General features: G+C 40.9%; 43 protein-coding genes, 1 tRNA gene and 4 pseudogenes. 24 read left to right on the plus strand and 24 right to left on the minus strand.

The window, feature by feature from the left end:
- The 10 genes and pseudogenes from Xsto_RS23005 to Xsto_RS22330 all read left to right on the plus strand — a co-directional run.
- Positions 1–94: pseudogene (locus Xsto_RS23005) on the plus strand (IS982 family transposase); the annotation flags it as partial.
- A 76-nt stretch (positions 95–170) separates the two neighbouring features.
- The gene (locus Xsto_RS15590) at positions 171–383 is read left to right on the plus strand and encodes a hypothetical protein (protein WP_099125633.1); all 213 of its coding nucleotides are present in this window, start codon (positions 171–173) and stop codon (positions 381–383) included.
- A gap of 95 nt (positions 384–478) precedes the next feature.
- Positions 479–979, plus strand: a pseudogene (locus Xsto_RS22770) (DNA circularization N-terminal domain-containing protein); the annotation flags it as partial.
- Between the two features lie 72 nt (positions 980–1,051).
- A complete protein-coding gene (locus tag Xsto_RS23010; protein ID WP_422646203.1) occupies positions 1,052–1,411 on the plus strand; it encodes a phage baseplate assembly protein in 360 nt (119 codons plus the stop codon).
- Positions 1,412–1,415: 4 nt separating this feature from the next.
- Positions 1,416–1,997 (plus strand): annotated as a pseudogene (locus Xsto_RS15600) (phage baseplate assembly protein domain-containing protein).
- Positions 1,994–2,440, plus strand: a complete 447-nt coding sequence (locus Xsto_RS15605; RefSeq protein WP_099125635.1) for a phage GP46 family protein — start codon at positions 1,994–1,996, stop codon at positions 2,438–2,440. Before Xsto_RS15600 ends, Xsto_RS15605 begins: the two are co-directional and overlap by 4 nt.
- The gene (locus Xsto_RS15610; protein ID WP_099125636.1) at positions 2,430–3,569 is read left to right on the plus strand and encodes a baseplate J/gp47 family protein; all 1,140 of its coding nucleotides are present in this window, start codon (positions 2,430–2,432) and stop codon (positions 3,567–3,569) included. Before Xsto_RS15605 ends, Xsto_RS15610 begins: the two co-directional genes overlap by 11 nt.
- Complete coding sequence (locus tag Xsto_RS15615; protein ID WP_099125637.1) at positions 3,566–4,162, plus strand: YmfQ family protein; 597 nt, start codon at positions 3,566–3,568, stop codon at positions 4,160–4,162. Before Xsto_RS15610 ends, Xsto_RS15615 begins: the two co-directional genes overlap by 4 nt.
- 58 nt (positions 4,163–4,220) lie before the next feature.
- Positions 4,221–4,673, plus strand: a pseudogene (locus Xsto_RS23015) (tail fiber protein); the annotation flags it as partial.
- 482 nt (positions 4,674–5,155) lie between these two features.
- Positions 5,156–5,476, plus strand: a complete 321-nt coding sequence (locus Xsto_RS22330) for a tail fiber assembly protein (protein WP_280176249.1) — start codon at positions 5,156–5,158, stop codon at positions 5,474–5,476.
- Positions 5,477–5,540: 64 nt separating this feature from the next.
- On the opposite strand, the gene Xsto_RS15630 is transcribed toward Xsto_RS22330, so the two are convergent.
- The 4 genes from Xsto_RS15630 to Xsto_RS15645 form a co-directional block, all read right to left on the minus strand.
- Positions 5,541–6,719, minus strand: a complete 1,179-nt coding sequence (locus Xsto_RS15630) for a tyrosine-type recombinase/integrase (protein ID WP_099125639.1) — start codon at positions 6,717–6,719, stop codon at positions 5,541–5,543.
- A 148-nt stretch (positions 6,720–6,867) separates the two neighbouring features.
- A tRNA-Arg gene (locus tag Xsto_RS15635) sits at positions 6,868–6,942 on the minus strand.
- A 361-nt stretch (positions 6,943–7,303) separates the two neighbouring features.
- Positions 7,304–7,852, minus strand: a complete 549-nt coding sequence (locus tag Xsto_RS15640) for a DUF7823 domain-containing protein (protein WP_099125640.1) — start codon at positions 7,850–7,852, stop codon at positions 7,304–7,306.
- Between the two features lie 88 nt (positions 7,853–7,940).
- A complete protein-coding gene (locus Xsto_RS15645; protein ID WP_099125641.1) occupies positions 7,941–8,495 on the minus strand; it encodes an AidA/PixA family protein in 555 nt (184 codons plus the stop codon).
- A 579-nt stretch (positions 8,496–9,074) separates the two neighbouring features.
- On the opposite strand from Xsto_RS15645, the gene Xsto_RS15650 reads away from it, so the two are divergent.
- Both Xsto_RS15650 and Xsto_RS15655 read left to right on the plus strand, forming a co-directional pair.
- Positions 9,075–9,422: an SH3 domain-containing protein gene (locus Xsto_RS15650; RefSeq protein ID WP_099125642.1), complete on the plus strand. Its 348-nt coding sequence runs from the start codon at positions 9,075–9,077 to the stop codon at positions 9,420–9,422.
- A 3-nt stretch (positions 9,423–9,425) separates the two neighbouring features.
- Positions 9,426–10,391 carry a threo-3-hydroxy-L-aspartate ammonia-lyase gene (locus tag Xsto_RS15655; protein ID WP_099125643.1) on the plus strand — a complete coding sequence of 322 codons (966 nt, stop codon included), beginning with the start codon at positions 9,426–9,428 and terminating at the stop codon, positions 10,389–10,391.
- Between the two features lie 11 nt (positions 10,392–10,402).
- Here the strand turns inward: Xsto_RS15655 and prpR are convergent, their stop codons facing one another.
- Positions 10,403–12,103, minus strand: a complete 1,701-nt coding sequence (prpR, locus tag Xsto_RS15660) for a propionate catabolism operon regulatory protein PrpR (RefSeq protein WP_099125644.1) — start codon at positions 12,101–12,103, stop codon at positions 10,403–10,405.
- Between the two features lie 291 nt (positions 12,104–12,394).
- Here prpR and prpB point away from each other — a divergent pair, with 291 nt between their 5' ends.
- The 4 genes from prpB to Xsto_RS15680 all read left to right on the plus strand — a co-directional run bounded on the left by prpB (position 12,395) and on the right by Xsto_RS15680 (position 17,965).
- Positions 12,395–13,300 carry a methylisocitrate lyase gene (gene prpB, locus Xsto_RS15665; protein WP_099111299.1) on the plus strand — a complete coding sequence of 302 codons (906 nt, stop codon included), beginning with the start codon at positions 12,395–12,397 and terminating at the stop codon, positions 13,298–13,300.
- Positions 13,293–14,441, plus strand: a complete 1,149-nt coding sequence (gene prpC / locus Xsto_RS15670) for a bifunctional 2-methylcitrate synthase/citrate synthase (protein ID WP_099125645.1) — start codon at positions 13,293–13,295, stop codon at positions 14,439–14,441. The genes prpB and prpC overlap by 8 nt, the downstream gene beginning before the upstream one ends.
- A gap of 73 nt (positions 14,442–14,514) precedes the next feature.
- Positions 14,515–15,978, plus strand: coding sequence for a bifunctional 2-methylcitrate dehydratase/aconitate hydratase (locus Xsto_RS15675; protein ID WP_099125666.1), 1,464 nt, complete (start codon positions 14,515–14,517; stop codon positions 15,976–15,978).
- Positions 15,979–16,075: 97 nt separating this feature from the next.
- Positions 16,076–17,965, plus strand: a complete 1,890-nt coding sequence (locus Xsto_RS15680; RefSeq protein WP_099125646.1) for a propionate--CoA ligase — start codon at positions 16,076–16,078, stop codon at positions 17,963–17,965.
- Between the two features lie 235 nt (positions 17,966–18,200).
- On the opposite strand, the gene Xsto_RS15685 is transcribed toward Xsto_RS15680, so the two are convergent.
- Positions 18,201–18,830, minus strand: a complete 630-nt coding sequence (locus Xsto_RS15685) for a glutathione S-transferase family protein (RefSeq protein WP_099125647.1) — start codon at positions 18,828–18,830, stop codon at positions 18,201–18,203.
- 325 nt (positions 18,831–19,155) lie between these two features.
- On the opposite strand from Xsto_RS15685, the gene Xsto_RS15690 reads away from it, so the two are divergent.
- From Xsto_RS15690 to Xsto_RS15705, 4 genes are all read left to right on the plus strand, one after another.
- Positions 19,156–20,706 carry an AbgT family transporter gene (locus Xsto_RS15690; protein WP_099111303.1) on the plus strand — a complete coding sequence of 517 codons (1,551 nt, stop codon included), beginning with the start codon at positions 19,156–19,158 and terminating at the stop codon, positions 20,704–20,706.
- A 35-nt stretch (positions 20,707–20,741) separates the two neighbouring features.
- Entirely contained in the window at positions 20,742–21,974 is a 1,233-nt protein-coding gene (gene pepT / locus Xsto_RS15695) for a peptidase T (RefSeq protein WP_099125648.1), read from the plus strand.
- Between the two features lie 429 nt (positions 21,975–22,403).
- The gene (locus Xsto_RS15700) at positions 22,404–22,964 is read left to right on the plus strand and encodes a cytochrome b (protein WP_099125649.1); all 561 of its coding nucleotides are present in this window, start codon (positions 22,404–22,406) and stop codon (positions 22,962–22,964) included.
- 16 nt (positions 22,965–22,980) lie between these two features.
- A complete protein-coding gene (locus tag Xsto_RS15705; protein WP_099125650.1) occupies positions 22,981–23,556 on the plus strand; it encodes a YceI family protein in 576 nt (191 codons plus the stop codon).
- A gap of 293 nt (positions 23,557–23,849) precedes the next feature.
- Here the strand turns inward: Xsto_RS15705 and Xsto_RS15710 are convergent, their stop codons facing one another.
- Positions 23,850–24,056 carry a hypothetical protein gene (locus Xsto_RS15710; protein ID WP_099125651.1) on the minus strand — a complete coding sequence of 69 codons (207 nt, stop codon included), beginning with the start codon at positions 24,054–24,056 and terminating at the stop codon, positions 23,850–23,852.
- Positions 24,057–24,337: 281 nt separating this feature from the next.
- Between Xsto_RS15710 and Xsto_RS15715 the strand changes: the two genes are divergently transcribed.
- Entirely contained in the window at positions 24,338–24,979 is a 642-nt protein-coding gene (locus tag Xsto_RS15715; RefSeq protein WP_099125652.1) for a TetR/AcrR family transcriptional regulator, read from the plus strand.
- A gap of 193 nt (positions 24,980–25,172) precedes the next feature.
- Positions 25,173–25,757 carry an ATP-dependent Clp protease proteolytic subunit gene (locus tag Xsto_RS15720; RefSeq protein ID WP_099125653.1) on the plus strand — a complete coding sequence of 195 codons (585 nt, stop codon included), beginning with the start codon at positions 25,173–25,175 and terminating at the stop codon, positions 25,755–25,757.
- A gap of 61 nt (positions 25,758–25,818) precedes the next feature.
- Here the strand turns inward: Xsto_RS15720 and Xsto_RS15725 are convergent, their stop codons facing one another.
- The gene (locus Xsto_RS15725) at positions 25,819–26,406 is read right to left on the minus strand and encodes a TetR/AcrR family transcriptional regulator (RefSeq protein WP_099125654.1); all 588 of its coding nucleotides are present in this window, start codon (positions 26,404–26,406) and stop codon (positions 25,819–25,821) included.
- Between the two features lie 120 nt (positions 26,407–26,526).
- Here Xsto_RS15725 and Xsto_RS15730 point away from each other — a divergent pair, with 120 nt between their 5' ends.
- On the plus strand, positions 26,527–27,729 hold the full coding sequence (locus Xsto_RS15730) for an MFS transporter (protein ID WP_211284330.1): 1,203 nt from the start codon (positions 26,527–26,529) through the stop codon (positions 27,727–27,729).
- Positions 27,730–27,820: 91 nt separating this feature from the next.
- Here the strand turns inward: Xsto_RS15730 and Xsto_RS15735 are convergent, their stop codons facing one another.
- The 6 genes from Xsto_RS15735 to eco all read right to left on the minus strand — a co-directional run bounded on the left by Xsto_RS15735 (position 27,821) and on the right by eco (position 32,814).
- Complete coding sequence (locus Xsto_RS15735; RefSeq protein WP_099125655.1) at positions 27,821–28,258, minus strand: GNAT family N-acetyltransferase; 438 nt, start codon at positions 28,256–28,258, stop codon at positions 27,821–27,823.
- Positions 28,259–28,283: 25 nt separating this feature from the next.
- Positions 28,284–29,189, minus strand: a complete 906-nt coding sequence (locus Xsto_RS15740) for a glycosyltransferase family 2 protein (protein ID WP_141554524.1) — start codon at positions 29,187–29,189, stop codon at positions 28,284–28,286.
- A 96-nt stretch (positions 29,190–29,285) separates the two neighbouring features.
- On the minus strand, positions 29,286–30,284 hold the full coding sequence (locus Xsto_RS15745; RefSeq protein ID WP_099125657.1) for a glycosyltransferase family 2 protein: 999 nt from the start codon (positions 30,282–30,284) through the stop codon (positions 29,286–29,288).
- Positions 30,285–30,319: 35 nt separating this feature from the next.
- On the minus strand, positions 30,320–31,225 hold the full coding sequence (locus Xsto_RS15750) for an ATP-grasp fold amidoligase family protein (protein WP_099125658.1): 906 nt from the start codon (positions 31,223–31,225) through the stop codon (positions 30,320–30,322).
- A 197-nt stretch (positions 31,226–31,422) separates the two neighbouring features.
- Positions 31,423–32,118: an aquaporin Z gene (aqpZ, locus tag Xsto_RS15755; RefSeq protein ID WP_099125659.1), complete on the minus strand. Its 696-nt coding sequence runs from the start codon at positions 32,116–32,118 to the stop codon at positions 31,423–31,425.
- Positions 32,119–32,340: 222 nt separating this feature from the next.
- The gene (gene eco / locus Xsto_RS15760) at positions 32,341–32,814 is read right to left on the minus strand and encodes a serine protease inhibitor ecotin (protein ID WP_099125668.1); all 474 of its coding nucleotides are present in this window, start codon (positions 32,812–32,814) and stop codon (positions 32,341–32,343) included.
- A gap of 271 nt (positions 32,815–33,085) precedes the next feature.
- Between eco and Xsto_RS15765 the strand changes: the two genes are divergently transcribed.
- Positions 33,086–33,313 carry an HP1242/YdcH family protein gene (locus tag Xsto_RS15765; RefSeq protein ID WP_099111317.1) on the plus strand — a complete coding sequence of 76 codons (228 nt, stop codon included), beginning with the start codon at positions 33,086–33,088 and terminating at the stop codon, positions 33,311–33,313.
- 171 nt (positions 33,314–33,484) lie between these two features.
- Here the strand turns inward: Xsto_RS15765 and Xsto_RS15770 are convergent, their stop codons facing one another.
- The 10 genes from Xsto_RS15770 to Xsto_RS15815 form a co-directional block, all read right to left on the minus strand.
- On the minus strand, positions 33,485–33,733 hold the full coding sequence (locus Xsto_RS15770; protein ID WP_099121945.1) for an ogr/Delta-like zinc finger family protein: 249 nt from the start codon (positions 33,731–33,733) through the stop codon (positions 33,485–33,487).
- Positions 33,734–33,832: 99 nt separating this feature from the next.
- A complete protein-coding gene (locus Xsto_RS15775; protein ID WP_099125660.1) occupies positions 33,833–35,296 on the minus strand; it encodes a phage late control D family protein in 1,464 nt (487 codons plus the stop codon).
- Positions 35,293–35,799 carry a phage tail protein gene (locus Xsto_RS15780; protein ID WP_099125661.1) on the minus strand — a complete coding sequence of 169 codons (507 nt, stop codon included), beginning with the start codon at positions 35,797–35,799 and terminating at the stop codon, positions 35,293–35,295. Before Xsto_RS15780 ends, Xsto_RS15775 begins: the two co-directional genes overlap by 4 nt.
- Positions 35,796–38,387, minus strand: a complete 2,592-nt coding sequence (locus Xsto_RS15785; RefSeq protein WP_099125662.1) for a phage tail protein — start codon at positions 38,385–38,387, stop codon at positions 35,796–35,798. Before Xsto_RS15785 ends, Xsto_RS15780 begins: the two co-directional genes overlap by 4 nt.
- The gene (locus Xsto_RS15790; protein WP_086955987.1) at positions 38,380–38,502 is read right to left on the minus strand and encodes a GpE family phage tail protein; all 123 of its coding nucleotides are present in this window, start codon (positions 38,500–38,502) and stop codon (positions 38,380–38,382) included. Before Xsto_RS15790 ends, Xsto_RS15785 begins: the two co-directional genes overlap by 8 nt.
- A gap of 11 nt (positions 38,503–38,513) precedes the next feature.
- A complete protein-coding gene (locus Xsto_RS15795; RefSeq protein WP_099121949.1) occupies positions 38,514–38,831 on the minus strand; it encodes a phage tail assembly protein in 318 nt (105 codons plus the stop codon).
- Positions 38,832–38,929: 98 nt separating this feature from the next.
- Complete coding sequence (locus Xsto_RS15800; RefSeq protein ID WP_038265769.1) at positions 38,930–39,448, minus strand: phage major tail tube protein; 519 nt, start codon at positions 39,446–39,448, stop codon at positions 38,930–38,932.
- Between the two features lie 11 nt (positions 39,449–39,459).
- Positions 39,460–40,635, minus strand: a complete 1,176-nt coding sequence (locus Xsto_RS15805) for a phage tail sheath protein (protein WP_099125663.1) — start codon at positions 40,633–40,635, stop codon at positions 39,460–39,462.
- Between the two features lie 189 nt (positions 40,636–40,824).
- Positions 40,825–41,106, minus strand: a complete 282-nt coding sequence (locus Xsto_RS15810) for a type II toxin-antitoxin system YafQ family toxin (protein WP_425304004.1) — start codon at positions 41,104–41,106, stop codon at positions 40,825–40,827.
- On the minus strand, positions 41,090–41,371 hold the full coding sequence (locus tag Xsto_RS15815; RefSeq protein ID WP_099125664.1) for a type II toxin-antitoxin system RelB/DinJ family antitoxin: 282 nt from the start codon (positions 41,369–41,371) through the stop codon (positions 41,090–41,092). Before Xsto_RS15815 ends, Xsto_RS15810 begins: the two co-directional genes overlap by 17 nt.
- Positions 41,372–41,788 lie beyond the last annotated feature (417 nt).

Consider the following 41,788-nt stretch of genomic DNA (forward strand, 5'->3'; position numbering starts at 1 on the left):
AGTTGCTGCTGGCCTTATTGCTTATACATTCCAACCTAAAAAACCGAGCTTGAATCTACGGGATAATGAGATCGCTATTTTTAAGCGAAGCTGAGGTTAATTAACCTAATGGAGAATAAAAAACATTCAGGATAGGGTGTGCAATAGTTTATTGATAGAGGAATAATCTAATGAGTACGAGTATATGTATCGTTACTTATAGCGGTGTTGATGCTACTAACTACAGCCTAGTTAGTGGGCAAACTGCAGTATATCTAGATGTGAATTCCGCCACGCCATCTAATTTTCTAGGCGAGATTGAGAGTAAGGCGCTCCATGATGCCAAAGCGATTAACCCTAATGTAACAAGAATTCTTATTGATAAGGTATTCCAGTTGTCGTAACTCAACCTATCCAACAACTAACCCGCCTCGCGGGTTTTTCATTTCTAAGACCGCCGAGTGCGGTTTTTTTTTGCGCCCTAAAAAAGAGGTCTCGCATGGCTTTTATTAAAGATGCTGTTTCTTCCCTGTTGGGAGGTGGCAATGATACGTCATGGCAGTGGGCTGAACATCTACACCCAGCCTCGTTCCGGGGTGTGCCGTTTGCGGTGGTCTCCGGGGAAAGTGTCTTCGGTCGCCGTCAGGCCGTGCATGAATACCCGTATCGTGATACGGCGTGGCTGGAGGATTTAGGCCGAGCTACCCGGCGGATCACGTTGCGCGGTTTTATCATTCAGAACAGCGCGGTGTATCACGCGCCGGATGTGATCACCCAGCGTAAAAATCTGGTGGCGGCCTGTGAAACCGGTTCAACGGGCACCTTAGTCCATCCGACGCTGGGGGAACTGACGGTCAGTGTGACCGAAAGTGGCCTGCGCATGAATGAAAGCAAGGAATTTGGCCGGGTATTTGAGTTCACACTCACTGTGATTGAATCGGGGCTGAAAGTCTTTGCGATCTCCGAATACATCGGGTTGTCTATGAACGTCAGCGGGTTAAGCGAGCTTTCGTCCGGACAAGGGTATCAGGCGGTCGAAATCGCCAGTGCCCAAGACCCGGAAGCGGAAAAGATGCGTTACCGCAATTACGTCACCATCATCGAAAGTACATTGTACTCACATCAGCGACAGCAGGAGGCCATTGACTGGGAAATGAACCGTCGTTATGGCCGTTCAAAGGTGCTCAAGGTACTGGTCGACAGTTGGCGCGATGTCAGCGGGACGTTGTGGACACCCAACACCCTGATACCGATCCACTTGCCGGTTTTTGGGCTGGAATCTGAACAGTGGCTGCTGTCTGAAGTGTCTTATGTGCGTAATAAGGACGATGGCACGCGGGCCGAACTGACGCTGATGCCGCCGGCTGCCTTTACTGTCCAGCCGTATGAATTTTATTCCACCCTGATGGAACTGCGCAATGGAGGTTACTGACGTGATGGACGTTAAGAATTTATATCGCCGGGCGATGATGATGCTCGGTTTAGGTCGGGTCACCACTTGTAATGATAAGGGGGTTATCCAGCAAATTCAGTATCAGACGGAAATGGAGGTCCGGGACAACACCCACCGGATGGCGGAGTTTGGTTTTTCCTCCGGATTACCGGCAAATACTGATGTAGTACTGGCGTTTTTAGGCGGGGACCGCTCCAATGCGGTGGTGATTGGCAGCAACCATAAGCAGTACCGGCATCAGGGATTAAACTCCGGCGAAGTGGTGGTGTACAACCAGTGAGGGCTGCATATTCTGCTGACGGAATCGGGAATCACGGTGGAAGCCAAAGGTCAGCCTGTGACAGTTAATAACGCATCTAAAGTGACTGTTAACGCCTCCACTGAAGTGTTGCTCAATACGCCTGTGCTCAAAGTCACCGGTAATGTGATTGATAACTGCAACACCAATACCACCACGATGAAGCAATTACGGGATAGCTACAATCGTCATACGCATCCTGTTTCGGGTGTGAGAGCAGGGGATTCAACGGTGCAGAGCCAGATAACGGGGGATATCGTCAAATGAGTGATATCACCTCCTGGTGGAATGTGAAAAATATCCACGCTGACTGGTTAGCCGGGCGCGGGGATATCGTTACCGGCAATGACCTGCAAACCGCCATCATTATCAGTCTGTTTACGGACCGGCAAGCGAGAGCTGATGATGCCATTGACGGCACCGACCGCCGGGGGTGGTGGGGCGACAGTGGTGTGGATTATCAGATTGGCTCCCGGTTATGGCTGTTGCACCGACAGAAACTGACGACGGCTGTAGCGCTGGCGGCGGAAGGCTATGCCCGTGAAGCGTTGCAATGGATGCTGGACGATGGCGTGGCGTCTGCGATTGATATCCACACGCAGATTGTCTGGCCTGACCGACTGAATATGATGATCCGTTATCAGCGTCCGGGGCGGAATAACGAAGACCTGCGTTTTTTCTGGGTATGGGAGCGAGAAAATGCCGTTTAAACGAAAGACCCTGACCGAACTTAGGGCACAGAACCGCAGTTATTTACAGTCAGAATTACAGAAAACCGGCCCGTTACTACGCTTTTCCAATATGGGCGTACTGGCGGATATGGATGCCGGCATGGCACACCTGCATTACGGTTATCTTGATTACATGGCCCGACAAACCACCCCGTTTACGGCTACCGACGAATGGTTGGCAGGCTGGGCCGCGTTAAAGAAAATCTTCCGCAAACCAGCCACCGCCGCCCAGTGTGACCATTATCAGTTCACTGGCGTGGCAGGAACGATGATTCCCGCGCAAACAAGGCTGAACCGGGGAGATGGCTATCAGTATCAGACCGTGACAGAAACCCGTATTGATGAGCACGGGAGAAGCGCTGTTCGGCTGATAGCTATACTACCGGAGAGTACCGAAGATGATTCCGGCGGCGGTGCGGCAGGGAACGCCCCGGCAGGCACGATATTAACACTGGACCAGAGTCTGGCCGGCGTTGATGTGGAAGGTACGGCGATAGTGCCGATTACCGGTGGGGCAAATATCGAAAGTGAGGCGAATTTTCGCTCCCGTATGCTGTTGGCTTATCAGGGGACGCCACAGGGTGGCTCTGATGATGACTACAAACAGTGGGCGCTGTCCGTGCCGGGCGTTACCCGTGTCTGGGTCAGACCAAGAGCGGCGGGAGCCGGGACAGTGGGTGTCTATATCATGTGTGATAACAACGGTCACGATGGCTTTCCTGTCGGCAAGGATGGCGTTTCCTCGCAGGAATCGTATGCTGTTCATGCTACGGGGGACCAATTGCGCGTGGCTGACCATCTTTATGTCTTACAACCCGTCACGGCTTTAGTTTGGGTGTTATCTCCCATTAAACATCTGCTTGATTTCACTATCAGTGGCTTGTCTCATGTTGGGACAGCGGTGACCGGTCGCATTAATGACGCGATTAATAACATGTTGTTTGAAAGTGGTAATCCGGATGGCACCGGGCGCATTCTGCTCTCCGAACTGCAATATGCCATTGCTGACGTGCCGGGCACAGCAGGCTTTGTGATCACCTCACCGACAGACAATATCACGTTGCCGGTGGGACATTTACCCTTACGCGGGAAGGTGACTTACACATGAAACCATACAGCGTGGCAGCGTATACCACGGCGCTTAATGGCTTATTGCCTACCGGGATGGCGTGGACCCGAACACCGGATTCGGTGATGAGTGCGGTTGTACGGGCGATTGCGAGGAGCTATCACCGCAGTGACCAGGATGTGCATTTGTTACTGGACGGCAGTTTTCCGGCCACAGCAACGATTATGTTGCCGGAGTGGGAGAAGTCTTTAGGCTTGCCGGATGACTGTGCGATTGGGGAAATTGACAGTATCTCTCTGCGGCAAAAAGCGGTGGTGTCGAAGTTATTACGCACCGGCGGGCAGTCAAAATCTTATTTTATCGGTCTGGCGGCCGAGCTGGGCTTTCGTATCACCATCACTGAATTTCGGCAGGCCAGAGCAGGCATGTCAGCCTGTGGTTCGGCTCTGAACGGTGGTGACTGGCTGTTTGTCTGGCGGATTAATGCCCCGGAAACCACGATGAACTATGCGGTAGCGGGAGGAAGTTATAGCGGGGATCCGCTGCGCTCATGGGGCAACCGGAAACTCGAGTGTCAGTTCCGACGGATAAGCCCGTCTCACACCATTCTACAATTCGGTTACAGCCAGTAACGATTATTTATTCAGTTTACCTTTCTTTTTTATCACCTTCATTGAGTGAGGATGTGTTATGCAAAAAATCGGTGACATTACCAACACCGCAGACAGTCACGGTGAGTTTACCAACGGGAATGTGGCCGCCGGTATCCCGCCCACACTGTTGGAAGCGGAGTGGTTTAATACCTTACAGCGAGAAATTATTAATGTGTTATCTAAAGCAGGAATAAAGCTGAATAAAAATAATGATGTGCAATTAGCTGAGGCGATATCTCAAATAATTTTTAACGGCGCACTCGAAAAAGCACAGAATGGAGCAGACATTCCGGATAAACCGACGTTTGTGAAGCATCTTAATTTTATAGAGCAGCAAACAGGTGCTTCTACGACCACCGTAATGAGTCAGCAGGCGGTGACGAATGCGATTACTCACGCCACACCGGATGCGTCAACAACGCAAAAAGGGGTGGTTCAGCTGACGAGTTCGCGCGTTTCCAGCTCTGAAGCACATGCCGCTACAGCGAATGCCGTTGCGCAAAATTACAATGATATTCGGGCATTGCAAGAAAAAACAAGCGATGCGTCAACAACACAGCGGGGCTTAGTTCAGCTCTCAGACTCTCGCACCTTATTTTCATCATCAGTTGCGGCGACATCTCTTGCTGCCTCTCAAAATTACATGGACATGCGAGGAATGCTTGGCAATATCGGCAAAACAGGAAGGGAATTAGGGGTGACCTACGAAAGCAAGCAGGGGTTCGCTGTTTTTGTCCATGTTGATGGTATTTCCTCCACGGGGTCTAATTTTCTCAGTGCGGTGGTGAATGACGTTAACTTTCGCGGTTCCATGTGTGCCCCTTTAGCCAATCAGCGAATTGCTATCAGTTTTATGATACCTGCGGGGGCGACCTATTCGGTCTGGCAACATTCCGGCGTCGTTACGGATTTGGTTTGGGTGGAGACAGATAAACGATGAACATGAAATATTTTAAAGACGATAACAATACGGTGTATGCGTATGAAGCGGATGGTTCACAGGATGAGTCTATCAAGCCACACTTGTTGCCCATATCCCGGGGCGAAGCGATGGCGATTGTCAATCCGCCGCCGACACCTGAGCAATTAGCGGCGGAAGCTGAAGCGCAAAAACGCTATCTCATGTCACAGGCAGCAATCACCATTGCACCATTCCAGGATGCCGTTGACCTCGACATGGCGACGAAAGAAGAGAAAGCCGCTCTGCTCAAATGGAAAAAATACCGTGTCCTGCTCAACCGGGTGGATTGTTCCACTGCCCCCGATATCGTCTGGCCTGAACAGCCGGAGTGAGGGGAATAATCACTACCGCCCTGCTCCATATTGAAGTTGGGCGGTGTGTTATTTTTGTAATACATCATATATTGGAGTGTGCGATTCCTGATATTTTATCAATATAATCAGCAAACCATTGCATCATTTCTCGACGCGAATCTAAGTATTGTGCGTGGTTATATACGCCCCTGATACTATTGCTATCGACATGAGCTAATTGTTTTTCGATGACATCATGATCAAATTTATGCTCATTGAGGATTGTACTAAACTGGTGACGAAATCCATGACCACTAGCAATACCGTCATAACCTATTCTTCGAATAACCAGCAGAACAGCATTTTCGCTAATGGATTTTCTCTTGTCATTTCTTCCGGGAAATACAAAATCTGAAATAGATGAAGTTATCGGTTTTAAGTTTTGAAGTAACTTAAGAACCTGATCTGACATAGGCACAACATGCATTCTACGGCCTTTCATTATAGAAGGGTCGATGGTTATGATTCGATTATCAAAATCGACGTTCTTCCATAACATGCTTCGCATTTCTTTAGTTCTTAATGCTGTGTATTGCAAGATTTGAGTTGCAGTTTTGGATATAACGCTACCGGAGTATGCTGATAATGCCTGATTAAATGAAGGTATTTGGTCAATAGTAAGAAATGGGTAGTGTTCTTTGCGATATCCAGTCATAGCATTAGCCAAATCTGGAGCAGGATTATATTTCGCTCTACCAGTCACTATTGCATATCTGAATACTTCTCCGCATCTACGTCGAGCTTTACTGGCTCTTTCCATAGCTCCTCGTTCTTCGAATAAACGAATAACTTTGAGTAAAATCATTGGTTCTATTTCTTCCATTGTCATATGACCAATAGCAGGCAGGATGTCGTTATCAAACATTGCCTTTATCTCTTTAGAGTAGCTTTCAGACCAAAATCCAGTTTTGAACTCATACCATTCTTTAAATATATCAGCAAAAATATCTTGCTGTTTGCTTGTGAGCTTTTTCTTTTTTGAAAGATCTGAACCACTAGCTAACTCTTTCTTTAATTCAAATACCTTACTTCTTGCTTCAGCGAGGGATACTTCCGGATATTTACCCACAGTATGAATTTTTTCTTTTCCCTCAAACTGATAGCGCAATTGCCATACCTTTTTTCCAGATAACGGAACATATAGATACAAGCCGTTACTATCTGATAGGCGGTATGGTTTTTCTTTTATCTTAGCGGAGTTGACCTGTTTCACAGTGAGCATTGGGTAAAATTCCATTGGGTAAAATTTTTACCCAGATAAGCATGAGGATGTCAACGAACTAATATGAGTTTCTACGAACGGCTATTTCCCGTTAACGCTGATAAACAATAGGCTTTGAGGACTTATAAGAACGGTGGTGAACTGTGAATGGCGCCCCCTGCAGGAATCGAACCTACAACTAGCCCTTAGGAGGGGCTCGTTATATCCATTTAACTAAGAGGGCATTTTACTGCTTGTTTCAGGCCGTTTCTGAAACGCCCGTATCTTAGCTCTTTCTGCCTGTTTTAATCAAGTTTTTTGCATTTGTTTGTTTCACCCTATCTTCTTTAGTTTTTTGTTATAGTCAACTCATTACTTACTATTGTGTACAGATTGAGTACATAATCGCACTTCATTTTGTGAACAATTTATAACCATAACCTTGAGTGTTATTACCGGCTGATTTTAATGACCCTATAAAAAAATCAAGATTGTCAGTTTTTTTGTTCGAACATCACTCAATTGAAAATTGAAAATTGAAAATTAAAGTGATCAATAAAAACTGACCACTCGTTATAAAAAAATATCTCGTTACTCTGAATCACTTAATTATCACACCATCTGAAACAAAAACGTTTAGTTTCTCCAGTTGCCTTCAATACATCACCTAACTTTTTTGCATCAGGAATGGACTGAGCAATATAGTCGTATGTAATGTTGTAATCATGTACAATTGAAATTCCGACTATAATTTTTGAATATCTTCCAAGGTGGTAAGTTACACCATCAACTGTTACATAAAGAAACTTATCATAGAATAAATCCAACATACTTCTAAAACATTGCTGTTTTTTATAAGAATGCGCATTGAATAAAAGAAAACCACCAGACAATCCTGCAAATAACCTTTCTGACCAATAGAAAAATCCTATTTTGTCTGCATCAATAGGTGTGTTATTTTCGATAACAGATAATTTACCAAAAGGCGGCCTATTCTGGTTTGATTGTGATTCACTATTGTATCCCCAATGCATATTTTCTAATTCTATTTCTGGATCGGAAAAATTAAATTTCTCAGCATCAAGCGTAATGTCAAGCTCCAATTTATATTCTGTTTCTGATGTGTCAATTTTTGATTTATTATTATCGACCATAATCTCCTCACTTATTATTGATCTGCGATAAATAAGGCCGTGCATTGCACGGCCCGGAAAATTTATTCAGTACCTCTATCTGAAATATTTATCTTTTATCCAGTATAAGAGCTGGCTCTGCAGCAACATAGCCCTGTAAAATACCTTCTTTATAAATTCCTACAATACACTCATAATACATTGTACGCATAGTGCCATTTGCAGGCATCATATTAACTTTGCTCATCCAGTAGTAATTTCTTATTGCCTGCATATTCACATCTAATGGATTTCTTACATCGACAACCGGAATATATTCTATGCCCTGTACAACCTTGTGAGGTTCTAACATTGTCATCATGTCATCCGGCATGACGTTCATCATTGAATCCAGTTTTATCAGTGCAACTGAATAGTCTAAATTCATATTTAATGTCATTACTTTTACGCGCAGCATATCGCCAGCATCACATTTAATGACTAAATTACCTGAACTATTAACTGACGCAAGTCTGTCATCCTCAGGGATATAAGTGATATATTTTTTAAAAATACCCTCAGACCAAAGTGAAACAGGATTATTAATATCTTTACTAAGCTTGCCAAAATCATTCATAATATCTTCGGCTCTGATACCAACTAATATATCAATCATTTTAGACATTATAGTGCCCTCATTTATTCATGGTATTAGCATATTTTATTACACAAAAAATATAACACTCTAACTGAGTTTTCTTTATAAGTTACTTACGGAATACATAATAGCAAAATAATATAAAGTCAAAACCTCAAAAAACACTTATGCACGAGATATTTTTATCATAATAAAAAGGTTAAATTGTATTTCAGATTTAAAAACTTAACTAAAAATTAAAATAAGCGACTAAAAACTATATTACTCTTCATTCAGAGAATGACTAAAATAAATATTATTGTATTATAGAAGAATTTTTAAAAAGAAATTTACACTGGAATAATAATATAACAATATTAATAATATTATTGCGAAACCAGATGTTCTACCTCTGATTTTTATATTACCTCTAAAGTTAAATAGATATACAATTTACTCCAGTGTATAATCGCTAACTATTACTTCAGCTACTACATTAATTTTTACTCTTCGTCTTTCAAGTTACTTCTTTATTGCCCGCAACACCTCTTGAAATCCATTGAGTATATATCTTATGAATTTTGAGTAATCGCCTGAAAAACGGCAAATATAAATTCAGGAGAAAATATGTTTGGTAAAGGTACTGTAATCAAGAACTACACCAGCGCTTATCCAACTCCGATCCGGTTACAGTCTGGTGATATCGTTTCAGTCAGCCACTGTGATATAGAGTACCCTTATTGGGTGTGGACAACGGATAAATCAGAAATAAGTGGCTGGGTTCCCCAACAGATCCTGCGTTTGACTCAAATTAATCAGGCAATCTGTATGGAAAACTACATTGCACATGAATTAACTGTAAAAGCAGGCGAATTACTCTATCTGGAAAATTTATTGAATGGTTGGTTCTGGGCCCACAAAGAGTGTGGTGAAACAGGCTGGATACCACAAGATTATATAACTCAGGAGATTTAAGTAATGAAGTTTGTTCCCGATTATCGTGATGTTTCAGAAGCCCACGCCCGCATTAAAAACTATATCCACAAAACTCCGGTATTTACCTCAAATACGGTTAATCAGATATTCGACGCTGAAGTCTATTTCAAATGTGAAAACTACCAACGAATGGGAGCATTTAAATTTCGCGGCGCAATGAATGCGTTATCCCAGTTTAGTGATGAACAGAAAAAAAACGGGGTTGTTGCTTTCTCTTCCGGTAATCATGCTCAGGCTATTGCCTTAGCTGCTAAGATGCTCAATATTCCAGCCACAATTGTGATGCCACATGATGCCCCTAAAGCCAAAATTGAAGCAACAAAAGGTTACGGTGGCAAAATTGTTTTTTATGACAGATACACTGAAGATAACAAGGCCATAAGCCAAAATCTGGCAGAAAAACACGGGTTGACTTTAATCCCGCCTTACGATCATCCACACATTATTGCAGGGCAAGGCACTGTAGCCAAAGAACTCTTTGAGGAAATCGGCGAACTGGATACTCTGTTTGTCCCGCTCGGTGGCGGTGGTCTGTTATCCGGCTCAGCATTATCTGCTTCTCAGTTGTCCCCGAAATGTCAGGTTTTTGGTGTTGAACCTGAGGAGGGTAATGACGGGCAACAATCTTTCAGAAAAGGTGAGATTGTCTATATTGATACCCCAAAAACGATTGCAGATGGCGCACAAACACCACATCTAGGTCAGCATAATTTTGACATTATTCGTCACCTTGTGACAGATATTCTGACAGCCTCAGATAAAGAGCTGGTTAATGCGATGTATTTTCTGGCAGAGCGAATGAAAATGGTTGTTGAGCCAACAGGTTGCTTGGGTTTTGCTGCGGCAAGAGCGATAAGGGAACAGTTGCAGGGCAAGCGTATCGGTATTATTTTGAGCGGAGGGAATATCGACATGCAACGATACTCCCAGTTACTGGCAAATAAATAAACCAATATATTTTACAGATCCTGTCCTCTATTCGGGGCAGGATTTCTTAGGTTATTTTGCTGCTCCTGCTTCAGTCTCCGCCATAGTGTCGTACGGCTGATCCCAAGATATTCCGCCGCAGCCTGCCGGTTACCTGAAAAATGCGCCACAATATCACTCAATGAAATATCATGCTCCAAAGGTGATTTTTCTGTAAAAGAATGAGATGCGGCTTTTACTACTTGCATATTATTCATGACGCCAATTTCAACCTGACGCTCAGGAGAAAGTGACAATATCAGAGCAGGAGTTAATATCTGTTCAGGATTAGCACTCGTATAAAGAGCAATTCGCTCCATCAGGTTACGCAGTTCTCTCACATTACCCGGCCAGTGATAAGACCGTAATACTTCATCACACTGAGAAAGCTCACGCGTTCTTAAAGGTGAAACACGCAAATTAAGAGCCGCACATGCCCGCCGAAAATACTCCTGAGCCAGCATACTGATATCGTTTTCCCTCTCCCGTAACGCAGGAAGATTAATGCGCAATACATTTAAACGATAAAACAAATCAACACGGAAGCGCCCTTCCCTTACCCACTGATCCAAATCAACATGAGTTGCACAAATAATACGCACATCAACGGCAATCGGACGATATCCCCCAACTCTGACAACCGATTTTTCTTCTAAAACTCTCAATAACCGGGTCTGTAGCGGCAATGGCATTTCACCAATTTCATCCAGAAATAACGTTCCCCTGTGCGCAACTTCAAATAACCCAGCCCGCCCGCCACGTCGTGAACCCGTAAATGCACCTTCTTCGTAGCCAAACAATTCTGCCTCTAATAACGATTCGGCGATTGCTCCGCAATTAACAGCAACGAATGGCCGGGGATGTTTTCTTTTTAACTGCCCATAGCGAAGGGTATATTCATGATGGATAGCCTGTGCAACCAGCTCCTTTCCGGTACCACTTTCTCCCTGAATCAATACGGTCGCTGTCGAACGGGCATATAACGTGATTGTACTTCGTACACGATCCATTGCCGTGGAATTTCCCCGAATATCATTGATCGTATGTCGGATACGCAGTTTATCTTCGGTAGGATAAGGTGAAATTACTGCCTGATTAAGTCTGGCCATCTTAGCCATATCCAGAGCATCATGAAATGCCTGCCGGATAGAATCAGCAGAATAGACAAAAACACCCACCAGCCCCGCTTCATACGCCAAATCGGTGATCAACCCAGCTCCCACAATTACCTGAATACCATCTGCCTTCAGCGCATTAACCTGTGTTCTGGCATCCTCTGCCGTTGCATAGCTGCGTTGTTCTATACTCAGATGAAAACGTTGCTGAAATTCCTCCAGCGCAGGTAAGGTGTTTTGGTAGGAGATGACGCCAATGCGGGAGCTGATTTGCCGGGCGCGAGCCAATGCCTGCATGAAATCAAAACCACTGGCTTTGGCTATGATCACCGGTACTGATAGCCTGCTTTTCAGGTAGGCGCCATTAGAACCCGCACATATTACGGCATCACAATGTTCGTTTTCCAAACGCTTACGGATATGTTGTACCGCCTGTTCAAAACCAAGATGGATCGGTGTGATATCAGCCTGATGATCAAACTCCGGTGTAATATCGCGAAAAAGGTCAAAAAGGCGGGAGATAGAAACCGTCCAGATAACAGGTTTATTGCTGTCACGCTCTGAGGCATGTATTGGCATGATATACCTCCTTTTTTCTTTTCTGCTCATTTTTTATTACGTTTCACTTAAACAAAATAAAACAACAATGAAACACAATTGTTCAAAATTGAAACGAGTATATATTATAATCAGCAGAAAGTCAGAAACGACATCACAGCAAAAAATAATTATCCATTTGATTATTAAATTAAAATAAAAATACCTCTCTCTATTCCCTATCCTTTCCTCCCATTTCTGCTTTTTGGCATAAGCCTTGCTTTGTTAATCAGTTAGTACAGATAAGTTTCATTTTTAATAATGGAGTTGCATATGGGATTTTATTCTGCCGGTTTGACTTTTCGTCAGGCAATAAAAGACGAGTCTCCGTTACAGGTGGTAGGCGCTATTAATGCAAACCATGCTCTGCTGGCGAAGCGAGCAGGTTATAAGGCTATTTATCTTTCCGGCGGCGGGGTTTCAGCAGGTTCATTAGGTTTGCCTGATTTGGGTATCTCAACACTGGATGATGTATTAACCGATACCCGACGCATCACTGATGTATGCGACTTACCTCTGCTGGTAGATGCTGATATCGGATTCGGATCTTCCGCATTTAATGTGGCCCGCACAGTTCAGTCTATTATTAAAGCAGGAGCTGCCGGACTGCATATTGAAGATCAGGTCGGTGCAAAACGTTGTGGCCATCGGCCAAATAAAGAGATTGTCTCCAAAGAGGAGATGGTCGATCGCATTAAAGCAGCCGTTGATGCCCGTAATGATGAACATTTCGTCATTATGGCACGTACTGATGCGTTGGCAGTAGAAGGACTGAATGCTGCCCTTGACAGAGCCGAAGCTTATAGAGAAGCAGGAGCAGATATGCTGTTTCCGGAAGCCATCACAGAGCTACTAATGTATAAAACCTTTGCTGAAAAAACACAAATTCCAATACTCGCAAACATCACCGAATTCGGAGCCACCCCACTTTTTACTCTTGAAGAACTAAAAAGTGCGAATGTCTCTATCGCTCTTTATCCCCTGTCGGCATTCCGCGCCATGAATAAGGCTGCTGAGCAAGTCTACGCAGCCCTCCGGCGCGATGGCACGCAAAAAAGTGTGCTCAATATGATGCAAACCCGCAATGAGCTTTACGAAAGTATCAACTATTACGATTTTGAGCAGAGGCTGGATGCCCTGTTTTCCCAGAAAAACAATCGAGGTGATACACATGAATGAACAAATTATAGGGATTAAACCGAAAAAATCTGTTGCTCTGTCAGGTGTTACCGCGGGTAATACCGCGCTTTGTACTGTTGGGAAAAACGGCAAGGAATTGCATTACCGGGGTTATGATATTTTTGATTTGGCCTCCCACTGCGAATTTGAAGAAGTTGCCTACCTGTTAGTCCATGAAAAGCTGCCTACCCGTGCCGAACTGACTGCCTATAAGGCCAAGCTGAAAGCATTAAGAGGTTTGCCGAGCAGCGTTAAATCCGCACTGGAAGCTCTACCCGCAGTTGCCCATCCGATGGATGTGATGCGCACAGGAGTCTCCGTTCTTGGTTGTACATTACCGGAAAAAGAGGATCATAATCCGGCTGCGGCCCGCGATATCGCTGATCGTCTACTCGCTTCCCTCAGCTCGATATTACTTTATTGGTACCACTATAGTTATAACGGACGTCGTATCGATGTAGAAACTGATGATGATTCTATCGGGGGTCACTTCCTGCATCTTTTACATGGGCAGAAACCACGGGCATCGTGGGAAAAAGCAATGCATACTTCCCTTATCCTGTATGCAGAGCATGAATTCAATGCTTCGACTTTTACCAGCCGGGTGATTGCCGGTACAAACTCAGATATTTACTCTGCCATTATCGGGGGGATCGGGGCGCTGCGAGGTTCAAAACATGGTGGTGCCAATGAAGCTTCATTTGATATTCAACAACGTTATGATACGCCTGATGAAGCAGAAGCTGACATTCTCCGCCGTCTGGAGAGAAAAGAAGTGATTATTGGCTTCGGGCATCCGGTTTATACCATTGCTGATCCACGCCACAAGGTGATCAAAGAGGTTGCTCAAACGCTATCCAAAGAAGCAGGCACACTGAAAATGTTTAATATTGCCGATCGCATTGAATCAGTGATGAGGGATGAGAGAAAAATGTTCCCGAATCTCGACTGGTTTGCGGCGGTGTCGTATCACATGTTGGGGGTTCCTACAGCCATGTTTACCCCACTATTTGTAATTGCCCGTACTTCCGGCTGGGCTGCCCACATTATTGAACAGCGTATTGATAATAAAATTATTCGGCCCACGGCTCATTATACCGGCCCGGAAAATCTGCCGTTTGTCCCGATTGAAAAGCGCTGATACCCGATAATGAATGCTTGATAAACAGTACATTAATGCAATTTTTCCAAAAGGATTGATTATGTTTACCTCTATGCCTGACTCTACGCTGACTTCCGTTGTAAATAACCGGCCTGAATACGACCAAGTGATTGTAGATATCGTGGATTACGTCATGGACTACATCATTGTTTCCCCCATCGCCTATGTCACCGCCCAACACACATTCTTAGACGCTTTAGGCTGTGGTTTAGAAGCACTGGAATACCCCGCCTGTACTAAATTACTCGGCCCGATTGTACCGGGAACAGTCGTTCCCAATGGAGTACGAGTACCGGGAACACAATTCGAACTCGATCCCGTACAGGCTGCATTCAATATCGGTACCCTCATCCGCTGGCTGGATTTTAACGATACCTGGCTGGCGGCTGAATGGGGACATCCGTCTGATAACTTAGGCGGGATACTTGCTGTCGCTGATTGGTTGTCAAGAAATGCTGTCGCCCGTGGAGAAGAGCCACTGACCATGTGGGATGTCTTTGCAGCCATGATTAAGGCATACGAAATTCAGGGTTGCCTGGCACTGGAAAACTCATTCAATAAAGTCGGTCTGGATCATGTTGTTTTGGTAAAAATTGCTTCAACCGCTGTGGTTGCGCAAATGATGGGTCTGGATCGTGAACAGATATTAAGTGCCGTGTCACTCGCGTGGGTAGATGGCCAGTCTTTACGGACGTATCGCCATTCGCCCAATACAGGCTCCCGTAAATCCTGGGCAGCTGGCGATGCTACTTCCCGCGCCGTTCGTCTGGCTCTGATGGCAAAACAGGGTGAAATGGGCTATCCCTCCGTATTAACCGCCAAAAACTGGGGTTTTTATGATGTTCTCTTTAAGGGCGAATCATTTCAGTTTCAGCGCCCTTATGGCAGTTATGTGATGGAAAACATTTTGTTCAAAGTTTCTTTCCCTGCTGAATTTCATGCTCAGACTGCGGTTGAAGCCGCCATGCAGCTACATCAGCAACTGAAAGCACAAGGAAAAACTGTCGAAGATATCGCTCAAATCACTATTCGCACCCATCAGGCTTGCATCCGCATCATTGATAAAAAAGGCCCGCTGCATAATCCGGCAGATCGGGATCACTGCATCCAGTATATGGTCGCCATTCCATTATTATTTGGGCGTCTTACTGCGGCGGATTATGAAGATGATGTTGCCAGAGATCCGCGCATTGATATTCTGCGGGAAAAAATAATCTGTGTTGAAGATGTTAATTTCACACAGGATTATCATGACCCAGAAAAACGTTCTATTGCTAATGCCCTGACTATGACTTTTAATGATGGCAGCCAGCTTGATGAAGTCATAATAGAGTTCCCAATCGGGCACAGACGCCGCCGTGCCGACGGTGTTCCCGCATTGCTGGAAAAATTCAGAACCAATCTGGCAAGGCGTTTCACCGAAGAACAACAACAAAAAATTCTGTCAGTCTCCCTTGACCTTAACGATATAAAAGACATCCCCGTAAACGAGTACCTTGATTTATACCGTGTTTAATCTGCAATTTATTTAGTGGTTCTGGTTACGGAACCACTATTCTTACATTACACCAGGAAAATATTACGTCAGGAAAAATATCTCGTTAGGAGAAATTATGTCATTTCAAGATTTTTACCGACGTTCGATTGATGATCCCAGCGATTTCTGGGCAGAACAAGCCAGACGGATTCATTGGCAGCATCCTTTTGAACAAACGCTGGATCACAGTGATCCTCCTTTTGCCCGCTGGTTCTGTGGCGGAAAAACTAACCTATGCTATAACGCGTTAGATCGCTGGCTGGAAAGCCAGCCTGATGCCAAAGCGTTAATTGCGGTTTCAACAGAAACAAATACCGAGCAAGTCTTCACCTATCGGGAGTTATATCAGGAAGTCAATCAGGCAGCCGCGATTATGCTTTCTCTCGGTGTCAAAAAAGGTGACCGTGTCGTGGTATATATGCCGATGGTAGCTGAAGCCCTGTTTATCCTGCTTGCCTGTGCCCGCATCGGTGCTATCCACTCCGTTGTTTTTGGTGGGTTTGCGGCCCATAGTCTTGCTACCCGATTAGATAATGCAGAGCCGGTACTGGTCGTTTCCGCTGATGCAGGATCGCGGGGAGGAAAAATTATCCCCTACAAGCCACTATTAGATGAAGCCATTGAACTGGCAGCACATACACCACGTCATGTATTGATGATAAACCGTGGGTTGAGTGAAATAAATTGGGTCAAAAACCGGGATCTGGATTTCGCGACATTACGGCAGGCTCATTTGGGGGCAGACATTCCTGTAGCATGGCTCGAATCCAATGAAATTTCCTGTGTGCTCTATACGTCTGGAACAACAGGAACGCCCAAAGGTGTACAACGGGATGTTGGTGGTTATGCCGTTGCACTGGCAACATCCATGGATATTATTTTTGGCGGTAAGCCCGGTGGAACATTCTTCTGCACATCGGACATCGGCTGGATTGTAGGACATTCCTATATTGTTTATGCCCCGCTGATTGCCGGAATGGCAACCGTTATGTATGAGGGGCTGCCCATCCGACCGGATGCCGGGATCTGGTGGCGGATTGTGGAAAAATATCACGTCACCAGAATGTTTTCTGCGCCAACAGCCATTCGAGTCCTGAAAAAATACCCAACTGACAATATTGCTCAATATGATATTTCCTCTCTTGAAACGCTCTATCTGGCAGGTGAACCACTCGACGAACATACTGCACGCTGGATCACTGAAACCATTAATGTCCCCGTGATTGATAATTACTGGCAAACTGAAACTGGCTGGCCAATTATGGCAATTGCACGAGCACTGGATGACAGGCCCGGCCGTTTTGGTAGCACCGGCTTCCCGATGTACGGTTTTAACGTCAAATTAATTAATGAACTGACCGGACAAGAATGTGGTGATAACGAAAAAGGAATGGTGGTTATCAAAGGCCCCTTACCTCCGGGGTGTATCCAGACCATTTATGGTGATAATCGCCGTTTTGTGAATACCTACTGGAAACACTTCGATCAACAGGTTTATTCCACTTTTGACTGGGGTATTCGTGACAGTGAAGGCTACTACTTTATTTTAGGGCGTTCGGATGATGTGATTAATGTTTCAGGCCATCGTCTGGGAACCCGGGAAATAGAGGAGTGTATTGCAAGCCATGAAGATGTTGCAGAAGTTGCCGTTATCGGTATTAAAGATGATGTAAAAGGACAAGCTGCTGTTTCCTTTGTCGTCCTCAAAGAGGGAAAAGAAATTCAGAGTGCTGACCACTTTGCAACATTGGAAAAATCGCTGATGGATCTGGTCGATAAAAAGATTGGCAGTGTCGGGCGTCCGGCACGTATTTATTTTGTCACACAATTACCCAAAACCCGCTCCGGGAAAATGTTGCGCCGTACGATGCAGGCAATTTGTGAGGGTCGAGACCCCAATGATATTGCTCTGATAGAAAACCCAGCGTCACTGGATGTGATACGCGATGCAGTTTCTCATCATTAATACTAAAGGATTGCGGCATTCTCGCATCTATTTAAACGGTGTTTAGCAGTAGGGTATTACTATACAACTGTACTACATTTTCCCAGCTACTTTTACCCATTCCTGCTCCGTGCCAATGCGGAGCTTTTTTTTATTTTTTAATAAGTTGCATGACAGCGTGATATTTGAAATCAGAGCGCGTTTCCTGCGCTCCTCAATTAATTTATTGTTTTTTAGCGGAGAAAAAAACGGTATATCAATGCGCTATTTCAGGCTCTTTTTTCGCAGCGTCCAACCACTCCACCATCGCCGGGTGTTTAAGCATCCTATCAATCCATGCCTGACACTCAGGTGAAAATTTCAACCCGTAAGTTCTGGCCCGGAAAGCTACCGGTGCAAAAAATGCATCCACTGCCGTGAAAGAATTTCCTGCCAGCCATTCACCACCAAATCTGCTTAGCCCTTCAGACCAAAGCTCATCAAGCCGAGAAAGATCGCTCTGTAATTCAGAGGATATTCCGGTTAATTCAATTGTTTTTGTGCAATTCATGGAACAAATCTGGCGTAATGCAGTAAAACCAGAGTGCATTTCTGCTGCTGCACTTCTTGCCCACGCTCTGGCAGTACGATCTTCTGGCCATACCTGAGCATGTTCCTCTGCAACATATTCAGTAATAGCCAGTGTATCCCAAACTGTAATATCACCATCTACCAGACAAGGGACAAGACCCGTTGGTGAGAATGCCTTAAATTTCTCATGGCTACTTTTACCATTTTCAAAGTAACTTAATTGCTCGTTGAAAGGAATATCCAGAGCTTTGAGCAAGATCCAAGGACGCAACGACCAGGAAGAGTAATTTTTATTAGCTATCCATAATGTATACATCGTATTTCTCTCTGTTAATCCCTTTATATTTGAATATGTCGCTTTACTGACTACCATTCAAAATATATTGGGTATGATGGTGAATATTGACACACGAGAACATTATAGTTTTTTTCTACCGGAGTAAACATATATATCAAACTGACTTTTTATATTGACATCAGTCGAATAGATCCTATAGTTTTTTTATCCAAATCCTTAGATATTTTAGACAACAGATCTATTGAAGATGCGGAAAAAAATTAATAAAAAGGTGATATTCTTTTAATAAATACTTAACTGCGGTGTGTTCGTATTATTCTAATAACTTGAGTAAATTGCAAATATGACAACAAATGTTTATCCCGAAAAAAAAGGGTTTTTAAACCGTGTCGAGCGTATAGGTAATGTTATGCCGGGCGTAACAATGCTATTTGTGTATGCCCTGATAATCTGTTGGCTTTTATCGTTTTTACTTTCTTTCGTAAATTTTAATTATTATCATCCCGTCTCGAAAGAGAAAATAGCTATCGTTAATCTTTTCCAATATGAAGAAATTATATTATTCGTGACAGGGGCAGTGAAAAATTTTATTAATTTCCCGCCATTCGGAATTACAATCGTTTCAACGCTGGGAATTGGGATTGCAGAAAGTAGTGGTTTTATAAAAACAGCATTGAAAAAAATGCTTTCTTTTATTACCCCCAAAATGCTGACTCCAACCGTTGCTTTTGTCGGTATTGTTTCACATCTGGCGTCGGATTCAGCTTATGTTATCTTAATGCCGGTTTCCGCCATGATGTTTTATGCCTGTGGCAGACATCCTCTTGCGGGTATTGCTACCGCATTTGCCGGCCTTGCCGGTGGTTTCACTGCAAGCTATACGCCTTCTATCATTGATCCGATTATGCAGAGCTTTACACAGGATGCGGCTCAGATGATGGCGCCCGGTTACCATGTGAATGTGCTCTGTAACTATTTTTTTAGCCTTGGTGCTACATTTGGTGTCATTTTAATCTGCTGGTTCATCACAGAGAAAATTGTGGAACCCTGGTTGAACAAGAACTGCCCTGTTTCAACCAATATTGAAACAGACACTGACAAAGATCTGGAAAAAATTACACCTGAAGAAAATCGTGCATTTCGAATTGCCGGATCCACCGTATTATTACTGGGCATAGGTCTTATCGCCTTATTATGGCCGGAAACATCGCCAATGCGGGCACCGGATGGCAGCATGACCAGTCCTAAAGCCCCTATTATGCAAATAGTTGTCCCGCTTTTATTCCTGTTTTTCGCTGTGCCGGGTATCGTTTATGGCTATTTAACAAAATCCTTTACTTCAAGCCGTGATGTCGTTAAATCAATGGAAAACATCACGCAGTCATTAATCCCATTTATAGTTTTTGTGTTTTTTGCCGCTCAGTTTCTGTATTCATTTCATCATTCAAATTTGGGTACATTATTAGCCTTATCCGGTGCAGAACTCTTACGTACACTCGAAATGCCATCCGGTCTGACCGTACTCGGTGTGATCATATTAACGGCTATCATTAATATTATGATCACGTCAGCGACTTCTAAATGGGCAATTATGGCGCCAGTACTTGTACCGATGCTAATGGCCGTCGGTATTTCTCCTGAATTAACACAAGCTGCTTTTCGGGTGAGTGATTCAGCTATGAACGTCAGTACGCCAATGTTCCCGTTCTATCCTTTGATTCTCATGTATTGCCAGAAATACTATAAAAATGCGGGTATCGGCACTTTATGTTCAATGATGCTCCCATTCACTATTGGCTTGCTGATTATTTTAACGGCAACACTCTATGTGTTCTGGGCATTTGATATTCCGATTGGTTTCGACAGTGGTTACACATGGCACCCTGCACAATAGTGTTGTCATATATTGAATACAAGAGGGAAGAAAAAATGAATGAATTAGGTCAACAGCTTGAACAACGTTTCTACCGCTATTTAGCTATCGAAAGCCAGAGTGATGCCTCCAGCATTATTGTACCGAGTAGCGAAGGGCAACGTAAGCTGGCTGAATTATTAGCGAAAGAGCTGGAAGGTTATGGCCTCGCTGATATTTATATTGATGAGCACGCCATTCTTTATGCTGTGCGTCGTGGTAATAAACCATCAGCCCCCAAGATTGGTTTTGTGGCCCATCTGGATACCGTTGATGTCGGGTTGTCGGCAGTAATAAAACCTCAGACCTTGCTTTATGAGGGAAAAGATTTATGCCTGAACAGTCAAGAAGATATCTGGTTTAAAACGAGTGAGCACCCGGAAGCTGCCCCTTATATCGGTGAGCCAATCATTTTCAGCGACGGAACCAGTGTTCTTGGTGCAGATAACAAAGCCGCGGTTACAGTTATCATGGAGCTGATGGATAAATTACAGCAGGCGGAATTTGACTGTGGTGATATCTATGTGGCTTTTGTTCCTGATGAAGAAATCGGGCTACGTGGTTCCAAATTGATGGATTTATCCCGTTTCAATGTTGATTTTGCTTATACAATTGATTGCTGTGCACTGGGGGAAGTCATCTATGAAACCTTCAATGCAGCCTCTGTCGAAATGACAATCACAGGCATTACCACACACCCAATGTCTGCAAAGAACGTATTACTAAACCCAATCAGAGTCGCATATGATTTTATCGGCTGTTTTGATAAATATGATACACCTGAACATACTGAACATCGGGAAGGTTACTTTTATTTTACGAACTTAATCGCCAATCCAGATAATGCAAAAATCAAAATGGCCATCCGTGATTTTGACCGCAATAGCTATAAAGAGCGTAAAACTTATGTTACTCAGTCAATTGAACTTATCCGTGCCCGTCACCCTCGGGCAAAAATAGATTATAAGATCGAAGATGTCTACAGCAATATTAGCGACTCATTAGGTGACGACCGTACCGCAATTGACCTGATTCTTGAAGCACTCAAAATTCTGGGAATTACTGCCAATATCATTCCGATGCGTGGTGGTACAGATGGCTCGGCTTTATCTGCAAGAGGTATTCTGACACCAAATTACTTTACCGGAGCATTGAATTTCCATTCTCGTTTTGAGTTTTTGCCGATTAGTGCATTTGAAAAAAGCTATCTGGTCACGGAAACCATTTGTCGCTTAGTCGGGAAAAAATAAAAAACTGATTTAAATAATAAACAGCCATCATTTGGTGAATTGGTGGCTATTTAATCACAAGAGTAAATAATCTTATAGATTAACAGCAATTATCTTCACAACAGAAATAATTACAAATGATATATCCTTAGTAACAACTTTTAATTAATAAACCGAATTCATAAATACGGAATCTCGCTTAATTAATTTAACTTATCTTTATATATCCAAGATGAATATATTTATTCCATTTTATTTTATCCAATCAGAAAAGGAACTCATTAAATTCATTATTGATAAATTTTGATATTCTTAAACAAATTATTTGTCTGAAATTCACAGAAACCGTACCAAACTTTCATCTATTATAATGCTTGGGATTTTCATTTATGTTTATATCCTGTGTTAGTTGATTTTATTTTTTTAAGTGATCAAAAATAAGGAAACGATATGCTGTTAAAAAACACTTCCAGACAATTTGGTCATGTCTCTGTTTTGATCCACTGGTTAATTGCGCTTGCTGTTTATGGAATGTTCATGCTGGGGTTATGGATGGTGACATTAAGCTATTATGATAGCTGGTATCACAGTGCACCTGAATTGCATAAAAGCATTGGTTTTTTGGTTTTTATCGTCATGGTCATTCGTGTTATCTGGCGATTCATTTCCCCCCCGCCAAAACCTCTGAGCAGTTACAGCCAGTTTACCCGGATCAGTGCAAAACTGGCTCATCTCACCCTTTATATCGTCCTGTTTGGAATTTTATTCAGCGGATACTTTATTTCCACCGCTGATGGTCAACCCATCAGTGTTTTTGGCTGGTTTGAAATCCCTGCCACACTGGCAAGACAAGGGGTACAAGCAGATACCGCAGGTATTATCCACTTATATCTTGCCTGGCTGATTGTTGTACTTTCCCTTTTACATGGGCTTGCTGCTTTAAAACATCACTTTATTGATCGTGATAGTACGCTAAAAAGAATGTTTGGTTTCCCGCCAGACACAAAATAAATTTTGGAGAATCATTATGTTGAAAAAGACGTTAATCGGCCTGACTGCGGGTGTTTTATTTATGGGTGCAAACTCAGCAATGGCATCCAACTATAAAATTGATACTGCCGGCCAACACGCCTTTATTGAGTTCCGTATTCAGCATTTAGGTATGAGCTGGGTTTATGGTAATTTCAAAAAATTTGATGGTGATTTTACCTTCGATAGCAAAAATCCGACCACTGATAAAGTTAGTGTTATCATTAAAACTGACAGTATAGATACCAACCATGCTGAACGTGATAAACACTTACGTAGTGCTGATTTTTTAAACACAGCAAAATACCCGGAAGCCAAATTTACCTCAACCAAAGTGGAAAAAGTGGGTGAACAGTATAAAGTTATCGGTGAACTGACACTCAATGGTGTAACCAAACCAGTCACACTACAAGCGAAGCTGATGGGAGAAGGTAAAGATCCGTGGGGTGGTTATCGCGCCGGATTTGAAGCGAACGGTAAAATTAAATTGAAAGACTTCAATATTAAAACCGACTTAGGGCCAAAATCTCAGGAAGTGGAGTTAATCATTTCTGTAGAAGGGGTTAAGGAATAAGCTTGGTATTCTTCTGTGTTATATAGTGATCATAACGATTCCTTCATACCATAAATAGATAAAATTAATTCCCGCCGGATGATTGAGTAATGAAAATCATCTGGCGGTTATTCAACTCAATTCGACAAAGCCGCCAAAAATGAATCCAAACTGATATTTTGCTATAACCTGTATATTTGTTGATTATTTAACTCAGTGAATTAATAAGTGGTCAAATTTAAGATACAAATAGTAATAAAAATAAGAGCTGAATCTCAATTCCACTTATTTTCCATCCAAAATTATCAATATTGTTATTCATTTATGATGGTTATTTTAATATCTTTTGTATCTAGATAGACTCCATCACTATCCAAAATATTAAGAATGTGATTTTTAGATATTTCTTCATCATGCCTAAATTCATCACATAGTTCCGTATAATAATCATAACCATGATGGATTAAATTTTCGATAAAAAATTTCATTTCGGTTTTATTCATTATGACATTTATTTTCATAACATTCCTCAACCTTACGGTAAAATTTTAACAAGTTCCATGATTAACGATTATCTAATGTTTTTTAATATAATATCATTTAATAACTTAGTTATCATATTTATGATCATATGAAAATATAATGACATTTATGTGACTTGCCAATTTGTTTCATCACCTCATCTTAAATCACATTGATAATAACGGAACTCCACTTACTTAAACTTATTATTTTACTGGTTAGTAAAATAATGCCATTTGTTTTATACTCTGTAAATGATTATTTTACTGAGTAGTAAGAAATGAAAAAAAAGGGTCGCCCACGTAATTATGATAGTAAATTGGCCATCAGTAATATTACGTCTCTCTTTTGGCGTAAAGGGTTTACTACAACATCTTTAGATGATTTAGTAACCGAAACCTCAATGAATAAACCAAGTCTCTATGCAGCATTCGGAAATAAATTAGCCATTTATAAAAAAGCTATGGATAACTTTGGCTCTATAGCAACCACATGTACTGAGAATGCACTTAAAAAACAACATGAAAATGACACGATCACTGATCGCATAACCCGATATTTGGTTTATTCTATTGATTTATATACTGGTAAAGATGGGCAATTGGGCTGCATGGTTTTATCAACAGCAGTAGCAGAAATAGCGTCACCTGAAATTCAGCAATATCTTGCAATGGTAATTAAAATACAAATTAATCAGATAAAAAAAGTTTTAGATGAAGCAAAAAATCATGGGGAGTTTCTCCCTGATACCGATATTGATATTATTTCTCAATTAATTATCGCCATTTTACATTCAATATCTCTACGAGCAAGGGCAGGTGAAAAAGCAGAATCATTAATACCGCTAGTGCATAGCGCCAAGATAATATTAAAACCTATAACGATACTAAAAAATGTAACAATAAATAAAATTGAAAAATAAAAGTCACAATATCTCAATGCCAATCTCTATCATACGCCTCTGATTACATTAATTGTTTTATAGGCTAGAAATGCTTCCGGTAGCGTGAAAATTAAAGTGTAGTTTGTTTATTTTATAAGGTTATAGTCAAAAAAATATTTTTAATACTATATTGTATACTATTGCAAATAATATTTTTTAAGTGAGAATACAAATGACAAACAACAGCCCAGAAAAAAATAGCCTCATCACACCTCTTTTCCACGACAAACTCTTTCAATCGCGTTCTATAATTATCTCCGGTGAAATCAACCAACAGTTGGTTGAAAAAGTGATAACTCAGCTTCTTCTACTACAGGAATTCAATAATAACCCCATAAAAGTTTTTGTGAACAGTCAGGGTGGACACGTCGAATCTGGGGATACTCTGCATGATATGTTCAAATTTATTAAGCCAGAGGTTCTTATGATTGGTACTGGCTGGGTCGCCAGTGCAGGTATTACTCTCTTCCTTGCAGCCAAAAAAGAACATCGTTATTGCCTTCCTAATACCCGATTTATGATCCACCAGCCTTTAGGTGGCGTTCAGGGAAGAGCTACCGATATCGAAATTGAAACAAAAGAAATATTAAAAATGCGTGGCCGTATAAATCAGCTTATCAGTGAAGCCACCGGGCACCCTATAGATAAAGTGGCAAAAGACACCGACCGTAATTTCTGGATGGGGCCGGAGGAAGCCCGTGATTACGGCATCGTCGGGCAGATTATCAGCCACTGGAGTGAATTGAAAGCAGGATAGCAATGGCTGTTTGGCAATTTATCAGGCTATATGTGTGACCTGTAATGGTGATGACAATTTATTAGAGTATTACAGCCATTGCAGGCTCAATCAAACACATGAGATCTTCTCTGGAAACACCATCGCGAGCCTGAAATGAAATGGCCTGCATAATCCCCAAAAAATAAGATGCTAATTTTCCTGTCTCTGTTTCACCCGATAATTCACCATCTGCTACTGCTTTCGCTATCCGTGTGTGAATTAGCTTCCATGTATATTGACGAACCTCTTTCAGGTAAGTATAAGCATCCTCGTTTTCTTGTAAATTATTGACTATTCCCAGAACGAGTAAACATCCACCTGACTGATTCGAAGTAGCCACTTCCACAGAAACCTCTAACATAGCCCGCAACCCTTGCTTTACACTTTCTGCATTGTTAAGGCTATCCATAGCTTTAGCGCCTATGGTTTTAATATATAAATCAACCGCCGCATAAAAAGCCTGTTTTTTACTGCCAAATGCTGCATAAAAACTAGGGGGATTGATATTCATTGCCGCGGTTAGATCAACAAGTTGTGTTCCTTCATATCCTTTAGACCAAAAAACCTCCATTGCTCGTTGAAGCGCAACCTCACGATCAAAACTTAAAGGACGTCCACGCGATGCCATTATATGTACCTTCTTTATTTATGTAGTGAGAATAACATAAATCCCTTGATCAATTTTCGCAAGTAAGATAATTTTGTAATAACCACTACAAAATAAACATTCGATAAGCAAGGCGATAAAATGGAAAAATGTAAAGGCAATATCGCTATTCCAGCTGCAATAACTAAAAGTACGATCCCTCTGTCTATTTATATACTGGCATTCGGCGTCTTCGCTATGGTCACCAGCGAATTTCAGGTCACAGGTATGGTGACAATTATGGCTGATGACTTAAACGTTTCTATTTCTGAAATTGGTTATCTGGTCTCTCTATATGCTTTGGCAATGACTTTTGGTGGTCCGTTACTTACACTGGGGTTATTAAAAACGCCTCCTAAAACTGCATTACTTACCCTTTATTTGATTTTTATTATCGGCGAAATACTTGGAGCATTAGCTGATTCTTATACCGTTCTGGCAATTGCTCGAGTAATAACCGGAGCTGTTTCTGGTGCCTTTTTTGGTATGTCTGTATCTATTTGCGCAGAAATTGTGGCAGAGCAGCAGCGAGGGTGGGCACTTTCTATTGTTCTCTCCGGTATTATGATAGGAACTATATTAGGATTACCAATAGCGAACCTGATAGGCACATATATTGGCTGGAGGATCAGCTTTTGGACAACCACTGCCCTCGCTACTATTGCCGGGATCATTAGCTTATTCTGGCTTCCGTTTATTCCAAAACAATCTTCAATCAGTTTACGGGCTGAATTTCATACTCTTAACAATCCAGAATTATGGCGAGCTTTTTCCACCAGTTTGCTGATTATTGGTGCTACTTTTGCCGCCTTTACTTACTTCACCCCCATATTAAAAGACGTGACAGGTTATCGGGAAGAAACAATTGCCAGCCTGCTTATCCTCTATGGTATCGCTACAATAATAGGTAATATCATTGTTGGAAAATTAGCTGAACGTTATACGATCATCATTCTAGTAGCTGGCTTAACACTATTAACCTTATTTCTCATGCTATTTGGGACTTTTGGTGAAAACAAATTACTTGCCACTTTTTCATTAATAGGAATTGGCTTAGTTGGTGTCACAATGAATCCAGCTATGGTTACACGGGTAATGAAAACAGCTAACGGTCGCCCATTTGTAAATACTATTCATACCTCTGTCATTACACTTGGCGTTGTTATTGGTGCTTCGTTAGGTGGATTATTCATTAGTTTAGGTTGGGGATTAAAAGCACCATTATGGGCAGGTTGCAGTATGGCTTTCATAGGATTACTGACTTTATTCTCTGACATTAAAAAAATGAAATCTAAAAAAGCCTGATCAAAATCAGGCTATAAAAATACGCTCACAGGTAATATGCAATCCGAAAAAATTGAGTTCTGGAATTAGCGAATTGGATTGAATAAAGTGACTACTTTTGCTTTTTCTCCAGTGTCCAGACGAAATCTGGCTCTGTAACAGGTTTAAATCCCAGTTTCTTATAAAGCCAGCTTGCTGAAGACGTTACCAGTGTGACATGATCTACATCGGTAACGGCTGGATGCTGTAAAACACACTCCATTAACCAGCGCCCTAATCCTTTCTTTTGATACTCATCAATAATAAATACATCTACAACATAAGAAAACGTAGAAAAATCAGTTATTAGCCTAGCGAATCCGATTTTTTTATCTTGATGGGATAATAAAAAGCATAAACTATTTTCTACCGCAGTTTTAACTTTTTCAAATTCAATTCCTCTAGCCCAAAATAATTGGGTAAGGTTATTATGCACGAAATTGACATCAATATTACTTTTATCTGTCGTAATCCAATAATCATCACGTTTCCATTGCATAGCTTGCTTCATATTATTCCCCTTTAATTGTATCAAATTACAGCTTTAATATTTTTCTCTTGAAACTGAATCTTACACTGGGATCCAAAAAATATGAAATTTTATTTACTGATTTTATCATGTATTTTAAATAATTCATTCTTTCACCTGATAACAATCTTTTATTTTTTAAAAGATGCTCTACAGCATGAGTAGTAATAATGTTTTTATATTTTTCACCAAAGACATTATTCATATGTATAATCGCATCAGCCATAATATTGGCTTTATCAGGATTAATATCATTTGATAAACTACCAATCCGTTTTATATAGTTATAAAAAACAGATTTTGTTATAAAGATATCTTTACTTATCACTAAGATATCAGGAAAGATAAGTGCATCTTCATAACAAACAACTTCAGGTATTTTTATACAATCAAATAGCCTTCTATTAAAAAACTTCCCACACAAATGAGCCTGAAATTTTTTATGCTTCAAAAATTCTCTAACAGCTTCATTTTGTGTTAATTTTAATGGTAGGATAAAGTTAGATTGGGCAATATAATCAGAATCTTTATAGACATCATTAATTTTTGATATAAGAATATCAACTTCGTTAGAAACTAAAAAATCCAATACCGTATCAAGGTCGAATAAAGGAATTACATCATCACCATCTATGAAGGTTATATATTTACCAAAGCTATTCAGAATGGAAAAATTCCTTACCTTACCAATATTACCAAACTCTGTTCTAAAATATTTAGCATTATTATTTTCTGAGTTTGCAAAATCCATCATAACTTTAGATGTTTTATCATTAGATTTATCATCAATTAATATAATTTCAATTGCACGATTTTCATTAAAATCAATACACCTTTTTATACTTATCAAGCAATTGTTAATGAAATTCTCGAAATTATGTGCTGTAATAATGATGGATAGTATAGGTACCATATCGGCCTCGATATACAACCAATGCCCGGTTATATTTTTTGCATATTTCAATAATCTATTTATCTGATTTAGATTTATTATTTTAACTGAATAAAGTTATAAAAATAACCTTATCTTTTTTCTATTAGAGAAGTAAAGAAATCTAGAATAAATTTTTAATAAAAATCCCAATAAGTTACTTATTTTAGACCTAGAATACAGTTTATATTGCTTGGCTATTAATATATCATGAACATACTCCCTATCTTTCTGAGCCAACAACAACATTATTCCCATTGCTATTTGTTTCAATATTTTATTTAGTTTAATAATTTCATAACCTGATAGCTTATTTCTCAAATTTATTTTTGCTAAACTATTAAAGTCCACTTTGATACCTAAATAAGACATTAATTTAAATTGAGATTCAGCTGAATAAAGCAACTGCTCATTATAATAATCGTCCCTTACCTTCTCAGGATGCACTCTGTATTTTAATAAAACATCAGGAAGATTAATAAACCTATAACCTTCACCAATTGTTAATAAAAATAAACTTACCCATAATCCATAATCTTGTGCTTTTTTATAATTTTCAGGATAAGAAGCCCCTAGCTTCAGAAAAGTCTCTTTTCTTATCATTACAGTAGGGTGATAGAAAGGACAGTCAAATGCAATGCGAGATATTATTTTTTCATGACTTAAAGGTGGAATTTTATTATTACCCGGTTCTTCATGGATACTCATAGATGTACCACACACAATAATATCAGTATTCTCAACCATAAACTCATATTGATTTTTGAGTCTATCTGGATATGAATAATCATCAGCATCCATTCTGGCTATAAACTCCCCTCTGGAGAGGGATATAGCCATATTCAAAGATTTAGCAAGGCCCATATTATAGGCATTCGTGATAATTTTTATTCTGCTATCTCTCTTCTGAAGCTCAAAGAGTACCTGATCTGTATTATCCGTTGAGGCATCATTAACTATGATAAATTCATAATCATAAAACGACTGACTGAGAATTGATTCTACGGCTTCAGACAAAAATTCACAACCATTGAAAACGGACATTATTACAGAGATTTTAGGAACATCTTTATTCATGAAACAAACCCTTATATTAATTCATTACTTTTAATTTAACTTCTATTATTAAAATCCAATTCAATAAGAGCGCCAATATTTTTATCTATATTTTTATTTTCTTTACTATTTAACTCATTATCCATGCCCGCAGAGTGAATAAAAGTCAACTCACCAAAATTTATTATTTTATCATTTAGATATAAATCAACTCTGACAAATGGAAATGGCTGTGCCAATTTTTCAGCATAGTAAAATAATTTTTCAAAGTTTTCTGGCTTTATCAGGCAATCAAGATTAATATCCATATAATCCATACCATAAGGTAATAACTCCCAATTTCTATTCATAAAATAAAATTTTGGCTTTCCTGATTCCCTATCAGCACATACCATGACAAACTCAGCTTTTCCATTGAAACAAAATATTTTGTAATCGTAAGGTAATAACCCATCTTTTGTTTCAATGAATTTTTCACATATGATTTTCTTAGATATATTTTTATATATCATTTCCACAGACTTACGCCAATAATCTTCCCTCATCCAGTGGTTTAATTTTTTGACTTCATCAACAATATTAAGGTTTTTTTTATCTCTGCATATGATGTTATAACATGCACCATGATTGCACTTCATAACAAATTTATCAGGAAGATTATCCCAATCGATATCGCTGGCTTTATCCCAAGAGCCATAAAGGGGTATTAGTATTTCTTCACACCCTCTATCTTTTACATAATCTCTAACAGAAAATTTATCAGAGCACTGAGTCACTAACTTATTATTCTTATATGTATTTAATTTTAACCATTGTAATTTTTCATTAAATGTAACGGGAGTTATCAGATTAAGTTTTTTATTTAATCTCTCTTTATAAATTGACTTTGTAACAAACTCAGGGAATAAATCACATATATGGTAGAAAAATTTATTTCTTAACTTCTTGAGGTATTTATTCATATAGATAAGTTCTTTATCATAGATAAAAATTTATAACCAACTTTAACTCTAATTAAATTTTCATATTAATATCTTTATAGATGCTACCATAACATTCTTAAACATTTACTCTATAAGAGTGAATTAATACTCTTTACCCTACTTAGAAAAATGCCATACTATCGCATGGCATTTAATAACAGAACAACATTTATCATTTATTCATTTTTTTGTAATAACCATCTATATATCAAGCCTCCAATAATTCCACCAATCAAGGGAGTCAGCCAGAATAACCATAACTGTTCTATCGCCCAGGTTCCTTGAAAAATAGCCACTCCTGTACTTCTTGCAGGGTTAACCGATGTATTTGTTACAGGTATACTAATTAGGTGAATCAGAGTTAACGCTAAACCAATCGCCAATGGCGCAAATTTAATTGATGCATTTTTATCTGTTACTCCAAAAATCACAATCAGAAAAAATGCGCTTAATACCAACTCAATGATAATGGCAGATTGTAATGAAAACCCTCCGGGAGAATGTTCCCCATATCCATTGGAAGCAAAACCACTTTCCGTTGCATCAAAATCACTCTGACCACTGGCTATTAAATACAATACCGCTGCGGCGGCAATTCCACCAACCACCTGAACAATAATATAAGGAATGACATCTTTGGCTGGAATACGCCCACCAACAAATAGACCTAATGTGACAGCCGGATTAAAATGTCCTCCTGAGATATGACCGACAGCATATGCCATAGTCACAACTGTTAAACCAAAAGCCAGTGATACTCCCACAAAACCAATCCCAAGCAGTGGGAATGCCGCAGCTAAAACAGCACTTCCACACCCTCCGAACACTAACCAAAAAGTTCCTAAGAACTCTGCCGATAATTTTTTAAACATTATATGATTCCTCAAAGATACCTGCATGAATGCAAAAGAATCCAAACAAAGTTTAGTTAGTATTTTTAAATATGTGCAAGGATTCATCAGCAGAAAATAGATGACAAGAAAATACGAAGAGTAGTGATTTCAATAATTAGCAAGGATGTATTTATTTAATCAACATAACAACCTGAGTTTACTGATATTAAACTCAGGTTGTTGAGTTACTTAATTAGTAATTTATTTCTCTACTGATGCATTAACCTTATCTGATGCTTGCCAAATACGATATTTAACTTTTATCGTTTTCGGTGTATATACTACGATTGGTAATTTACTGTTATAACGTATAAATGCATCCTTATCTAAATTCACTGTCACGAACTTCATGGTTTTTTTCTGATCTGCACAGGCCATTTTTGTTGACATTGGGCCAGCTACTTTATCCAATTCATAATAATTGTATCCCCAACCATCGATATTTTTGGTTTCAAGATTTCCACCAAACCAGTGATGATTGCAATCTACCATCATACTTTTGCCAATCATCAATTCGACCATGTAATTATTTTCGTCCTTTTCAGGTGTTAGCGTAATGACACTGCGAACCATGCCCTCTGAAGGTTCAGGGAATGGAGCCAGATCATTAGTTTTATCAGCCTGGGCATAAACAGAAACGCTCATAGCAGCTAAAGCAAGTAGATACTTTTTCATTTTTTCACCTCTTGGTATGTTTAACAACGCAAGAGAATCATAACAGCGAAAATTCAGTAATAAATTATGCTTTTTTGGCAAGGTACTGATTTTTACCACTATTATTTTAAAAGGAAATAACACCTCCTTCAGTGGAGAATAAATTTACATTAACAATCATAGAGATACACCATTTTTATAAAATATTTTTTATGTGATATCTCTCAAATCTGGTATTACAATGGGCTGCTACACTCATAGTGTGGTAGTAAACTTCGTAATTGGAGGTCCCATGTTTCCAGAATTTGCAGAAGATCGTGATTTAGTATCCAACCTGAAAGACTCCCACCCTCGTTTCCAATCCTTGTTTGAAAAACATAACCGTCTTGACCATGAAATATCGCAGCTTGAAGGCCCGAATGGGGCTGGCTATAACGAAAAAGTCATGCGATTAAAAAAAGAAAAACTCCATATAAAGGATGAGATGCAAAGGATTTTACAGGCGGAATCTCAGAAGTAATCCTGCCATAGACTGACGCCTGCTACGCTGAAAAGCGGGCGTCTCATGAAGAGATAGGTTTTTGTTGTGCCTCAACCATAAGGTTCTCAATAAGAGAACTTTTAATTATCAATATCCATAAAAAAAGCCACCATCAAAGGTGGCAAAAACTGGAGCAAGGTTTTTTATTATTTATTGGGTGACAGCAGCTTGTGGCGCAGCTTTCTGGCGAGGTTGTCTCTTAGTTTTTGCCCTCGGATGCGGCGTAACACTTTCAACATCGCCTGGCTTAGAAATAAAGCGCACAAACGTTTCATGGCTGACGAACGTTGCCCCACAATTGATATTCTGGCATTGGTTATAGCGCTCTTTTGTTTGGCTTGAATGCTCAAAGCTACTACGGGTATGCGCTGATTGATTACAAAGAGGACACTTAATCATAATTGTTCACCTTTCTTGAAAGCATTGTTCTTGGAATAACAGTCTTGAAATAACACCATCTCGTCTGGTGAACAATATATCAAAGATCTCATATTGAGATCAAGTGTTTATTTTGGGATCTTTCGCTTCTGGTTTAATTTCGACCTCATCAAGTTTAACCTCAAGATCCAGTGACGTAGTGAACCCGCTGTCATTAAGATTGTGAGTGACTTTTACGATTGTCCAGTCAGTACCGTCGATTTCTTTTTTAAATCCCTCAATATGCACTGGCATTTCAGGATAAAGCTCAGCACGCCCTTTCGCTAAAGTAATAGAGAACTGTGCTACACCTCGCTGTAATTTTTTCCAAGCTGCTTCGGCTGCACGTCCTGCCTCTTCTTTGCTGGAATATATACGAGAAAGAGTCAGAACATTTTCACTTGAACCTTGCAAATATTGCTTGGATCTTTGTTGTTCAGTGGTTGCTTGTTCATGTTCAACTACAGACTCTTGTTGTTCTTCATAAGAAAAACTTCCATCAACGCTAAAGCTCTTGTCACTTCGCTTTTCCCCTTTACGAGCGGGCTGAACATAAGAAGGTTTATGCTTTTTTGCTCCACTTTTTGATAGATCCACCCTCCCCGGTTTATGTTTAGGCTTTCCTTTCTCCTTTTCCGGGAATTTTTTGTCTTTGTTTTTAGAACCTCCTTCTTTTTTAGGTGGCTCTTTATTTGATGGCTTATTTTTTGTCGTATCCGTTTTAGTACTTTCATATTGAACTGATACTTCAACCTTGGCACTTTTGGATTCTCTCCGCTTATACTCCACAGTCTGTTTAGCCGTTGTACGTGTATCCAGCCACTGCGCTATTACTCCGGTGTAAGACTCACGATCTGATAGTGTAAATCTGTGATTATCGCCAGAATTACGGATAATTTTGACCGGAGGAATAGGCGTACCACTGCCTGTTTCATTCTCTCCTTGACGAATAAACAACAATTCGCCATTTTTGACCGATGCAATCGCCCCTTCCTGCTTCGCTACTCTAGTCAAAAAGCTTACGTCAGATTCATTAGTCTGATCGATATGCACAGTGATGTTTTTTAAAGTATCACTAACCTTAAAGTTCAGTTGATTTCTTGTCGCAACCGTACTAACTATAGTTTCTAACGTGTGTTGATGGTAAGACAACTCGCGCTTAACGTTCAGATAACCACGTAAATCAACACTGCGGGCACGTATGGTTACTCTATCAGGAGCACCAACATGTTCAATTTCATCAACAACGAATTTTCCCTTTGGGGTTAAAGGGTAGCCATGCCACCCCAATTCCAATGTCAAAATATTGCCTCTTGATGGCAGTTTGAGTTCACCATTTGCATCATCCAACTCAATATCAAGCTGATCTGATTCCCCTCCTCTATTATCCGTCAGAGATAAAGACATTAAACGTGACTGTATTTTTCCGGTAATATCCTTATTATCGATTTCTAAGCGAAAAGCTGGTGCTCCCTCTTTGCCTGTAATCAAATCGAATTGAGGTATCCAACCTGTATTTGGTACCCACTGTTTGAAATCGATCATGAGAAGAACTCCTTAACTGTCTTTATACCGTCATCCTTCAGTTTCGAAAGATCATCCCATGAGTTAGGCATTTTGCCTTTAATATCCATCAGCTGTTGCTGCAAATCGCCCAACATCTCCAACAGATTGTTATCAACACGCCGTAGTGTTAGCGTAAAGCTGATTTTACGGGGCGCACCACCTGACATAAATTCCGTTTTTGTTTCATCAATACTTTCAATAACAAACATGCCATAAATTGCGCCACTACCATCAATCAAAGACCATGCTTTGCCACTATCAGCCATCAATTTCAATGCTGTTAGCGACAAGGAGCCACCTGTCAGTTCAGGATAAAGATCTCCAGATAACGTTACTGTATCGTTATCCGGACCCACAAACTGCCATGCAGGCCGTGCTCCCACACGGCTATTGAAGGCATGTCTCCAGCTTTGTTTATGCTGGAAACTTTGGTACGGAGTGGTTTTCAGCATAAAAACAAATAAACCAAGTGCAGCCATCATAAGAAACCTTCTCCTCTGTCAGAAAGTGAGCTACGCATACGGGCTTGCTGCATACGTTCCCGTTGTTCCAGTTCCTGTCTGACCATTCGGGCGATATCCTGCGCGGACTGTCCCTGAGAGCCATAGACATAAATGTTGTATTGCGGCGCGGCGCTAGCTTGTTGCTGCGGCTGGCTCCGCATTTGTTTTGCCTGAACTTCCTCATAGGCATGAGCAGGCAAACTTTGCGCATGTAACGGTGCGTTCTGCGCTGCAACAGGTAATGACATCGCGCTGATGGCAACTCCCACGGCTGCATACTTCGCCGTATCTAAACGACTAGTAACATTTGCCCCGCCACTGACAAGTTCAGGACCACGTTCGCCAACAATGGCTGTTTTTCCAATAGGAACATAGCCACCTTTATCGAATAGGGGCGGCTGTACTTTTTTAGCCTGCTGAGCTGTTTCGTTTTTAGTAATTTCCTCTGTTTTCTTTAATGCAACTTCCTTTTTCTCATCGCCTTTCCACCATGATGTAAAGACGTCAGTAATAGCAGAAATCTTACCTTTCAGTGCTTCCCATTTTTCCTGAATACCCGTCAACAGATTATCGATCATATCCGAGCCGGCAGTTTTTAATTTCTCCGGAATCGCCTGAACATCGGCAACAATTTCATCCCATTTATCTGAGATTGATTTTTTGACACTTTCCCAGATTTCAGATGTATTCTGTTTAACTGACTCCCAGGCACCACTAATTGTTGACTTTACCAATTCCCAAGCTTCCGAAGCACTTTGTTTAATCGTGTCCCAGTTATTGTAGATAATGCCAATTAGCCCACCATTCATGAAAAAGCTCTTAATACCTTCCCACGCTATATTGACAAGGTTTTTAATTCCCTCCCAAGCACCACTGAAGATATTTTTCACGCTATCCCATAAAGCCATAAATTTCGGCCCCAGTGACTCCCAATTCTGCCAAATATAAATAGCAGCCATTGAGATGACACCAATAATGGCAAGAATTGGATTCGCCATCATAACGCGCCCGATAACCATTATTGCCCGTCCAATACCACTAAATGCATTACCTAAAAGGCCTAAACCTTTTGTGCCAATATTTGACAGAATATTTATGCTATTGCCTAAAAGTCCAAAAACCTTTTGACCAATATTACCTAATGCACCTATATCTCGCCTTGGTTGCCCAAATGCATCGTTTTTCCCGCCTTTATTAAATAATGTTCCGAAGGTAGTTCCAAGAAATCCGAAAACTCTTGCACCAATACTACCCAGAATATTCAAGCTCATTCCTAAAGAAGCAAATATTCTTACACCTATCTGACCAAAGATATTTAAGCTAAACCTTAACGAGGCAAATGCCTGAATACCTATCTGCCCCAAAATACGCAGGCTGACGCGTAAAGAGCCAAAGAGCCTGACGCCAGCTTGGGCAAATAGACCTAAGCTAAACCTTAACGAAGCAAAGATTCTAATTCCTAATTGTCCAAATATATTTACTCCAACCCTTAAAGAACCGAAGATTCTAATTCCCAGCTGACCAAATATATTCAAACCTATTCGCAACGAGCCAAATATTCGCAGACCTAATTGTCCAAAGATACTCAGTCCAATCTTTAAAGAGCCGAAGGTTCTAATTCCCAGCTGACCAAATATATTCAGACTTATTCGCAACGAACCAAATATTCGTAGACCTAATTGTTCAAAGGTACTCAGTCCAACCCTTAAAGAGCCGAAGGTTCTAATCCCCAGCTGACCAAATATATTCAGACTTATTCGTAACGAGCCAAATATTCGTAGACCTAATTGCCCAAAGATACTCAGTCCAATCCTTAAAGAGCCGAAGGTTCTAATTCCCAGCTGACCAAATATATTCAGACTTATTCGTAACGAACCAAATATTCGTAGACCTAATTGTCCAAAGGTACTCAACCCAACCTTTAAAGATCCAAATATTCTAAATCCCAATTGACCAAATATATTCAGATTTATCTTCAATGAGCCAAATATCCGTATCCCTAACTTACCAAAAATATTTAATCTCATACCCAATGAGCTAAATATATTAATGGATAGTGAAGAAAATATACGAACACCCACTTTTAACGAACTAAAAATCCTTATGCCAACATTACCGAAAATCTTTATCCTGGCGTTGATATTAATAATAAATTTATCTAACAAACTGAAATTGTTAGTTATATTCCCAGTAACGCCAAGATTAACTTCACTTTTCTTGCTAGATGAATTTACTTGGCTGACACTCTGAGTTATTTGAGTAATGTTGACTGATTGACTCGCAGCACTCACCTGCGTCATTCTTGACGAATTCTGCTGCGCAGAGAAAGATTGCTTAATTGTTTGATTGTAGGCTTTAAGATCGGCACGCATACGCGCAGTTTCCTGCGCATATCCGACAATAGGTTTTAAACTTTCAACGGTTTTATTGAGCTTTTTAAACTGGTTATGAATTTTATCTGTTGTATCCACCAGTTTTTTCTGATGCCGTTGAAAAGATTTAAAGGAACTGGTCAATTTACTTACGGCACTGAGTACCTTGTTTACCTGTGATTGTATATTACTCATTCTCCGCACCACTTCTTAAAATGGCCCGATGTCGCCAGTCCAATAATTCCGACAGTGACATTTCATCTGTATCTGCCGGTCTCCAGTGAAAAACGGTGGCAATATCTGCCACCAGTTCATCAACGGTTAATCGTTCTGGGAATCGGACTTGACCGATTTCGGCAACAAAAAATTGACCACCTCCACACTGAGATTAATCAGATCACCGGGTGACATCATCATCAGGTCATTCTTGGTCAATGCAGGTGTGGTGACACGTGGCAGAATCAGCAACATAGAGTCCACATCCATTTCCAGCAGTGCCTGTAAACGAGCACCGCGCAGCGCACCACTGGTAGGTTTACGTACCGTCACTTCCGTGATTTTTCCGTTGCCTCGCGCCAGTGGAGCTTCCAGTTCGATTGTGCGCAGATCTTCATTTTGAGTTTTCAGTGCTTCAGTCATAATTCAACCTTGTTTATCCGAGTAAAAACCTGCCTCAGCCGAAAATATGCTGGGTGAGACAGGGAATAAGTTTTAAAATTTGCTAATTAAAAGAGCGATTAAAACAGACCGATAGCGCGGCGATGTTGTGCCAGACGATCTTCTCCGCCCACTTTTTCAACCATGTTGACGGTATCGATTTCAATCAGTTCCTCGCCATCCCAGGTCAGTTTGAAGTAAGTGTTTTTAGCGGTAATTTTGGTTTGTGTGTTGTCGCCCTGTTTATAAGTACCGTGATCGAACTCCTGGAAGCGGCCACGCATCACAACTTCAACTGCAACCACGTCACCGGTGTCTTCGCGCTCAAAAGAGCCAGCAAAGCGCAGCATGACACCATCCACTTGAGCGATGCCCCACTGTTTGTACAGCTGAGATTCGATCCCACCCAGAGTGAATTCAGCATCCAATGCGCCTTCATCCAGACCCAGATCTACCATTGCGCTGCCGTTCATACCGGCACCACGGTAGGCTTCCAGTTTTCGGCTCAGTTTAGGAAGCGTCAGTTCTTCCACGATACCCTGATAGTTGTTGCCATCGTTGAACAAGTTCAGGTACTTAAGTTTGCGAGGTAATGCCATCAGTTAGCCCCTTATTTATTGATACTTTTCGCGAAATCCATCAGGTAACTATCTGTAATACGCTGGCGTAACATCATGTTTTCCAGTGGCGGTACAGGGGTATAGTCGTAGTCGATGGTCAATTTGCCTGCTTTCAGAGTGTCTTTATCGTTGATTTTGTCGTCATACCAGCAACGACCATCAATGATGTAACCACCCGCTTTCAGTTCGCGGAACTTAGCATTGATGCCTTCAATAATGTCGCGTACCAGTGATGGAGTCAGTGGTTTGTCGATTGCCCACATGTGTGCATCAGCCATGGTGTCAGCCAGAACCTGCGCGGTGCGGGTATAGCTTTCGAATTGGAACAGTGAGTCCTCCGAATCAGCGCCAGCACAAGTACGTGAACCCCAGAAACGAAAACCGTTTTTGCGGATCAGTGTTGTTATGTGATTTTGGTTCAGCAGATCAGCGTCAGTTCCAATCGCTTGCAGATCCCAGAAGACATCAGCAGACAGACCCGTTACACCATTAACGCCCACGTTGGACAGGGTTTTGTGCCAGCCAGTCTCTTCGTCAATTTTGGCACGCAGGCCTAGTGCATAAGCCGTTGCAGGTGCGATAACTTCACCTTTATCCCATCTCAGGAAATCAGGCCAAATCAGCATGAGTTCACGCTGACCGAAGTTTTCACGATATTTGATAACTTCGGAGATATTTTTGCAGCCATAAGCGCTGACATACGCCATTGCTTTCAGTTGCTTGGCAATAGAGGCCAGTTCAGCAGCAACCGGTTGTGAGTCCAGACCCGGAGCACCCAGAATACGGGGTTTAACACCGAGTTGGCTTTGCGCAGCGAGCAGTGCCTTCATACCCGTTTTCTTACCTTCTGGCGTAACGTCACCGATAATGTTAGAAACGGTATCTTTTTCAGATTCTCCCTCAGCAACACGTACAACAACAGTGACAGGTTGAGCCTGTGCTGCGATTGCTTTCAATGATGCGGCTAGCGTACCTTCTTTGCCGGCTTTACCGATGGCGCTCATAACGTCAGTCAGTAATACTGGTGTGTTTAATGGGAATGTTTTTTCGTCTGCGTCAGGTGCAATACAGACCATACCTACGATAGCGGTGCTAACGGTAGTAATGGTACGCGTACCTTCTTTAATTTCCTGAACACGGACTCCGTGATGATAATCTTGTGCCATATTAGCGTTCTCTCCTGTTAAGGTGTGGGAGTATATTGGCGGATTAAGACTGCAAAATCATGTGGTTAGGTATGTGTGGTAGGAGGTACAAATTGGTTGAGATATTTTTGTTTTAAATCAATTGGTTGAATTTTTAGGTGTGCAGCAGGTAAAAAAATCCGTCCCAGCGGACGGTTTATTCAGGAGTTATCAGAATAACTCGCTGTGTGAGCCTAATCGGGCAAGCTCCAAAACGGTATTACCAACTTTTTTGTAAATCAGCAGTAGATCTGGGTGAAGATGGCAATCTCGGAAACCCCGCCAGTTTCCTTTTAGTGGATGATCGAAGTACTTTGGCGGGATTGGTTTATCATTTACCAGTATATCCAGTATTTCAACTAAACTTTCATCGATAGTTGCGCGATATTTACCTTTCTTAACGCGCTTATAGTCCTTCTTGAACTCAGAAGAACGACTAATCTTCCTCATCATTGTTCAGATCATCCATGAAAGCAGAAACACTATCAAACGTTTTACCATTCCCACTTTCAAGCTGTTTAATAGCAGCTTTTGTGCGAGAAGCATTCCGGTAATGAGTACCTGTCACTTTGAAGGGTAGCGTATTTTTTTCCGCTACTTGTACCATCAACATGCGAATAGCATCGCTTACTGTCAACCCCATAGATTGGAGTGCAATAGTTGCAAGTTCTTTAGTTTTAGGGTCAATTTTCGCCCTGACATAAGTTTCATTAGCCATAAAAACCCCCTCTTTCTTTACATAATAGCTATTGATTGTAGTCCCACCGTAGTCACATAACAAGACTAAAAAACGTGCTATTGCTGGAGTTAGAGCAAATGAAAATGTTTCATTCATACGTTATATAAGGTGAAATAAAAGTACTAAAAACAGACGATTTTTGTTTGTATTTTATTCTTTTTGTCTAGTGCTTATATAAATTGGGATGTTGGGTATTAAATGAACTATAAAATGTGTATGCTTTTGCTTATTACTTCTTTGGTTATTGCCTTTCGTCTGCTGTTATCAGTCTTATTATGTATTCACATCGTGTTCTATAAAACCTCGGGTTAACGGAAACCAAAGAGCTGGCAAAAAATGCACTCAATAAAGATATTGGAGGAGCAGTTCTAAAACCTGTTTATTTTCATGGTGCTC

Source organism: Xenorhabdus stockiae, from assembly GCF_002632825.1.
In the GTDB taxonomy this organism is placed as follows: Bacteria; Pseudomonadota; Gammaproteobacteria; order Enterobacterales; family Enterobacteriaceae; genus Xenorhabdus; species Xenorhabdus stockiae.

Excerpts from the sequence above, each read along its gene's own strand:
- Xsto_RS15590 (WP_099125633.1), top strand. The coding sequence starts at position 171 with ATGAGTACGAGTATATGTATCGTTACTTATAGCGGTGTTGATGCTACT.
- Xsto_RS23010 (WP_422646203.1), top strand. The coding sequence starts at position 1,052 with ATGCGTTACCGCAATTACGTCACCATCATCGAAAGTACATTGTACTCA.
- Xsto_RS15605 (WP_099125635.1), top strand. The coding sequence starts at position 1,994 with ATGAGTGATATCACCTCCTGGTGGAATGTGAAAAATATCCACGCTGAC.
- Xsto_RS15610 (WP_099125636.1), top strand. The coding sequence starts at position 2,430 with ATGCCGTTTAAACGAAAGACCCTGACCGAACTTAGGGCACAGAACCGC.
- Xsto_RS15615 (WP_099125637.1), top strand. The coding sequence starts at position 3,566 with ATGAAACCATACAGCGTGGCAGCGTATACCACGGCGCTTAATGGCTTA.
- Xsto_RS15630 (WP_099125639.1), bottom strand. The coding sequence starts at position 6,719 with ATGCTCACTGTGAAACAGGTCAACTCCGCTAAGATAAAAGAAAAACCA.
- Xsto_RS15640 (WP_099125640.1), bottom strand. The coding sequence starts at position 7,852 with ATGGTCGATAATAATAAATCAAAAATTGACACATCAGAAACAGAATAT.
- Xsto_RS15645 (WP_099125641.1), bottom strand. The coding sequence starts at position 8,495 with ATGTCTAAAATGATTGATATATTAGTTGGTATCAGAGCCGAAGATATT.
- Xsto_RS15650 (WP_099125642.1), top strand. The coding sequence starts at position 9,075 with ATGTTTGGTAAAGGTACTGTAATCAAGAACTACACCAGCGCTTATCCA.
- Xsto_RS15655 (WP_099125643.1), top strand. The coding sequence starts at position 9,426 with ATGAAGTTTGTTCCCGATTATCGTGATGTTTCAGAAGCCCACGCCCGC.
- prpR (WP_099125644.1), bottom strand. The coding sequence starts at position 12,103 with ATGCCAATACATGCCTCAGAGCGTGACAGCAATAAACCTGTTATCTGG.
- prpB (WP_099111299.1), top strand. The coding sequence starts at position 12,395 with ATGGGATTTTATTCTGCCGGTTTGACTTTTCGTCAGGCAATAAAAGAC.
- prpC (WP_099125645.1), top strand. The coding sequence starts at position 13,293 with ATGAATGAACAAATTATAGGGATTAAACCGAAAAAATCTGTTGCTCTG.
- Xsto_RS15675 (WP_099125666.1), top strand. The coding sequence starts at position 14,515 with ATGCCTGACTCTACGCTGACTTCCGTTGTAAATAACCGGCCTGAATAC.
- Xsto_RS15680 (WP_099125646.1), top strand. The coding sequence starts at position 16,076 with ATGTCATTTCAAGATTTTTACCGACGTTCGATTGATGATCCCAGCGAT.
- Xsto_RS15685 (WP_099125647.1), bottom strand. The coding sequence starts at position 18,830 with ATGTATACATTATGGATAGCTAATAAAAATTACTCTTCCTGGTCGTTG.
- Xsto_RS15690 (WP_099111303.1), top strand. The coding sequence starts at position 19,156 with ATGACAACAAATGTTTATCCCGAAAAAAAAGGGTTTTTAAACCGTGTC.
- pepT (WP_099125648.1), top strand. The coding sequence starts at position 20,742 with ATGAATGAATTAGGTCAACAGCTTGAACAACGTTTCTACCGCTATTTA.
- Xsto_RS15700 (WP_099125649.1), top strand. The coding sequence starts at position 22,404 with ATGCTGTTAAAAAACACTTCCAGACAATTTGGTCATGTCTCTGTTTTG.
- Xsto_RS15705 (WP_099125650.1), top strand. The coding sequence starts at position 22,981 with ATGTTGAAAAAGACGTTAATCGGCCTGACTGCGGGTGTTTTATTTATG.
- Xsto_RS15710 (WP_099125651.1), bottom strand. The coding sequence starts at position 24,056 with ATGAAAATAAATGTCATAATGAATAAAACCGAAATGAAATTTTTTATC.
- Xsto_RS15715 (WP_099125652.1), top strand. The coding sequence starts at position 24,338 with ATGAAAAAAAAGGGTCGCCCACGTAATTATGATAGTAAATTGGCCATC.
- Xsto_RS15720 (WP_099125653.1), top strand. The coding sequence starts at position 25,173 with ATGACAAACAACAGCCCAGAAAAAAATAGCCTCATCACACCTCTTTTC.
- Xsto_RS15725 (WP_099125654.1), bottom strand. The coding sequence starts at position 26,406 with ATGGCATCGCGTGGACGTCCTTTAAGTTTTGATCGTGAGGTTGCGCTT.
- Xsto_RS15730 (WP_211284330.1), top strand. The coding sequence starts at position 26,527 with ATGGAAAAATGTAAAGGCAATATCGCTATTCCAGCTGCAATAACTAAA.
- Xsto_RS15735 (WP_099125655.1), bottom strand. The coding sequence starts at position 28,258 with ATGAAGCAAGCTATGCAATGGAAACGTGATGATTATTGGATTACGACA.
- Xsto_RS15740 (WP_141554524.1), bottom strand. The coding sequence starts at position 29,189 with ATGGTACCTATACTATCCATCATTATTACAGCACATAATTTCGAGAAT.
- Xsto_RS15745 (WP_099125657.1), bottom strand. The coding sequence starts at position 30,284 with ATGAATAAAGATGTTCCTAAAATCTCTGTAATAATGTCCGTTTTCAAT.
- Xsto_RS15750 (WP_099125658.1), bottom strand. The coding sequence starts at position 31,225 with ATGAATAAATACCTCAAGAAGTTAAGAAATAAATTTTTCTACCATATA.
- aqpZ (WP_099125659.1), bottom strand. The coding sequence starts at position 32,118 with ATGTTTAAAAAATTATCGGCAGAGTTCTTAGGAACTTTTTGGTTAGTG.
- eco (WP_099125668.1), bottom strand. The coding sequence starts at position 32,814 with ATGAAAAAGTATCTACTTGCTTTAGCTGCTATGAGCGTTTCTGTTTAT.
- Xsto_RS15765 (WP_099111317.1), top strand. The coding sequence starts at position 33,086 with ATGTTTCCAGAATTTGCAGAAGATCGTGATTTAGTATCCAACCTGAAA.
- Xsto_RS15770 (WP_099121945.1), bottom strand. The coding sequence starts at position 33,733 with ATGATTAAGTGTCCTCTTTGTAATCAATCAGCGCATACCCGTAGTAGC.
- Xsto_RS15775 (WP_099125660.1), bottom strand. The coding sequence starts at position 35,296 with ATGATCGATTTCAAACAGTGGGTACCAAATACAGGTTGGATACCTCAA.
- Xsto_RS15780 (WP_099125661.1), bottom strand. The coding sequence starts at position 35,799 with ATGATGGCTGCACTTGGTTTATTTGTTTTTATGCTGAAAACCACTCCG.
- Xsto_RS15785 (WP_099125662.1), bottom strand. The coding sequence starts at position 38,387 with ATGAGTAATATACAATCACAGGTAAACAAGGTACTCAGTGCCGTAAGT.
- Xsto_RS15795 (WP_099121949.1), bottom strand. The coding sequence starts at position 38,831 with ATGACTGAAGCACTGAAAACTCAAAATGAAGATCTGCGCACAATCGAA.
- Xsto_RS15800 (WP_038265769.1), bottom strand. The coding sequence starts at position 39,448 with ATGGCATTACCTCGCAAACTTAAGTACCTGAACTTGTTCAACGATGGC.
- Xsto_RS15805 (WP_099125663.1), bottom strand. The coding sequence starts at position 40,635 with ATGGCACAAGATTATCATCACGGAGTCCGTGTTCAGGAAATTAAAGAA.
- Xsto_RS15810 (WP_425304004.1), bottom strand. The coding sequence starts at position 41,106 with ATGATGAGGAAGATTAGTCGTTCTTCTGAGTTCAAGAAGGACTATAAG.
- Xsto_RS15815 (WP_099125664.1), bottom strand. The coding sequence starts at position 41,371 with ATGGCTAATGAAACTTATGTCAGGGCGAAAATTGACCCTAAAACTAAA.